Consider the following 57,671-nt stretch of genomic DNA (forward strand, 5'->3'; position numbering starts at 1 on the left):
CTAAAATAGGGATTACTTCTACAGAGCCTTTTACAGAACTTGTGTTACAAGTTATAGAAAAACAACGACAAACAGGTGGTTATGGTTTCTTCGTGGAAATTTGTTTAGCATCTATTATTGCAGATGCAAGTTGTGATACAATGCCTAACGCTCAGTTTGGAAGAGAACAAAATGCAACCGCCACTATGGGAGGAGTAAAGGTAACGCGTTCTTATACAGGCAAGGGGAACTTTTCGAATGCAGGAGAGCCTAGAAGTTCTATTTATTGCCAAAGTAGCTATAGTGGCGATTTACCTTGGGTACTTAATAGTAACAACAATATTAAAACACTTACTTATACTTTTGAAGAGCCTGTAACAGAAGCTGAACTTTGGTTTGTAGGAATGGGAGGTGGAAATGGTATTAGCGCTTATGATAGAGCAAAAGTTAGTGTAGATTGTGGTGATATTACTCTCAGAGAGGCTTTTAGATGTAATGGAAACGATGTAAATGTAACTAATTCAAGTGCTAACAGTCGTCTTATTTCGGTAAAGAACCCTACAAAGGTAACAGATATAGCTTATAAAGTAACTTCTAGTAAACCTTTTACAAAAATAACCATAGAGGACAGTAGTGATGCACAAGCGGCAGGCTATTTGGTAGAGATGTGTCCTACCTCGGTAAAAAAAGCAAATATTATTACAGTAAATACAGCTCTCACAGAGCAAACAGTATGTGATAATACAGGAAATGCTCCTTCTTATCTTGCTAAAGCTACCATTACTCCAGCCTATGCAGGAGGAACGCTTAACTATGAATTACAAGCTAAAAAGAAAGGTAGCACTACTTGGGAAGCAATTACAACTAACAATAGTGTGACTAATGACCTTACCTATCAGCCTAGTGTTTTAAAAGCATTAGCTTACAATGAGGCTACAGTAAGGATAAAATATACTTATAGTAATAGTGCAAAATTCTGTGGTACTCTCACTAAATATTCTAATGAAGTAAAACTGAATGTAAACGCTAGTACTACTATCACAACTCAACCAGCAACTTCAGTAGCTTACTGTAAAGATGCTACACCTACGGCTCTTAGTGTAACAGCTACTGGGCAAGGAACGCTTAGTTATCAATGGTATTCTAATACAACTAATAACAATACGGGAGGTACTCTTATTACGGGAGCTAATGTAGCTACCTATACACCTCCTACTACAACTGCGGGTAGCACTTACTACTACGTAGCAGTTACGGGTACTTGTGGTACAGTAACCAGTACAGTAGCAAGAGTACAAGTACTTACCGCTTCTGATGTGATTAAAATTACTACTCCTGCTTATCCAAATATTACAGGAGTTTGTAATAATACTGTTTCTATTACAGCTAAAGCTTCATTAGCTACAGGATATAAAGCTAAAACAGGTCATGGAAGAATATATTTTGGATATTTCTTAGAATATAAAACAACTCCTACTGATCCCTGGCAACAGTATGGAGGTATGAAATACAGCGATATTCCTGATAAAGGAGAATTAAAAGCTTTCTCTATAAATCCTAATAATACTCCAAGTGGTGCTACTTTTAGGGTAAGATATACAGCTGATATACAAAATTTATGTGATAATCTTACGGTATACTCTAATGAGTTCACTTACACTAAACAAGCAGTTACTACTATCACTACTCAGCCAATAACTCCTACAACTCCTATTTGTAAGGATGCTACAGCTACAGCTCTCAATGTAGTAGCAACGGGTGAAGGCACTCTTGCTTATCAATGGTATTCTAATACAACCAATAACAATACAGGAGGCTCTCTTATTACGGGAGCTAATGCAGCTACCTATACACCTCCTACTACAGCTACGGGCACTACTTATTACTATGCGGTAGTAACTGGTTCTTGTGGCGTAGCTACAAGTACTGTAGCAACACTTACTGTATATAGTACAGATGCTCCTACTGTAAGCACTACTACTGCACTTTGTCCTACAGCAACTAGTAATGTTGTGTCGTTTGCTAACTACGTAACACCTGCAGTAGGAACTACCTTGCGTTGGTATGCTACTCCTACAGCTACTGCAAGTAGCACTGTAGCTCCTACTATTAATACGAATGTAACAACTCGTACTACTGCAACTGCTTATGTACGAGCTATCAATAACAATGGCTGTACTAGCGGTATCGTAACCGTTACCTTAACAGTAGACGATACTACTGCTCCTACTTTCACAGCACCTACTCCTTTAAATATAGTGTGCAACTCAACTACGGCTACTACGGCTATCAACAATTGGCTTGGTACAGCTACCGCCACCGATGCTTGTGGTGCGATAGCTACTATTACAAATAACTATAATCCTCCAGCTGACCTTTGTACTGTACCAGGCGGTATTATCACAGTTACCTTTGTAGCCAAAGACACTTTTGGTAACACAAAAACAGGTACTTCTACTATTCATTTAGGAGTAACTCCTTTAGTAGTGAAAGACGATACCTTTAACATACCTAATGGTTTAACAACTCAAACCACAATCAGTGTACTTGACAACGATAGTTTAGGAGGTACTAAACCAACAGCTGGAACTGGTGGTACGGTAACTATTACCAATGTAGTGCCTGCTACTCCTATCAACGGTGGTAATGTTCCTGTCTTGAATCCTGAAAACGGTGTGGTAACTATCCCTGCCAATACACCTGCAGGTACTTATACCATTACTTATAAAGAGTGCGAAGCGCTTAATCCAAATAGTAACTGTCAAACAGCTACTGCCGTAATTAAGGTGGGTACACCGACCATTACAGTAGTCCCTGACCCAATGACCGTAACACCAAGCACCACCACTCAAACTATTCCAAGTATCTTAAACAACGATAAGATAGGCGGTACAGTAACACCAACAGCTGGCCCTGGTGGTAATGTAACTATGACGGTTACTAACCCAAGTAATCCTGGCAACAAACCTACTCTCGACCCTAATACCGGAGAGGTAACCATTCCAGGTAATACTCCAGCAGGTACTTATACCATTACTTACAGCTATTGTGAGGTCTTGAACCCTACTAACTGTACCGGTACGCAAACCTTGGTGGTAACAGTAGGTGCTGCAACTCTTACTGTACAAGACGATACCTTTAACATACCTGATGGTTTAACAACTCAAACCACAATCAGTGTACTTGACAACGATAGTTTAGGAGGTACTAAACCAACAGCTGGAACTGGTGGTACGGTAACTATTACCAATGTAGTGCCTGCTACTCCTATCAACGGTGGTAATGTTCCTGTCTTGAATCCTGAAAACGGTGTGGTAACTATCCCTGCCAATACACCTGCAGGTACTTATACCATTACTTATAAAGAGTGCGAAGCGCTTAATCCAAATAGTAACTGTCAAACAGCTACTGCCGTAATTAAGGTGGGTACACCAACCATTACAGTAGTCCCTGACCCAATGACCGTAACACCAAGCACCACCACTCAAACTATTCCAAGTATCTTAAACAACGATAAGATAGGCGGTACAGTAACACCAACGGCTGGCCCTGGTGGTAATGTAACTATGACGGTTACTAACCCAAGTAATCCTGGCAACAAACCTACTCTCGACCCTAATACCGGAGAGGTAACCATTCCAGGTAATACTCCAGCAGGTACTTATACCATTACTTACAGCTATTGTGAGGTCTTGAACCCTACTAACTGTACCGGTACGCAAACCTTGGTGGTAACAGTAGGTGCTGCAACTCTTACTGTACAAGACGATACCTTTAACATACCTGATGGTTTAACAACTCAAACCACAATCAGTGTACTTGACAACGATAGTTTAGGAGGTACTAAACCAACAGCTGGAACTGGTGGTACGGTAACTATTACCAATGTAGTGCCTGCTACTCCTATCAACGGTGGTAATGTTCCTGTCTTGAATCCTGAAAACGGTGTGGTAACTATCCCTGCCAATACACCTGCAGGTACTTATACCATTACTTATAAAGAGTGCGAAGCGCTTAATCCAAATAGTAACTGTCAAACAGCTACTGCCGTAATTAAGGTGGGTACACCAACCATTACAGTAGTCCCTGACCCAATGACCGTAACACCAAGCACCACCACTCAAACTATCCCAAGTATCTTAAACAACGATAAGATAGGCGGTACAGTAACACCAACAGCTGGCCCTGGTGGTAATGTAACTATGACGGTTACTAACCCAAGTAATCCTGGCAACAAACCTACTCTCGACCCTAATACCGGAGAGGTAACCATTCCAGGTAATACTCCAGCAGGTACTTATACCATTACTTACAGCTATTGTGAGGTCTTGAACCCTACTAACTGTACCGGTACGCAAACCTTGGTGGTAACAGTAGGTGCTGCAACTCTTACTGTACAAGACGATACCTTTAACATACCTGATGGTTTAACAACTCAAACCACAATCAGTGTACTTGACAACGATAGTTTAGGAGGTACTAAACCAACAGCTGGAACTGGTGGTACGGTAACTATTACCAATGTAGTGCCTGCTACTCCTATCAACGGTGGTAATGTTCCTGTCTTGAATCCTGAAAACGGTGTGGTAACTATCCCTGCCAATACACCTGCAGGTACTTATACCATTACTTATAAAGAGTGCGAAGCGCTTAATCCAAATAGTAACTGTCAGACAGCTACTGCCGTAATTAAGGTGGGTACACCGACCATTACAGTAGTCCCTGACCCAATGACCGTAACACCAAGCACCACCACTCAAACTATCCCAAGTATCTTAAACAACGATAAGATAGGCGGTACAGTAACACCAACAGCTGGCCCTGGTGGTAATGTAACTATGACGGTTACTAACCCAAGTAATCCTGGCAACAAACCTACTCTCGACCCTAATACCGGAGAGGTAACCATTCCAGGTAATACTCCAGCAGGTACTTATACCATTACTTACAGCTATTGTGAGGTCTTGAACCCTACTAACTGTACCGGTACGCAAACCTTGGTGGTAACAGTAGGTGCTGCAACTCTTACTGTACAAGACGATACCTTTAACATACCTGATGGTTTAACAACTCAAACCACAATCAGTGTACTTGACAACGATAGTTTAGGAGGTACTAAACCAACAGCTGGAACTGGTGGTACGGTAACTATTACCAATGTAGTGCCTGCTACTCCTATCAACGGTGGTAATGTTCCTGTCTTGAATCCTGAAAACGGTGTGGTAACTATCCCTGCCAATACACCTGCAGGTACTTATACCATTACTTATAAAGAGTGCGAAGCGCTTAATCCAAATAGTAACTGTCAGACAGCTACTGCCGTAATTAAGGTGGGTACACCGACCATTACAGTAGTCCCTGACCCAATGACCGTAACACCAAGCACCACCACTCAAACTATTCCAAGTATCTTAAACAACGATAAGATAGGCGGTACAGTAACACCAACGGCTGGCCCTGGTGGTAATGTAACTATGACGGTTACTAACCCAAGTAATCCTGGCAACAAACCTACTCTCGACCCTAATACCGGAGAGGTAACCATTCCAGGTAATACTCCAGCAGGTACTTATACCATTACTTACAGCTATTGTGAGGTCTTGAACCCTACTAACTGTACCGGTACGCAAACCTTGGTGGTAACAGTAGGTGCTGCAACTCTTACTGTACAAGACGATACCTTTAACATACCTGATGGTTTAACAACTCAAACCACAATCAGTGTACTTGACAACGATAGTTTAGGAGGTACTAAACCAACAGCTGGAACTGGTGGTACGGTAACTATTACCAATGTAGTGCCTGCTACTCCTATCAACGGTGGTAATGTTCCTGTCTTGAATCCTGAAAACGGTGTGGTAACTATCCCTGCCAATACACCTGCAGGTACTTATACCATTACTTATAAAGAGTGCGAAGCGCTTAATCCAAATAGTAACTGTCAAACAGCTACTGCCGTAATTAAGGTGGGTACACCAACCATTACAGTAGTCCCTGACCCAATGACCGTAACACCAAGCACCACCACTCAAACTATCCAAGTATCTTAAACAACGATAAGATAGGCGGTACAGTAACACCAACGGCTGGCCCTGGTGGTAATGTAACTATGACGGTTACTAACCCAAGTAATCCTGGCAACAAACCTACTCTCGACCCTAATACCGGAGAGGTAACCATTCCAGGTAATACTCCAGCAGGTACTTATACCATTACTTACAGCTATTGTGAGGTCTTGAACCCTACTAACTGTACCGGTACGCAAACCTTGGTGTAACAGTAGGTGCTGCAACTCTTACTGTACAAGACGATACCTTTAACATACCTGATGGTTTAACAACTCAAACCACAATCAGTGTACTTGACAACGATAGTTTAGGAGGTACTAAACCAACAGCTGGAACTGGTGGTACGGTAACTATTACCAATGTAGTGCCTGCTACTCCTATCAACGGTGGTAATGTTCCTGTCTTGAATCCTGAAAACGGTGTGGTAACTATCCCTGCCAATACACCTGCAGGTACTTATACCATTACTTATAAAGAGTGCGAAGCGCTTAATCCAAATAGTAACTGTCAAACAGCTACTGCCGTAATTAAGGTGGGTACACCAACCATTACAGTAGTCCCTGACCCAATGACCGTAACACCAAGCACCACCACTCAAACTATCCCAAGTATCTTAAACAACGATAAGATAGGCGGTACAGTAACACCAACAGCTGGCCCTGGTGGTAATGTAACTATGACGGTTACTAACCCAAGTAATCCTGGCAACAAACCTACTCTCGACCCTAATACCGGAGAGGTAACCATTCCAGGTAATACTCCAGCAGGTACTTATACCATTACTTACAGCTATTGTGAGGTCTTGAACCCTACTAACTGTACCGGTACGCAAACCTTGGTAGTAACAGTAGGTGCTGCAACTCTTACTGTACAAGACGATACCTTTAACATACCTGATGGTTTAACAACTCAAACCACAATCAGTGTACTTGACAACGATAGTTTAGGAGGTACTAAACCAACAGCTGGAACTGGTGGTACGGTAACTATTACCAATGTAGTGCCTGCTACTCCTATCAACGGTGGTAATGTTCCTGTCTTGAATCCTGAAAACGGTGTGGTAACTATCCCTGCCAATACACCTGCAGGTACTTATACCATTACTTATAAAGAGTGCGAAGCGCTTAATCCAAATAGTAACTGTCAAACAGCTACTGCCGTAATTAAGGTGGGTACACCAACCATTACAGTAGTCCCTGACCCAATGACCGTAACACCAAGCACCACCACTCAAACTATCCCAAGTATCTTAAACAACGATAAGATAGGCGGTACAGTAACACCAACAGCTGGCCCTGGTGGTAATGTAACTATGACGGTTACTAACCCAAGTAATCCTGGCAACAAACCTACTCTCGACCCTAATACCGGAGAGGTAACCATTCCAGGTAATACTCCAGCAGGTACTTATACCATTACTTACAGCTATTGTGAGGTCTTGAACCCTACTAACTGTACCGGTACGCAAACCTTGGTAGTAACAGTAGGTGCTGCAACTCTTACTGTACAAGACGATACCTTTAACATACCTGATGGTTTAACAACTCAAACCACAATCAGTGTACTTGACAACGATAGTTTAGGAGGTACTAAACCAACAGCTGGAACTGGTGGTACGGTAACTATTACCAATGTAGTGCCTGCTACTCCTATCAACGGTGGTAATGTTCCTGTCTTGAATCCTGAAAACGGTGTGGTAACTATCCCTGCCAATACACCTGCAGGTACTTATACCATTACTTATAAAGAGTGCGAAGCGCTTAATCCAAATAGTAACTGTCAAACAGCTACTGCCGTAATTAAGGTGGGTACACCAACCATTACAGTAGTCCCTGACCCAATGACCGTAACACCAAGCACCACCACTCAAACTATCCCAAGTATCTTAAACAACGATAAGATAGGCGGTACAGTAACACCAACAGCTGGCCCTGGTGGTAATGTAACTATGACGGTTACTAACCCAAGTAATCCTGGCAACAAACCTACTCTCGACCCTAATACCGGAGAGGTAACCATTCCAGGTAATACTCCAGCAGGTACTTATACCATTACTTACAGCTATTGTGAGGTCTTGAACCCTACTAACTGTACCGGTACGCAAACCTTGGTAGTAACAGTAGTGGGAACAGCAACACCTACACCTACTCCGGTAGCGGTAGACGATAGGGTTTCTACAGCGTTGAATACTCCTGTAAATATTGCTGTGTTAGCGAACGATACCCTCAACGGAGCGACTACTCCTAATGTAGTAACCCAACCTACAAACGGTACGGTAGTTGTAAATGCCGATAATACGGTAGAATACAGACCTCACACAGGCTTTGTAGGAACTGATACTTTTGTGTACGAAATCTGTAACTCCGCAGGTTGTAGCAGTGCTACTGTAACGGTTGATATAGTGAACAAGCTCATACCTTACAACGGTATGTCAGTAAATGGCGACGGTAAAAACGACCACTTCCATATTGGTGGTATAGAAAACTATCCGAACAATGTGGTACGTATCTACAACCGTTGGGGTGTGAAAGTATTTGAGGTAAGTGGCTACGACAACGTAACCCGTGTGTTTAGAGGTATCTCCGACGGTCGTGTGACAGTAGAAGCTACCGATAAACTCCCACAAGGTACTTACTATTATGTGATTGAATACTACGATCAGAATAATAATAAACAATCTGAAGTAGGCTGGTTATATATCAAAAAATAGTACTTTTATAATAAACTAAAAAGGGCTGTCCAGAAACTCTCTGGCAGTCCTTTTTGTTTTTAAGCCTATTTCCTCATTTTCTTTACCCATATCTCCCCAAACTTCTATCACTCTTCTTCACCTGCTCGTATGGCACGCACCGTCTTACCGCCGCCACAATTCCCCTTTAAAGAAAGTCCATATTCGTCATTCGTCACTGGTCATTCGTCATTTCTTCTCTTTTCCATTATATTCCCCCCTAGTGCCTATAGCCTAAAGCCTAGTACCTTTTCCCTTTCTTTCGCCCCGAAACCCCGTTTTTAACATTTTTAGTGCTGTTGTATTATATTATGAATCAACTATTTATACACCCTTTCTATACCAATCGTCCAAGATTCGTATAAGCTTCCTATAAGCTCTCTATAAGCTACCCCCACCCTTCTCATAGCCTTTTTTCACCAAAATTCCTCTCAGATCTCTTTCGTTCTCCTCCGCTATCTTTCGAACTACTCAACCCTCCACATTTGCTAATTTTCTCATTTCCTAATTTGCTAATCTTTTCCCTGCCCGTGTGGCTCACACTGCCTGTGAGGCTCGCACCTCATTTGCTAATTTCCTACCCGTCCGTGTAGCTCACACTTCTTATTGCTAATTAAAAAATGTTTCGTACCTTTGTCGCCATAAAAGTATATAACCGATGAAAAAAACATTATTATTAGCCATAGGTCTTACACTTATCTTTCTTTCTTGTAAAAAAGACAGCAATGATGACACTACCCTCGGCAGTGCTTTTCCTAAAACAATAGTAGAGGAAACTATTGGTAGTATAGGCACTGTTAAAACCACTGAAACCTATACGTTAAGTGGTAATAAAATTACTGCTTTTGAAAGAAAAGTAGTCGATAACGGTACCCCCACTACTGATGAAGTCTATACCATCACTTATAACGGCGAGTTGATAACTGCTATCAGTATTAAAAGCAATTCTCAAAGCAACAGAAACTATACCTATAACTTTACTTATAACGGAAATCACTTACAATCTATCATTCGTAGTGATAATGTTCAAAAAATTACTTATGAATATCTTAATAACAAAGTAGCGAGTAAAACAACGGTTGATGGAACTGAAACAAAAAAATATAGCTACACTTATGATAAAAACAAAATAACAATGATAGCTCATAGCTCATTCGCTGGTTTTAACGACTATTATATTTATTCCCTCAATCCCGATGGTACAGTAGCTTCTCTTGAAAAAGCAACTTATGTAGGTGCAGTTCCTGACCAAAATACCAAAGGCACTTGTACTTACCAATACGATAATAAACCGAATATCTATCAGCGAGACCTCTTTAAATATTTAGCTGAAATAGAGTTGATAAGTAATTACAACTACTATGGCGATTATTACAGAGACCCTCTTATAAGAACAGCCCCTCACAATGTAGTTTCTTATACTAAAAACCTCCATAATAATACCCAAGCTGACTATAAAGATTTAGAGAATGCTACTCGTACTTTTAGCTATCAATGGAATAGCAACAATACACCTAAGTCCGCTGAATATAAGAAAAACAACACTCATAAAGCTACCTATACCTATACTTATTAGAAAAGCTAATTGCTGATGTTTATAGATTACCTCCTTTCGGCAGTGCTGATGCTTATCACCTTTGCGATAGGCAGTTCGTTGCGCTTCACGGATTTCGAAAACATATTCAAAAAATCAAAGCCCTTGTACTTAGGGCTTTTCTTGCAGATGGTCTTCTTGCCTATCTGTGCTTTTATCATTGCCGAGTTTTCTAATTTACCTCCTGCCGAAAAAGTAGGTCTCATCATCGTATCAATATGTCCTGGGGGTACTACCTCCAATTTCATTAGTTATCTTATCAAAGCCGATACCGCTTTGGCAGTAGCCCTTACCGCTATCAATAGCTTGCTCATACTGTTTACCATTCCGGTGTTGTCTAATTGGGCAGTAGCTGTTTTTATGGGGGGTCATACCGAAGTGTCGCTCCCTATATTTAATATGGTCTGGGAAGTAGCCAAAATCATTATAATACCAGCTTTGTTGGGCTTATTCTTCAACCGGTTTTTCCCTAATGTATCTCTTAAAATTCGTTTTCCTTTAAAAGTAACTAATACCATATTGTTGGGAATTGTATTCTTTATCAAGTTTTTCGGTGATGAACAATCAGGAGGAAGTGGTATTTCAGTAGATGAAATAATCCGACTCTTGCCTGCTACGCTCCTAATGCACCTCAGTGCGATGACACTTAGTTATTTTATAGCTCTGAAATCTTTTAAATTACCGGGCGTTCAAGCAACGACTATCAGTATAGAAGTAGGTCTACAAAACACTGCTTTGGCGATATTGGTAGCAGGTACACTTATGGGCAATACCGATATGACCAAACCTGCCCTTGTGTACGCCATCTTCTCCTTTTTCACCACTTTTATCTTTGCCCTTATCACCATCAGAATTAGAAGATAACAACAATTAATAATTGACAATTAACAATTAAAAAAGCGCGATGTTTAAATAGTAAACATCGCGCTTTTTTACCTTTTACTTTTTATTCACATACCCAGCTGTAAGCCCTCGCTGGCTTTACCTTTTATCTTTTATCTTTTACCTTTTACCTAATTAAATCTTGCTCGCCAACAAATAAATCACTGCCATTCGTATGGCTACCCCATTTTCTACTTGTTGTAAAATAATCGATTGGGAGCTATCAGCTACTTCGCTGGTAATTTCTACCCCTCGATTGATAGGTCCTGGGTGCATAATTACTATTTCTTTGTCAAGGCTATCCAACAGCTCTTTGGTGAGTCCGTATTGTTGTACATATTCGCGGGTAGAAGGAAAATAACTGATGTCGAGTCGCTCATTTTGTATACGCAACATATTAGCCACATCACACCAGTTCAAAGCCTTGCGCAAATTGGTTTCTACCTTCACGTTCAATTTATGAATGTATTTAGGAATAAGCGTTTGAGGCGCACATAGCATCACTTCAGCTCCTTGCTTGTGGAGTGCAAAGATATTAGAAAGTGCCACGCGCGAGTGCAGTATATCCCCCACTATCACTACTTTTTTACCAGCAACATCTCCTAAACGTTCGCGTATAGAATATGAGTCTAAAAGTGCTTGTGTAGGGTGTTCGTGAGCTCCATCGCCAGCGTTTACAATTGAGGCTTTAACGTGTTGTGAGAGGAAGACTCCCGCACCTGGATTCGGGTGACGCATCACTACCATATCCACTTTCATCGAGAGGATATTGTTCACGGTATCTACTAAGGTTTCCCCTTTGGCTACCGATGATTGAGAAGCCGAAAAGTTAATCACATCGGCAGAAAGACGTTTTTCTGCCAATTCAAAGGAAAGACGAGTGCGCGTACTATTCTCGAAGAAGAGGTTGGCAATAGTAATATCGCGCAACGAAGGCACTTTTTTAATAGGACGGTTAATAACCTCCTTGAAGTGGTCAGCTGTTTCAAATATTAACTGTATATCCTTTTCGGTGATATACTTAATGCCCAACAGGTGATTAACGCTCAATGCACTCATTTCTTTTTCTTTTTAAGTGGTTGTGCAAAAGTACAAAATAATTGCAAACTACGAGTTACGATTGAAGATTTTTTTAGCTGTTAGGCGTCAGCAGTCAAAATAGAAATTAACTAATTGTCTACTCCGATAATCCCAAATCCTCCATTGCCATTTCCTCGTCGTCGTGAGTATCTTCTGTCTTTTTAGCAACTATTTTCTCCATTCTGCGGTCATTGAGATGATATTTTGCAAATAGAGCGTCTAAATCATCTAAAAAAGATTTAGTAATCGCCACCTTTAGATTGCCATTTTCCATATTTAGGTGAATATTTTCATTGTGATGATGCACAACAAAGTAAATAGACTGTTTCCCTTTGTGCTTTTGTAGTAAATCTTTGTATTTTGCAATCAAATCTTGGTTAATCTCCTCTATATTCACGTGTAAAGTAAGTTTTTTAGAGAGGGTTTCCATCACATCTTGCAACTGCATCATCTGTAGAAACTGTATTCGAGGTTCACCTCTTTGGTTGGTTTCCCTATTGAGAAATCCTTCTACTATCTTAAACTTGATATACAAAAACGCTCCTGGTACCATATATTTCTGATAGTTCAAATAATCATCTCCAAAGAGTTTAAACTCGTAGGAGCCGTCGTAATCCTCAAGAGTAAAAAAGCCATAACCTTTTCCGTTCTTAGCCGTACGATGTTGCAGGTCAGCTACCATACCCGCAACAGTGAGTTCACGGTTAATAAAAGGTTGTAAGTCTTGCAATTCCGATAGACTGATATTGCAAAAGTTTTGTAACTCGTGCTTAAAATCGTCGAGCGGGTGCCCTGAGATATAGATACCTACGACCTCCTTTTCACGGCGCAACTGCTCAAGGTTACCCCACGTTTCACATTTAGGCACAGCAGGTTCAGGGATATCTACTTCACTCTCACCACCAAACAGACTCATTTGGGCAGAGTTCTTACTCTCTTGGTATTTAGTACCAAAGCGAATGGCTTTTTCGAGAAAGGGAACGCCGTCAGCTTCAGCGTGGAAGTACTGAGCACGGTGTACATTAGTGAACGAATCAAAACCTCCTGCCAAAGCGATACTTTCAAAGGCTTTCTTGTTGATACTCTTATAATCTACGCGTTTTGCCAAATCGAAAATAGAGGTATAAGGACGCTCTTGGCGTTGTTCTACAATCGTATCGACTGCTGCTTTTCCTACTCCTTTCACAGCCCCCATCCCGAAGCGTATGTCACCGTTTTTATTTACGGTAAATTTGTACAACGATTCATTCACATCAGGAGGTAACACCTTGATACCCATTCGGTGACACTCTTCGAGGAAGAAAGTAATCGTTTTGATGTCGTTCATATTGTTAGAGAGTACTGCTGCCATATACTCGGCAGGGTAATTGGCTTTGAGGTAAGCTGTTTGATACCCCACCCACGCATAACAGGTAGAGTGCGATTTGTTGAATGCATAAGCAGCAAACTTCTCCCAGTCTGCCCATATCTTTTCGAGTTTTTGGGCGTCGTGACCTTTTTCGGAGGCTTGGGTAATGAACTTAGGCTTCATCTTGGCTAGCACGGCTATTTGTTTCTTACCCATTGCCTTACGGAGCACGTCGGCTTCACCTTTGGTAAAACCTGCCAATTTCTGCGATAGTAACATCACCTGTTCTTGATAAACGGTAATTCCATAAGTTTCTTTGAGGTATTCCTCCATATCGGGGAGGTCGTACTCAATGGGCTCAATACCGTGTTTCCGCTTGATAAAGCTCGGTATATATTCCAATGGGCCTGGACGATAAAGAGCATTCATCGCTATCAGGTCGGCAAAGACCGTAGGTTTAAGCTCTCGCATATATTTCTGCATACCAGTGGACTCGTATTGGAAAATCCCGACCGTCTCACCACGCTGGAAGAGTTCGTAAGTCTTTTTATCGTCGAGCGGAAAAGCCTCTGCATCGAGCTCTATATTATGCGTTTGTTTGATATTTTCAATAGTATCTTTGATAAGCGTAAGAGTACTGAGCCCCAAGAAGTCCATTTTCAGCAACCCTGCGCTCTCTACTACCGAGTTATCGAACTGAGTCACAAACAAGTCTGAATCTTTGGCTAAAGCTACCGGCACAAAGTTGGTGATATCATCGGGGGTAATAATCACCCCACAAGCGTGGATACCCGTGTTGCGCACCGAACCTTCAATAATATTTGCCTGCTGAATGGTTTGAGTACTCTCCTCCTCCCCTTCTCCTGCTAAAAGACGTTTCAGTTCGTCTACTTTTGGCAGTTCTTCACTACGCACTTTTTCTTTGAGGGTTTTATCGTCCCAACCGAACATCTTCCCTAAAGATGACACCCCATTAGGCACTAAGCCCGCTAATCTATTCGACTCTTGTAGAGGTACATCCAGCACGCGAGCCGTATCTTTGATAGCCGATTTGGCAGCCATTTTACCATAAGTGATAATCCGCGCTACCTGACTCTCGCCATACTTATCAATCACATAGTTGATTACATCTTGGCGACCCGAGTCCTCGAAGTCGATATCGATATCGGGCATAGACACACGGTCGGGGTTGAGGAAACGCTCAAAGAGGAGGTCGTACTTAATAGGATCCATATTGGTAATATCCAAACAGAACGCCACTGCCGAACCCGCAGCCGAACCCCGTCCAGGTCCTACTGATACGTTCATACGTCGCGCTGCGGCTATAAAATCTTGTACGATAAGGAAGTAACCTGGGTAACCTGTTTTTTCAATAATAGAAAGCTCAAAATCCAAACGCTCCCGCACCTCATCGGTAATTTCGGGGTATTTGCGTTTAGCCCCTTCATAAGTAAGATGACGCAAATAATTGTTTTCACCTTTTTTGCCCGTAGGGTCGTCTTCTACCTGAAATTCTTCGAGGATATCAAACTTAGGCAAGAGGATATCACGCGCCAAGCCATAGGGCTCTACCTTGTCGATAATTTCTTGAATATTGAGAATCGCCTCAGGAATATCCTTGAAGAGCGCCTTCATTTCGGCTGAAGTTTTGAAATAATACTCGTTATTAGGCATTCCAAAACGATAGCCACGGCCGCGCCCGATAGGTGTTTTCTGCTTTTCGCCGTCTTTCACACACAACAGAATATCGTGGGCATTGGCATCTTTTTTATGGAGATAAAAGGTATTGTTAGTAGCAATGAGCTTGACCCCATATTTTCTAGAGAACTCTACAAGGGTTTCGTTTACGCGGTTTTCATCTTCTTGGTTGTGGCGCATCACCTCTAAATAGAAATCCTCGCCGAACTGCTCTTTCCACCACAAGAGTGCCTCTTCCGCCTGCTTGGTACCAATGTTTAATATTTTAGACGGCACTTCGCCATTCATACCTCCAGAAAGCACTATTAAATCGCTTTTGTACTGCTCTACAATCGCCTTATCTATACGAGGCACATAGTAAAAGCCTTTGGTAGAAGCGATAGAAGCCATCTTGGTAAGATTGTGATAGCCCTGTTTGTTTTTAGCTAAAATCACCACTTGGTAGCCGTTGTCTTGTCGGGTTCTATCTAAGTGATTTTCGCAGATATTGAACTCACAACCTATAATAGGCTTGATGAGTGTTTCGGTAGGGGTTTCGCCCTTTTCTTCAGCCTCTTTGTTTTTAGCTTCCGCCTCTTTGTTATGTCCTTGTACGGCTTGCACAAAGTGGAAGGCAGCCATCATATTGCCACTATCAGTAAGCGCTACGGCAGGCATCTTCTCTTTGGCGGTGATTTTTACGAGGTCTTTTATAGACGTAGTAGATTGTAATATAGAGTGTTGTGTATGGTTGTGCAGGTGGGCGAATACCGCATTTTCTAACAGTGAAGCATCGACGTGAGGTTCGGTAGTTTGTGCAGTGCTACTGCTTTTTCGCAAGGCATCGGAAGCCTCTTTGAGGTTCACGTGCTTGAGTCCGATAAGAGCTATAGGCGAGGTGTGATGCCCTTGAAATTCTTTGATATAGTCGCTACTGAAAGTACCTTCTTGGAAGCCTTCACCACGACGTATCAATTCAAAGAAACAGCGCGTAGTTGCTTCCACATCGGCAGTGGCATTGTGCGCCTCGGCAAAGGGTACGCCAAAGAGAAAAGAGTGCAACTCGGTGAGGGTAGGCAGCTTATAACGTCCTCCTTTTCCGCCTGCTATCTGGCAGAGGTTGGCAGTTGCCTCAGTACAAGTGTCGATTACAGGCATCTGAGTAAGTGGACTCTCCACCCCATAGCGGTAAAACTCAGCCCCCATAATATTGATATCAAAGCCTATATTTTGTCCCACTACATATTGCGCTTTGCTGAGTGCTTCGTTGAACGCTTTGAACACCTCAGCGATAGGTACCCCTTGCGCTTCTGCTAATTGGGTAGAGATACCGTGTACTTTTTCGGCATCATAAGGCACATCGAAACCATCGGGCTTTATCAAAAAGTCCTGATGTTCTATGAGTGTACCCCACTCATCGTGCAATTGCCAAGCAATCTGCACGACGCGAGGCCAGTTGTCACTATCAGTAAGGGGAGCGTCCCAACGGCGGGGTAAACCCGTAGTTTCAGTATCAAATATTAAGTACATTTTTTTAGGTAAAGCCAGCGTTAGCTGGATATATATGTAAGAGTTTTTTTGAGATTTAAAGTGAGAGGGCAAAGATACAAAACAATTCACAATTAGCAATTAACCATTGATAATTTTAACACGACGCGATTTCCACCATCAAGTACAATTTTTTAGTTGCCTTTTAATAGAATAAGTCTTTTAGTTTTTCAAAATCTAATACTTTTCTTGGACTCAGATTCACCTTAGCTTCACTCCCCTATAGTTCATTGCCCGTTATATCGTATAAGACTTGTGTAAACTAACCGTAATATCCAAATCCACCAATCTACTAATAATTTATCTGTGTGTCTCACACCGTTTTCCCTTCGCTCAAACCCTTTTTCACTCTCCACTATTAAATCTTAACTTTTACCTTAAAAAATACTCTTTGGCACGGTTGTTGTACTATTTACAACCGTAAAAACAAACTTATATTTTTAATTTTTTATACTATGAAAAAGTTTTTAACATTTGTATTTTTAGCATTTTTTGGTGTAATGGCTTATGCCCAAGACGCTGAGATTTCTTTTAAATCTGAAGAAATTGATTACGGTAACATCAAACAAGGTGCAGACGGTGTGCGTGTGTTCGAGTTTACTAACACTGGTAAAGCACCCCTCGTGATTACTAACGTAGCTTCTTCTTGCGGTTGTACCGTTCCTTCTTGGACAAACCAACCCGTAGCACCAGGAGCTAAAGGAAAAATTGAAGTAAAATACGATACTAATCGTGTTGGACCTATCAGCAAGACTATTACTGTTACCTCCAATGCCAAATCAAGCCCTGTAAAAGGCTTACGTATCAGAGGAAATGTTCAATAATCCATAACTATTTATATTTTAATTTACTCCTTAGTCGCCTGCGCTTCTTTCCTTTGCAGGCGACTTTTTTGGTGTTAAACTTTTGTAAAAATGCAAATGGTAAGCATATTTTCCTTATCTTTGCACCCTATAAGAAAACTAAATAATTTGACAGATATGAAATTACACACACTCACTTTGTTCGCTGGGCTATTCGTAGCTCAAGTGTCATTCGCTCAAGTAGACGAAATGGGAACTATGACCGATACCACTACTCCGGTAGTTGCTCCCGCTCCTGTTGAAGCTACTCAAGCTCAGTCTCAAGCAGAACTTAAAGCTCAAAAAGAGCAGTTAAAGGCTCAACAAAAATTACAAAAAGAGCAGGAAAAGGCTGTGAAAGCTGAACAAAAAGCTGCTAAGGAGCAAGAAAAAGCCGCTAAAGAACAACAAAAAGCTGCTGCTCGTGCTAAAAAGAACCAAGAACGCTTGTCCAAAGCTAACTCTGAGGTTTCTAAAATAGAGGCTAAAATTACCAAAGCTAAAACTGATTTAGCTAAGGAACAAAACAAGTATAATTTAAAGAAAGCCAAAGGAGCTCTGTCTCCTCAAGACGATGCTAAGTTCAAAGGAAGAATCCTCAACAAAGAGCAAAAGATTAACAGCTTGAATCTCGACCTTATCAAGGCTAAAGAAAAAGTAAACAAATACCAAATGGCAACTTAGTCATTGTTTTATTTTTTAAAATTACACAAGAAAACCGAGTTACTTTCGTAACTCGGTTTTTATATTTCCTGATGTAACTTACATTAAAACTCTGCACTCTGTGGTGTGCGTGGGTAAGGTATCACATCACGGATATTGGTCATTCCAGTAGCAAAGAGTACCAAGCGCTCAAAACCTAAACCAAAGCCACTGTGTACTGCTGTACCAAACTTACGAAGGTCTAAGTACCACCAAAGAGTTGCCTCGTCCATATGAAGGTCGGCGATTTTTTGTTTGAGCACATCGTAACGTTCTTCACGTTGCGAGCCTCCTACAATTTCACCTATTCCTGGGAAGAGAATATCCATCGCGCGCACCGTTTTACCGTCTTCATTTAAGCGCATATAAAACGCTTTGATATTTGCTGGATAGTCGTATAGAATTACAGGGCACTCAAAGTGTTTTTCCACCAAATAGCGCTCGTGTTCGCTTTGTAAATCTACACCCCATTCGTTTACGGGGTATTGAAATTTCTTCTTTTTATTGTGATTGCTATTCTTTAAAATATCTATTGCCTCGGTGTAACTCACCCTCTTAAACTGATTGTGAATTACAAATTCAAGTTTTTCGATGAGTGACATTGTGCTACGCTCGTTCTGTGGTTTAGTCTTCTCTTCTTCTAAAAATCTTTTGTTCAAGAACTCAAGGTCATCACGACGTACTTCCAAGGTGTATTGCAATACGTATTTAATAAAATCTTCCGCCAAATTCATATTGTCGATAAGGTCATAGAACGCCATTTCGGGCTCTATCATCCAGAACTCAGCTAAGTGACGTGAAGTATTGGAGTTTTCAGCACGGAAGGTAGGTCCAAAGGTGTAAATCTTACCAAGTGCCATCGCAAAAGTCTCACCTTCTAACTGACCTGATACGGTAAGGTTTGTCTCCCTACCGAAGAAGTCTTTCTTGTAATCTACTTCGCCGTTTTCATCAAGTGGTGGATTTTTGGCATCTAAGGTCGTTACGCGAAACATCTCTCCAGCCCCTTCGGCATCACTACCCGTGATAATAGGTGTATTCACGTAGAAAAAGCCATTGTCTTGAAAGTATTTGTGAATAGCAAAAGCTAAAGTAGAACGCACGCGCATCACTGCACTAAAAGTACTAGAGCGCACACGCAAGTGAGCGTTTTCTCTCAAGAATTCAAGTGAGTGTTTTTTAGGTTGGATAGGGTATTCTTCAGGGTTGCTATCACCTAATATACTGATGTTACTTGCTTGTAACTCTACGTTTTGCCCTTTACCTTGACTCTCCACAAGTCGTCCTTTTACTTCAATAGCTGCTCCCGTGGTAATGCGTTTAAGCAATTCAGGGTCGGTATTTTCAAAATCTACTACTACTTGTAAATTGTCGATTGTAGAACCATCGTTCAGGGCAATAAAGCGGTTGCTGCGGAAGGTGCGCACCCAACCTTTAAGGGTGATTTCTCCTTGTATGTTTTTTCCGTCTTGTAATAATTGTTTGATAGAATACATAACGCGTCTTATTTCTTATCTAATTCTGACGGCAAAAGTAATAACTTTTCAATAAATAACAAAGGAGTTTGGCTAAATCTCTAATTGTTTTCACTTCTTACACTGTTCCGTTATAACATTCCCTCTAACTTTTAATAGGTTTCCATCGTCTTACTTTCGCCTCAGATTCGCTCATCTTTCAAACAGCTCTTAATTATTAAACTCTTCTCTTTCCTATAAAAACTTTTCAAGATTCACTTCCCTTTTGCTAATCCTCAAATCTGCTAATTACATCTACTCGTGTGGCTTGTGTCTTTTACCTATAAAAAAGTTTTTTTAACTTGCAGTATAAATTCTTTGTTGTATATTTGTGGCATTAAAATTGATTATTTATTGTTTAATAAAAATGGAAGAATTCAAGCAAGATACCCCAAACGACTGGTCGTTTATTCACAATAGGCAATATAACGATAACAACCTAAATAACAATCCCATAGGTCTGGTGGGGTTCATAACGTCTGTAGTGGCAATATTCCTCGTATTGCTCCCTATTGTGAACCTTATCATATGGCTCACCGGATTGATATTATCTATTATCGGAATGAGCAAGAAGCCTAAAACATTAGCCGTCGCAGGGCTTATTATTTCAGTAGTAACTTCATTGGTGCTCATAATCATTATTGCTTGTATTGTGTTCATAGCCACTAATTCCCAATAGGTTTTCTCCCCCTTTTATCTTTTACCCCTACCTTTTACCTAACTAAAATTGGAAGTAAATAAACGGCTGAATATCGGTAGAATAAGCCTGATAGCAAATAAGCACTACTACTAAGGCTATCGCTATTTTCACAGCGTAATGGCTCTCGGCAAACACGTGTTCCACATAGTCTTTCCAATGCTGTGGTAGCCAATGGGTAATATAACCAATCAAGATAACGCCTAATGGAATATTGTTATGTCTAATCACTTCGGTAGCAGTATCCCAACTCATATTGTTCGCCACTTGTGCGAACCATAAGTTTATGCTCTCCATATCATTACCTCGGAAGAATATGCGTGTAAAGGTAATAAAAGCAAAAGTAAAGGCTATCTTCCAAGCGCGAGTAATCCATAGCTTACTTTGCTCGTACGGACTCACCTTGCGCCAATACTTATAAGCTACTACACCCAAACCGTTCAATCCACCCCATATAACAAACTTCCACGAAGCTCCGTGCCACAATCCTCCAATGAGCATCGTGAGCATAATGTTGATATTGGTAGTCAAGTAACGCTCAAAAGGTTTGTAATAAAAAGCTACTACCGCACCTGCTATAAGCAATCCCCCTGTGATAAAAGTAAAGGCGAGGTTACCAATCGCTACTACCAATATCACTACAAAAAGCAAGGAAAACACAAAAGTTCCTAAGGTGCTATTGCGGTTACCTCCTAACGGAATGTACAAATAGTCCTTCAACCAAGTAGAAAGCGAGATGTGCCAGCGTTTCCAAAAGTCTCCACAGTTCAAAGCCTTATAAGGTGAATTGAAGTTTACAGGCAAATGGAAGCCCATCAATAGCGCTACCCCTATGGCTATATCGGTATAGCCAGAAAAATCACCGTATATTTGGAGCGAGTAACCTATCAGAGCTAATAAGTTAGAAAAGCCCGAGTGCATTTCAGGAGCATCAAATACCTTATCCAAAAAGTGCAACGCGATAAAATCAGCAAATATCATCTTCTTGATAAGTCCTTTAAGAATAAGGAATATTGCCTTATTAAACTCTTCTTTGCTAATCTCTGTTTTTTTGAGAATTTGAGGTACAAACTCTTCTGCACGTACAATAGGACCTGCTACTAACTGAGGGAAGAAACTCACATAAAAACCAAAGTCTAATATCGATTTCAGTGGTGCAACCTTTCTGCGGTAAATATCCACTGTATAGCTAATGGTCTGAAAAGTGTAGAAAGAAATACCTACGGGCAATATAATTTTATCAACTGAAAAGTATCCGTTATAGTCAAACCCATTTGCCCAATAGGCTAAATAGTTAAAGGTTTGATGATGAGTGTGAAACAGCGCATTGTAAGTATCAGTAAAGAAATAAGCATACTTAAAATAACTAAGCACCAATAAGTTCACACAAACGCTAATAGTAACCCCTATTTTGCGTCTTCGCTCTTCTTGTTGATTATAGATATAATGCCCCAAATAAAAGTCAGTAACAGTACTAAATACCAATAACAATACAAAAAGCCCACTTGCCTTGTAATAGAAGTAAAAGCTGGCAAGCAACAAAAACAAGTTGCGCACGTGCTTACGCTTATAGATGAGCACAAACACCGCATATACTAAAGCAAAGAATATCCAAAAGTCTATCCGTACAAAAGTAAGTGGGTGAGCCGACTCAAAGGTAAAGAAGTTTTTAAAGAAATCTATCATAGCTATTATTGCACTGTGGCAAGGTCGTTAAGTAGGCATTGGTAAAACACTTCCGAAATTAGTTTAGTCCCTTGTGGCGTAAAGTGTACGTAATCCGAAACAGCCATTCCTTTTTTTACCCACGCTGTCATCGAGTTTTCTCCTCCCATTGCTTCAAAGATACTAAAATAAGCAATCCCATTTTTCAAGGCTTCTTCCTTCATCAGTTTGTTCATTTTCGGCACAAAAGGATAGGTGATGAGTTGTCCATTACGCGAAGTTGTCATATCTCCAGGACCTAAAAGCATAAACATTGCATTGGGGTTGGCTCGCTTTACCCATTTGATATTAAATATCAACGCGTTTACATACTCCTGAAGCTGTTGGTCTGTTTTCATATAGGGGATTGTATTTCCTCCGTACTGAAAAATAAATATATCGGGTTTGCGGTCAGCACTCATCTGTCTGAAATGCTCGTAATTCATACGTGTAAATATACGTCCTGCTTCCCCTCGCATCGCTACGTTATCCATTCGTACCCCTGACGACGCATCAAGAGTAATCCCATAAAAATCCGGACTTATCTTGCCTTCCAATTCCACTTTTAGCTCCTTAGGAGTAGATGCGAAATTGAGCTTATAATTATGGTATTTACCATCTGAGATAAGAGTATCTATTCTTAGAATATTCCCGTCCTGATACACACGTATCTTCACTTTTGCCATCGCATTGCCATAATGCAACCCAAAGCGCGTGTAGTTTCTTAAACGTGCATACGATTTATCCGAAGGCTTAATCGTAAAGCTGGCTTTTGCTACGGGTAAGGCAGTGGTATCAGCAGTATTGCTCACATAATTAGTGAAACGTGAGAAGGTAGAGAACAAACCATACTTATCGTGCGCTACCGTTTTGCGCTGTTTGCGGTCGAAGAAAGCGTAGCGCGTCCAGTTAGGCGAAGCAATAATATCCACACTGTTCTGGCTATACACTACTTTTATAGGGATAAAACCTGGCCCTCCACCAGTATATGCCAATTGCAATCGGTTGCGCACATAGCCGGTGATGCGGTCTCCTTCTATTTGCGAATCACCATAATGCACTATTTGGCAGGTAGGCTGACACAGTTTCTCTTTAAGTCTTCTGATATAATCCGTATGATTCCCCGGGTAATATATTTTCCCTTCTATATTAGTTTCCGAAGTTTGTACCGTGTCCTTAACAATAGTATCCTTTTTTGCTAAATTTTCGGTTTTTTCGTCTACAATGGTTTTAGTATCTTTAATAAGTTCGTCTACTTTATTATTTTCCTCTTCCCCTTTAAAGAGCATTCCCAATATATCAGGGGTCGGATAGCGCAACATCGCGTCACCAAACACTATACCCTCCCGCACCATTCCTTTGGCGGTGGTGTGATAACTGCTGAAAAGGGTCATTGTAAAGAGGGCTACCAGCACCCCCACAATAAAGAGTAAGATTTTTTTAGGTTGCATAACTTAACTCATTAATAATTCCCACTCGGTCATTAAATCCTCCAACTGCTGTTTTTTCTGTTCGTATTCCTTGTAAAAAGCATCGTTCTGTACGCCTTGTCCCATCTGCTCATTCATCACTTTAAGCTCGTCTTCAAGAGCGGTAATGTTCTTCTCTATCTTGTTGAGCTTATTCTGAATGGCTTTCTGCTGTTTCTGTTCCTCAAACGAGAGTTTTTCTTCTTTCTGCGGTTCTTTTTCTACCTGCACAGGAGTGCTCTTGCTCTGCTGTTCTATCTCTCTAAAATTAACGGCAGCACGTTGTTCAAGGAAGAAATCGATGTCCCCAAGATATTCTTTCAGGTGTTTGTTCTTAAACTCGTATACCTTATCGGTAAGCCCTTGCAAGAAATCGCGGTCGTGCGACACAATGATGAGCGTCCCTTCAAACTGCTGTAAGGCTTGTTTGAGTACATTCTTCGATTTGATATCCAAATGGTTCGTAGGCTCGTCCATCACCATTACGTTAAAGTCCGAAAGGAGCATCTTTGCCAATGCCAAACGGTTGCGCTCCCCTCCCGAAAGCACTTTCACTTTCTTATCTACCTCATCGCCACGGAAGAGAAAAGCCCCAAGTATGTCGCGTATTTTAGTACGATTGCTGTCGTTAGCTGCATTAAACATCGTATCAAGCACGGTGAGTTCTCCATCTAAGTAGTCGGCTTGGTTCTGAGCAAAGTAAGCTAACTGTACATTGTGCCCCAGCCTGATAGTTCCTTCATAGGGTATTTCGCCCACTATCATCTTGGCGAGGGTCGTTTTCCCCTGTCCGTTTTGTCCCACAAAAGCTACTTTGCTGCCTCGTTCTATAAGCAAACTCACGTGGCTGAGCACCTCTTTTTCACCATAACTTTTCGATACATCGTCTATTTCCAGCACTACCTTCCCTGGCGTTACCGATACGGGGAAACGCACGTTCATCACCGCATTGTCTTCCTCGTCTACCTCTATGCGCTCTATCTTGTCCAACTTCTTCATAAGCGACTGTGCCATTGAGGCTTTGGTAGCTTTGGCGCGGAATTTTTCGATGAGCTTTTCAGTGTGTTGTATCTTCTTTTCTTGGTTCTTTTGTGAGGCGAGTTGCAGTTCGCGCATCTCTTTTCTCAGTTCCAAAAACTGAGTGTAAGGCTTCGGGTAATCGTATATTTTGCCTACCGAAATCTCAATCGTCCGATTGGTCACATTGTCTAAAAACATTCTGTCGTGCGACACAATTACCACCGCCCCGCTATAAGTAGAGAGGAACTGTTCTAACCAAATAATCGACTCTATATCCAAGTGGTTCGTAGGCTCGTCCAATAGCAATATATCGTTGTTCTGCAACAGCAGTTTTGCCAATTCAATACGCATACGCCACCCGCCCGAAAAGCTATCGGTGAGCTTGTCGAAATCACTCCGCTCAAAGCCCAACCCCAATAGCACTTTCTCGGTTTCTCCTTGGTATTGGTATCCCCCTATAAGGTCGAAACGATGCGTATAGTCGCTGAGTTTATCGAGCAAATCGTGGTACGCCTCGCTCTCGTAATCAGTGCGGGTTTCTATCTGGTGATGAATATCGTCCAACTGACGTTCCAAAGCCTTAATCTCAGTGAATGCCTGATAGGCTTCTTCCAAAATGGTACGTCCTTTCACAAAATCAATATCCTGTTTCAAAAATCCGATGCGTACATCTTTATCGGTAGCAATGCCTCCGGTATCGGGTTTAAGTTCGCGTGAAAGCAATTTAAGCATCGTCGATTTCCCCGCTCCGTTCTTACCAATAAGCCCCACACGGTCGCCCGCATTCAGCATAAAAGCAACGTCCTCAAAGAGGTACTCGCCTTGAAAAGAAACAGATAGGTTGTGAACGTTCAGCATATGATATTCGTTATTTCGGGCGCAAAAGTACAAAACTATAAGTAATTAGCAATAAATAATGCCTAATTATTAGGTAAAATCAGTACAACCCTTCGCAAAAAATCCCCAATCACTAAAATCAAATCCCAAAATTCACAGTATTTTTCACTGCCCTACCTTCACCCACCGCTCATTATCTCTTCATTCATCACCCTGTCTTTCTTCACTTTTCCGTCACCACATTCCCTCTTAAAAGGACTATATTTTCGTCCCTAATTCCCCCTTTTGTCGCTACACTCCCCCTTTCCCTTCATACTCCCCCCTAGTGCCTATGGCCTAAGGCCTAGTGCCTTTTCCCTTTCTTTCGCCTCGAAACCCCAATTTTAACATTTTTAGTGCTGTTGTATGACATTATGAATCAACTTTTTATACACCCTTTCTATACCAATCGTCCAAGATTCGTATAAGCTTCCTATAAGCTCTCTATAAGCTAACCCCACCCTCCTAATAGCCTTTTTTCACCAAAATTCTTCTCAGCTCCCTTCCGTTCTTCTCCGTTATCTTTCGAACTCCTCAACCCTCCACATTTACTAATTTTCTCATTTCCTAATTTGCTAATTTTTTCCCTGCCCGTCGTGCTACGACTGCCAGTGCGGCTCGCACCTCATTTCCAAATTTGCTAATTTCCAAATTTGTCCATTTGCTAATTACTTCGTACCTTTGCACTTTCATTACCTGTCACCTAATTAAAATGAACACTCTTAAACAATATAACACCGTTATTGAACAATGCCGTACGCTCTTTATCAACAAGATGAAAGACTATGGCTGTGCCTGGCGTATCTTGCGCCTCCCTTCTCTTACTGATCAGATTCTCATCAAAGCACAACGCATTCGAGGGCTACAAGAGAATACCGAGCATAAAATTGATGAAGACGAGACAGCCGAGTTTATAGGCATCATCAACTATGCCCTGATGGCTCTTATTCAAATAGACAAAGGAGTAGCTACCCAGCCCGACCTTAGTCTCGAAGAGGCAACGGCGCTATACGATGCTAAAGTTACCGAAGCGCGCTCCCTTATGGAAGCTAAAAACCACGATTATGGCGAGGTGTGGCGCGAAATGCGGGTGAGCTCTCTTACCGACCTTATCCTGCAAAAGCTCTTGCGTGTAAAACAAATTGAAGATAATAAAGGAAAAACATTGGTTAGTGAAGGCATTGATGCTAATTATCAAGATATGATAAACTATGCAGTGTTTGCTCTCATACATTTAAACAATCAACATAACAACTAAATAACAACTTATATGAAATATCTTATCCAGCTTTGTCGCATATTATTAGGCGTTACTTTTATCATCAGTGGAATGATAAAACTCAATGACCCTATGGGCTTTTCATTTAAATTGGAAGACTATTTTGCTCCCGATGTGCTCAATATGCCTTTTTTTGTACCATACACTTTAACTTTTGCCATTTTGGTATGTATTTTCGAAGTAGTTTTGGGGGTAACCTTATTGGTAGGCTATAAAAAGAAGCTCACTTTGTGGCTTTTGCTGGCTATGTTAGTATTCTTCGGCTTCCTCACCTTCTATTCGGCTTATTTTCACAAAGTAACTGATTGTGGTTGTTTTGGTGATGCTATCAAATTTACACCTTGGCAATCGTTTACCAAAGATATGGTACTATTAGTTTTAGCTCTCATCGTCTTTTGGGGGCAAAAATATGTACAACCCATTACCAAAGGTAATTTACCTTTATTAATTACAGTACTCTCTGTGCTTTTCTGCATAGGCTTTGTATATTACGTCTACAATCACTTACCCATAAAAGATTTTCGTCCATATAAGATAGGAACAAATATCCCCAAAGGTATGGAATTACCGCCCAATGCCGTTACTTATTATTGGACTTTCAAAGTAAACGGCAAAGAAAAAGTGATTGTAACTAAAGATGCAAGTTTCCCAAAAGTAGATGGTGAATATGTAAGCTCTACCTCTACTACCGAATTGCCTCCTATACACGATTTTTATATTCAAGATAAAGATAGAGAAACAGACTATTTGCCACAATTTATGGCAGAAGAAAAGCTCTTGATGGTAGTTTCTTATCGCCTCGACCTCGCTAACCAAGAGGCTTTTAAGGCTATCAAAACCGTAACCGATAAAGCTCTTAAAAACGGATATACCGTGATAGGTCTTACCTCGCAAATGGAGAAAGCTCCTTATATAGTAAAGAAATACGAACTCAATTTCAACTTTTATTATAACGATGCTACTACCCTCAAAACAATGATACGTTCTAATCCTGGACTTATAGTGCTTTCCAAGGGTACTATCATCGATAAAAAGCATTATAACGACAGCGAAAAATTATCAATTGATAAATAACACACCTTTTACTCACATCCCTAACTATCGCTGGTTTTACCTTTTATCTCTTATCTTTTACCTAAAAACGTGTGGCGTAAAGTAAATACCGATTATCAGAATTATTTGCGATTACAACGTGGTTTATCGCAAAATACTGTTGTGTCTTATGGCTTAGATATTGAGAAACTCATAGGGTATTTGGAAAAATACAATATCACTGAACCCCCCGATACTATTCAAGTAGATACCTTGCGCCAGTTCGTATACGAAGTCTCCAAAGAACTTAACGCACGTTCACAAGCCCGACTCATATCGGCTTTGAAGAGTTTTTTTAAGTTTATGATTTCTGAGAAAGGACGTGAAGACTTCCCTATGAGCCTTATCGACAGCCCTAAAATAGGTGTAAAACTCCCCGACACACTTTCCTTAAAAGAAATAGATGCTATGCTCGCCTCCATAGACCTCAGCACCGATGAGGGGCATCGTAATAAAGCTATTATAGAAACGCTTTACGGCTGTGGGTTGCGAGTGTCGGAATTAGTCTCTCTCCGCCTATCCGACTTGTTTTTCGAAGAAGATTTCATTAGAGTAATGGGGAAGGGTAGCAAACAGCGCTTAGTGCCTATTGAAAGCTATACGCAGAAACAAATTAACAATTATATCAATAACCAGCGCAAACAATTAAAGATAGCAAAAGGTCACGAAGATTACGTTTTCCTAAACAGAAGGGGGAAACAACTTACTCGCGCAATGATATTTACTATTGTAAGACAAGTAGCTGAAAACATAGGATTACAGAAGACCATTAGCCCACATACTTTCAGACATTCTTTTGCGACACACCTATTGGAGAACGGTGCGAATCTGCGTGCCATACAGATGATGTTAGGTCACGAGAATATTACTACCACAGAAATATACGTACACGTAGAAAAGTCATATTTGAGGGAAGCTTTGGTGAAATACCACCCACGTCATAAGATGAGTTTTACTCAATAGCCTATTACGTCATCACTCTATTACAAACAGATGAGTGAAGTTTTACCTTATTAGATTTTAGCTATAGGTCTTCAAAATCAAGGTCTTTGTAAACGCCATTACTATTGCTTACGCCTTCCAATCGTTCATTGTAATAGTTCTTTTTAAAGTCTTTTTGATGACGTTCAGAAATTACCTCCTCTCCTTTTTCATCAAAAACATAGTTAGTCATTTCGTTTAAAATATCTTTAAACATTTCAAAATCCTCTTTATACAGATAGATTTTGTGTTTTTTGTAGTGAAATGAGCCATCATCGTGAGTAAACTTCTTACTTTCAGTAATAGTCAAGTAATAATCATTAGCACGCGTTGCTCTTACATCAAAAAAATAGGTGCGTCTGCCTGCTCTTAAAACTTTTGAGAATATCTCCTCATTGTCTAATATTTCTTTTTCTTCCATCATTATGTACGTATTTTTAAATTATTCTGTCGGCAAAAGTCTTCATTTTTTATAGCAAGTGCAAATATTTATAGTATGAATTTTACTTTATTTCCTTATTTTAGTATAATTTTAAGGTTTCACACTTGAAAAACACTACTAACCATAATTTTATCAAAAGAATATCGCTTAAAATTTAGCAATTAACTTCGTCAACGCCTCCTCTTTCGTCTTAGCTTCGCTTTACCTTCGTCTTAGGTTCGTCTTAGGTTCGAATAAGCCTTGTCTTTCAGTCTAATTAAGCGCTACTTCCTTATCCTATTACGACTTCTTTCCCTTCAACTACTATTTCAAAATCTCCCTCTGGACGCTCTTTTAGGTATTGTATTTTACGGATTTTGGTAAGGTAGCTGTGCTCTGCGATAGCGCGCTTCTCGTCATCGGCAATGACGGATACGATTTCTCGCTCAGGATAAGTGAGCAATAACAAGAAATCTAACTGACCATAATCATCGGCAATATGCAAAATACCCGCTTTTTCGGGCAGTGAATGCACAAGCTCGTGATAGTGTTCGCGATGCTGCCTATAATCTTCTTTGACAGCACGCACCACATAATTTTTTTTGTATAAATAATTCAAAAACAGTTTCTTTTCTAGGTAATCCACTCCTTCCAATCGCTTGCGCAAGGCGAGGAATTGCTGGCGGTAGAAAGCGCCTATCTGTTTAGCTCGTTCGCGTGGAATATTGCCAAAATGCTCATCGTTAGGAGCTATGGGGTCGCCTACTACTACCGTAATGGCACCATCGTAGATAATCACATCACCTTTGGGTTGCACTTCCGAACAACCGTGAATATACACGGGCACAAGAGGCGTTTGGAAATGTTCGGCTATCAGGAAAGCACCTTTGTGAAAACGGTGTATTTGGTTACTTTCGGAACGTTTGCCTTCTGGGAAAATCATTACTGAAATACCGTTCTTTAAATTCTTTTCGAATAAGGGCATTCCTTTTTCTATGCCTTCAGAGGCTGGAAAAAAGCCCATTGCCTGCACATAACGTCCAAATACTACCGAGTTATACACCCAATCGTTTACCATATAACTGATGCGATGTGTGAAGAGGCCTATTGCCAAAGTATCGAGCCACGAGGTATGATTGGCAATCACAACTGAAGGAGTTGTAAGCTGTATATGGTGTGGATTCTCTACCTTTTTGCGCACAAAAGGATTGGCATAAAGCACTGAAGTAGTGAGCGAAGCTGCTAAACGTCTGAGCCACATAGTGCGTTTAGGAGTAAGTTTGGCAAGTAGCCAACCTATATTGGAGAGAATAATAGACGATAGTGCATAATAGGTAGTTAGCAGTATGGATTGCAGTAAAAGACGCAAACTCACCGGAGAACGCCCCCTATCAGGACGACGGAATATAAAAAACTTAAATATAGTAGGGTAAAATACAAAAGTTATTGCCAAAGCAGTGAAAATACCTATCACCGATACCGATGCAATTGATTTTAAGGCGGGGTGTTTGGCAAAAATAAGCGTTCCGATAGCTAAAAAGGTAGTAATAGACGCTAAAAGTACTGACACTTTGTACACAGGAAGTTCATTTTTACCATCGGTATAGTCTTTTTGCAGCGCACAAGTCATAAAAATACTAAAATCTACCGAATGTCCTAATACCAAAGTGCAGACAATCATACTAAACACATTGAACTCTATGCCAAAAAAGTTCATTAAAGCAGATGTAACTACCCCTGTAACTCCAATAGGAATAAGAGTGAGTAACACCAACTCTACACGCCTAAAAAACAAGAGCAGTATGAGGAAAATAGCGATAGACGAATAGTTTACTAACAGCAATATATCGTCTTTGAGTTTGCCTAAGAACGTTTCACTTAGGTTCTTGCGGTCGATAACAACGGTAGGCGTGTGTTTTTCTACTGAATGAATAAAAGGGTCACGCTCGGAGGGAGTGAGTTTTACGAGATTGGCAATAGTATAAAAGCCCCCTTTTTCAGTAATAAAATCTTCTAACGGAATAGCTGAAAGGGCTTTATAAGCATCAAGGTTTTTTATAACTTCAAAATCACCTGCTATACTTTGGTAGAAAGGTGCGTAAGTTTCTTCTTTAAAACCAACCTCATTCCCTTTTCCTATCAGTTGTTGTTTTAGAAATTGCTGTCTTTCGGCATTCCAAAAATCTTTCCATCGTTGTAAACGCGCTTCTTGTTCTTTTTTAGGCAATACAATCCCCCCGATAGAACTGAATTGCTTGATACTATCGTGTGCTTTATAACTTTGCAACTGCTGATATAGTGTATAATTGCGCTCTAAGGCTTCCTCTAAAGAGTTGCCATAAGCAGCAGCGTAAAGTGATTTGTATTCACTATCGGTGATGTTCTCTAATTGATGTTCGGCTGCCTTATAACGTTCGTTGATATAGTTGATATTGGCAATATCGCCATTGAAACGGACATTATGAAAAGTAAAACAACTCACCACTATCAGCAGTAAGCAAGCCCCTACTACCCACTTGTTGTGATGAAATGGATAAGCCCCTATGCGGTCTAAAAAAGTTTTGCGCACCTCGATAGTGCGATTGCCTCGGTAGAAATGAGGCACGAGCACCAACGATAATATGGCTGATACCATTATGCCCACAAAAGCAAATATTCCTAAATCTTGCATCACCTCAGAATGTACAAAGAGCAAGCAGAGGAATGAAATGGCGGTAGTGATACTGCTGAGTAATATAGGCACGGTTACAGCACGGTACAACTCGGCGGTGTTTTTAGCTACCTTGTAATGAGTGAGGATATGTAGTGAATAGTCGATAGTAACTCCTAAGAGTACCGCTCCTAAACTGATAGAAATTGCCGAAATACTACCTTTGAGCATATAGAGTGTTGCCAAAGCAGAAAGCACCCCAAAAGCTGAAGGGATAAAGGCAATAAATGGGATATAGACACTGCGGTAGAAGAAGACTAACAGCAAATAAAGCAATGATAATGAAATGAGTACCGTGGTGAGAATATCAGTTTTGATTTGAGAAGCGTTGCTCACCGAGATAAAGGGAGCCCCAAAGAAATCTACACGCGCTTTTCCTTTATACTGGGCGTTGAGATGGTCTTGCAACTCGTCTAACCCTGCGACGAAAGCGGCATTGTGTTCGCTATCGTTGCCATCGTACTTAGGGTTGATAAAGAAGAGGATATGTTGCTCGTCGTTAGTAGTGAGGAAACCATTGGCAATCTTAAAATCATTGCCTGTATTGAGCTCTTGAAGTTTGCGCAAACCGCGAAAAGTGAGACCAAAAGGGTCTTTACGGATAAACTGTTGTGCCACCATACCCGCAGGAGTGAGCATCGTTTTGTACTGACTCTCCACCATTGATTTGAGACTATCGGAAGATAAACGGCGTTCTAAATAAGCGTAATCTTCATCGTTTAGAAAAAGAGGTAGGTGGTCGTTTACAAACTGCCAAGTCTCATCGATTTCTTCTTCGTTTATAATCCCCTGAATATTTTTGACATACTTCGTCATAGAAGCATTGAGCGTATCGCGCAAAGTTTCGGCTACTGCCTGCATATCGGTGAGCGTTTCGCCTTTTTCGGCTGTTACCATTACCGAAATTTTATCAGCGAAATTGAGTTGTTTGAGCACCTTGGAAGTGATGTTCGTCTTATCGTTTTGAGGGAGTACTTTGGTAATATCCTCTTCAAACCGCAACTGACTCAAGCCATAAATAGCAATGAGTGCCCAAGCGGTGAAGAATGAGAAGGTAGCGAGTTTATGAGTGGTGATATATTGGTAAATTCTGTTTAACATCTGCGTTTATTTATCGGACAAAAGTATAGAATAATTAGCAAATAGACAAATTTGGAAATTTGGAAATGAGAAAATGGGAGAATTAGAAAATTAGAAAATTAGGAAATGAGAGAATGGGAGAATTAGAAAATTAGGAAATGAGAGAATGGAGCGCGAGCTACAAGAAAAGTGTTAGCGGAGAGGATTAACTTTGCCAAAGGTGCGAGCCGCACAGGCAAAACCTTTGGCAAAGTGTATACCCCTAAAAGTGACATATCTGAGCTATCGAAAGGAAACGGAAAATTTCATAAGGAGACTAAGAGAGATTTTAGTGAGAAAAGGCTATTAGGAGGGTGGGGGTAGCTTATAGAGAGCTTATAGGAAGCTTATACGAATCTTGGACGATTGGTATAGAAAGGGTATATAAATAGTTGATTCATAATATCATACAACAGCACTAAAAATGGTAAAAACGGGGTTTCGAGGCGAAAGAAAGGGAAAAGGCACTAGGCCTTAGGCCATAGGCACTAGGGGATAACATCCCCCCTAGCCCCCTTCAAAGGGGGAATGTAGCGACGGAAAAATGATGAAAACTTCTTTATATTCAGAAGCTCCATTCTCGCGGGGCACATACCCAGCTGTCGCTGGCTACCTTCAAAGGGGGAATATAGCGACGAAAAAGGGAAGAAATGAGGAATGACAGGGGACAAATGACGAGTGATAAATGACGAATAACAGATTTTTGAATGAGCAATATATAAAGATAAAAGGAAGATAACTTGTGAGAGTTATTGAAGGAAGGAGATGTACGGGCAGTTGTTGGACGAGGTAGGCAAGTCGGAGAAGGAGAACGGGGTAGACAGGGTAGACTGGATAGAGTGAGCGGACAAGGTGGATAAGGCAGAGCGATTGGACGTTTCTGACGACTAAAATTAACACCTTATAACTAAAAATTAACTGCTAAATATTGCTTTTCGTCGATAAAATAAGGCTTTTCGTCGATTATTTTTGCGGACTTCAACTGTATTGTACTACCTTTGTCGCAACTAAATGACAAAAAGTTGCTTAAAAACTAAAAACGATGAAAAGAACTTTGTACATATCTTTTTTGTATCTCTGTCCTTTGTTAGCAGGGGCTCAAGTGAAACAATGGTCGCTGGCAGACTGTATCAACTATGCGGTACAGAACAATATTTCTGTAAAGAAGACGGAACTGAACCAGCAGACGGCTGAAATCAATTACAGTCAGGCGAAGAGCAACCGCTTGCCTACGGTAAGTGGCTCGGCTTCGGCAAACCAGAATTACGGTTCGGCAATCAATCAGATTTCTAACGAGCGGGTGTCGCGACGTACGTTCTCCAACAATTTTGGGGTATCGGCATCTATGCCACTCTATCAGGGCAATAAACTGAACCTACAAGTAGACCGCAGTAAATTATTGCTCGAACAGAACGAACTGTACGTGCAAGAGGCGAAAAACAATATCACTTTGAGTGTACTTGAAGCTTATCTGCAAGCCCTTTACAGCTATGAAGGCATAGAGGTAGCTAAGAATACGGCGCGCTCTTCGGGTGAGGAATTAAAACAAGCACAGGGCAAGTTTGCCAATGGGTCTATTGCTAAACTGAGTTTAGCTGAGATAGAAACGCGTCACGCCAACAACGAGTATGCTATTATCAAAGCAGAAAATGAATACGAAAGTAGGGTACTGACCCTCAAACAACTGTTGGAGCTTCCTCTTAATAGTGATTTCGCTATTGCGCTCGACCTTCCCGCAGATGATGAAACGGCGATTATCCCTAATAAAGATGTGGTTTTTGCGGAAGCCAAACAAAAGCTCCCAAATCTAAAAATCTATCAATCACAACAAAAGATAGCTGAAAAAGATATTAAGATAGCCAGAGCGGGCTATGCCCCTACTCTATCGCTACAAGCAGGGGTAAATACAGGATATTCAAACCTCAACGATTTGAGCTATCGCACCCAGTTGGATAGCAATTTCGGTCAGACCATAGGAGCATCGCTCAATATTCCTATCTTTTCGCAGTTCAGAAATAAGAACAATGTAAAACTGGCTAAGGTTACCCAACAGCAAGCGGTGCTCGACGAACAACAAGCGGAAAAAGACCTCTATACCAAAATAGAAACCGCTTGGCAGAATGCTACCACTTACCAAGCACAACAAGCAGCTTCGCGCACGGCTCGTGACAATGCTAAATTAGCATATGATTTGGCAGTAAAAAAGCACGAATTCGGTGGACTTACCAATACCGAGCTTCTCGTAAGCGAAAACGCTTACCTCAACGCGGAGCAAACCTATTTGCAAAATAAGTATATGCAGGCGCTGTATGTACAGTTGCTGAAGTTTTATGAGGGAGTCCTCCCCCTAACTCCCTCCCAAGGAGGGGGAATGTAGCGATGCTAATCTTTCTGAAAAAATAATTTATAGAATATTATCTAATGACTAACGACTAAATACAATGAAAAAACACATTAAGAAAATCATCATTATCGTACTATTAGCCGTAGTGGCTTTTGGGGTGTATTACTTCTTTATGAAGGAAAAACCTTCTTTTATCGTCCTGCAAACTGATAAGGTTACCCAAGGTGATGTTACTACCGAAGTAACTGCTACTGGTAGCGTACAGCCAGTGGACGAGGTGGAAGTAGGTACCCAAGTATCGGGATTGGTAAGCAAGATTTACGTAGATTACAACAGCCAAGTGAAGAAAGGACAGCTACTGGCGGAACTCGACAAGACAAACCTACAAGAAATGGTTGTAAATGCTACTGCCAATTACCAATCGGCACTCAACGAACTGAATTACTATCGTCAGAATTACGAACGACAACAGAAAATGTACAATGCCCAAGTGATTAGCAAATCGGACTACGAGCAGGCATTGTATCAGTTCAACAACGCAAAAACAAATGTAGCACAACGTCTTACGACCCTCAATCAAGCAAAAACCAACTTAGGATATGCCAATATCTATTCGCCTATCGATGGGATTATCCTCAGCAAAGAGGTAGAAGAAGGGCAAACGGTAGCCGCCTCGATGAGTGCGCCTACACTTTTTAAGATAGCCAAAGACATCAAGCGTATGCAGGTGGAAGCCGATGTAGACGAAGCCGATATAGGACAAGTGAAAGTAGGGCAACGTGTGAGCTTTACCGTAGATGCTTACCCCCAAGAAGAGTTTTCGGGGAAGGTAACCCAAGTGCGTCTATCACCTACTACGACTTCGAACGTGGTGACCTATACGGTGATAGTAGAGGCTGAAAACCCCGACGAGAAGCTCAAACCTGGGCTTACCGCTACCATCGCTATCTATACCAATGAGCTAAAAGGCGTAACCATAGTGCCTGCGAAAGCGATGAACTTCACCCCAGACATCGACCTACTGATGCAGTACTACGCTCAGAAAGGCATTACAGCTGAAGTTCCTAAAGTACAGCACGGCAAGGGTAAAAATAAATACGTATGGGTGCTTAACTTCGACGGCAGTATCGCCCAACAAACCATCAGCATTGGTAGCAACGACGGTATCAATGTGCAGGTGCTCAGTGGGGTAACGGTAGGTACAGAAGTGGTTACGTCCTTAGCAAATATGAACCCGCAAGCCAATGCGGAAAAGAAAGATAGTGGCGACAGCAGTAGCCCGTTTATGCCTAAACGTCCTCGTCGTGATAACTCAAAAGCCAAATAAATGAAAAAAGCAATCATCGACATACGCGATATGAAACGCGAGTTTAAGATGGGCAACGAGACAGTTCACGCCCTCAAAGGCATTAACCTCACCATTCACGAGGGTGAGTTCGTAACCATTATGGGACCCAGTGGGTCGGGTAAATCAACCTTATTGAACATATTAGGTTGTTTAGACCGTCCGTCGTCAGGCGATTACATTTTGGACGGCATCTCGGTGAAAGATATGAGCAAGAACGAACTCGCAACAGTACGCAACACCAAGATAGGCTTTATCTTTCAGTCGTACAATCTTTTGGCGCGTACCTCAGCTATCGAGAATGTAGAGCTCCCTTTGATGTACAACTCTAAAATCTCGGCTAAAGAACGTCGCGAGCGCGCTATTGAAGCTCTCATCAGCGTAGGTTTGGAAAGCCGATTGAACCACTTGCCCAGTGAACTCTCGGGTGGACAACAGCAACGGGTAGCCATTGCTCGTTCCTTAGTGAACCACCCGGTGATACTCCTTGCTGATGAGGCTACAGGTAACCTTGACACTAAAACCTCTTATGAGGTAATGGAGCTTTTCCAACGCCTTAATGACCAAGGTAGTACCATAGGCTTTGTAACCCACGAGAACGATATAGCCCTTTTCAGCAAGCGTACGGTTGTACTCAAAGACGGACATATCATCAGTGATAAGGAAGTAACTAATAGGCTGAATGCAAAGGAAGAATTGGCGAAAATAGTGGTAGAAGATTAGCCATTTGGTTAGACGAGTCAGACGGGAAGGTGGACTTTTCTGACTAATCTGACACCTAAAACCTAACACCTAAAAGCAAATGAATATACAAAACCTTTTTAAAATAGCGTGGCGTGCCCTCTTGCTCAACAAAACAAGGGCGATGCTTACAATGCTGGGCATCATCATTGGGGTGGGCTCAGTGATAACGATGCTTGCCATTGGCGAGGGTTCTAAAAAGAGTATCAAGGAGAATATCTCTAAAATGGGTACCAATATGCTCAATATCCGCCCTGGTGCGGGTATGATGGGCGGGGTGCGTATGAGTATGAGCGATATGCAATCGCTGAAAATGACGGATTACGAAGCCCTCAAAAGAGAAGGTACCCTACTGAAATATGTATCGCCGGTAGTAAGTGGCAATGGACAAAGTATAGCAGGGGGCAACAACTGGCCTACCTCTATCTACGGAGTGAATACTGAATACTTGCCCATACGGGAGTGGAGTGTAGCAGAGGGGAGTATGTTTGGTGAAGATGAAATTACTAACTTTGCCAAAGTAGCCGTGATAGGACAAACGGTAGCTAAGAACCTCTTTCCTAACGGCGAAAACCCTATTGGGCAAACCATACGCTTTAAGAATATTTCTTTTAAAGTAATTGGCGTACTTACCAAAAAAGGTGAGAGCAACTTTGGTCAAGACCAAGACGATGTGATTATCGCCCCTTATACTACGGTACAAAAGCGTATTTTGGCACAAACTTTCTTGCAAAGTATTGTGGCTTCGGTGCTCAATGAAAGTCAGTCGGAGAATGCAGTAAACCAAGTCAAGAAGATTTTGGAGGGCACGCATAACCTTTCGGCTACACAAGAAAATGATTTCAACGTGTTTTCACAACAGGAGCTCATCAGTACGTTTAGCTCTACCAGCGAGATGCTTACCGTGTTATTGGTAGCTATTGCCAGCATTTCGCTCATCGTAGGGGGAATAGGCATTATGAATATTATGTACGTATCAGTAAAAGAGCGCACTAAGGAGATAGGCTTGCGTATGGCTATTGGAGCTAAGGGCAAGGATATTTTGGCGCAATTCCTTATCGAGTCGGTGCTTATTAGCATCACAGGGGGTGTATTAGGCGTAATTATTGGCTTATTAGCTACCGTAGGCGTATCGCTGTTCATAGGCTGGCCAGTGAGTATCACCTTGTATTCTATTGTAATATCCTTCTTAGTATGTACCATTACAGGGGTATTCTTCGGTTGGTATCCTGCCCGCAAAGCAGCCGAGTTAGAACCTATTAGCGCTCTCAGATACGAATAGTGCGAGAGAAACAGGCAATTAAAAATAATAAAAACAGATGAATATAACTTTACCTCCTTATGCTACAACAGAAGACCTGCAAAAATGTATGGTTATTGTTAGAGAAATATTAGATAGCAAAGCCATTACTATTAATGATGAGCAGTGCCAAGCTATAGCTTTAGAAGTTATGGGTATCTCTTATGCCAAAGGAGGAGACTATTCTTCTGAAATCATCAAGAGTTTTACAGAAAGTTATTTAAAAACATCAAAGTATAAAGAATGAAATTTTTAACACACATAGCCTCTTGGGCAGTGGTTTGTATTTTGCCTGCCCTTATTTTTATCTCCGAAAGCAATCACCGATTTGAGGAGGCACTTTATCGTTCGCTTATATCATTGCCTTTTTTGATGTTTTTGTTCTACATCAGTTTCTATTGGCTTATTGATAAACTGTGGTTTAAAAAACGATATATACTTTTTATATTAGTAGCAGTGGCACTCATTTTATGTATTTCGTACAGCAAATATGAGCTTTTTTCGTACTTTAATCCCCGCAAAGATGGACGCAGAATACCTCCTTTCCACGCTTTTGTCTATTTTGATTTCTTATCGAACCTCTTACCAGTAGTCTTTGCAATGGCAATACGCTATGCACAACGCAACTTTTCTTTGGAAATCGCTCAGAAAGAAGCCCAAGCACACAAGTTACAAGCCGACCTTACCCAACTGAAATACCAACTTCAACCACATTTCTTTTTCAACGCACTCAACAATATCTATTCGCTTATAGAGTTTGATCCTCAAAAGGCACAACAGAGCGTGCATAGCCTTAGCAAGCTGATGCGTCACTTTATGCAAAACAGTGACCAAAAGCAGATTAGCCTTGCAGAGGAAGTGGATTTCTTGCAACAGTACATCAGCTTAATGCAGTTGCGCCTGACTGATAAAACTACTGTACGGGTAGATTTCCCGAAGCAACTACCCCCACTCACCATAGCGCCTTTGCTGTTTATCAGCTTGGTGGAAAACGCTTTTAAGCACGGTGTATCGGCGACTGAGGCAACAGAATTGTCGTTTAGCTTGAGAGTGGAAGAGAATAAGGTAATATTTAGAAGTGAGAACACTATAATTCCTAAACAAGAAAGTTTGTATAACTCAGGTATTGGCATTGAAAACTTAAAGAAACGCCTAACACTTCTTTATCCTAAAAAACATCAATACAACATCGAAGAAAAAAACGGAGAATACATTGCTCAATTGACAATTGACAATTGAGAATTGACAAATGTGAGTTTTTTAGACCAAAGGCAAGAAATTTTCTTAAAAAAGAAGTACTTTCGATGTGAGGAGAGTGTAGCTTACGCTACAGAAATCTTACAAATCAAACAAATAGGTAGCAAGCTACCTGAAAGTCTCGAACTGACCTATACTTCATAATTTTGCGCAGTTGCTCTGCGAGACGTATGACGGACTTTTAACAAACCTTAAACGGAACTACAGTGGTTTTATAGTGGGTCTACAGTGGCTCTACAGTGGCTCTACAGTGGCTCTACAATAAAGGTTAATCGAATTATAATCGAACATTAATTGAACTTATGGTGCTACTATCTCCTTACATCACTCGTTCTAGTGTTTAAACTTGTTGTACTTAAAATAAGTAACAACTTAAATCAAAGGCTCGAAATTTTCTTTAAAAAAAGAAATACACCTGGCGGTACAGAAAAGTGAATCTTTTGCTTAATTATTTAATCGATTTTTACATAATTTCTATAGCATAAGCTATATTTCCTCTTTTGGTATGTTTGCTCTGTGGTTTTAGTAGGCACTTTTTGGTAATACAGCATTATTTTCGTACCTTTGCCCCAAAATAATAATAGCTAAGAATTGTGGAAACCAAAATATCAGTTATCGGAGGAGGGAGTTGGGCAACGGCTCTGATTAAGATTTTTACCGCCAATATCGACCAAGTGTGTTGGTATATGCGCAATGAACAGGCTATTGAGCACATCAAAGCGACTAAACACAACCCTAACTACCTCAGCGATGTACACTTGAACATCAGTAAGCTACGCCTCACTAACGACATCAACGAGGCGGTAGCTTTTAGCGATTATGTCGTCTTTTCTATCCCTTCAGCTTTCTTGAACGAAGAATTAGAAAAACTCACCGAACCGCTATCTAATAAAAATATATTTTCTGCTATCAAAGGTATCGAACCTAAGAGCGGACTTATAGTAGGTGAGTATTTCAACAAAATACATCACGTACCTTATGCACAGATAGGCGTTATAGCAGGTCCTTGCCACGCCGAAGAGGTAGCCCTCGAACGTCTGTCGTACCTCACTATTGCCTGTCTCGACGAAGAAAAAGCGCGCTTTATGGCTGAAGCTATGAAACGCCATTATGTGAAGACCAAAATATCCGACGATGTGGTAGGTATTGAATACGCTGCTATGCTGAAGAACATTTATGCCCTTGCTGCGGGTATTGCCCACGGATTGGGCTATGGCGATAACTTCCAAAGTGTGTTGATGAGCAACGCTATTCGCGAGATGCGACGCTATATCAAGCATATTTACAAAATCAAACGAAATATTAACAACTCCGCTTATTTAGGTGATTTACTCGTAACCGCCTACTCGCTTTTCAGTCGCAACCGTATGTTCGGCACGATGATAGGTAAAGGCTATACAGTAAAGAGTACAATGGCTGAAATGAATATGGTAGCCGAAGGCTATTACGCCACCAAAAGCGCTTACCTCATTAATAAAAATCAAGAAAAACCGAGTCGCACCCCTATACTCGATGCTGTCTACAAAGTGTTATATGAAGGCAAAAGAGCCAATGTAGCGTTTGCAGAATTGACAGGGGAACTGGATTAGAAAATTAGAAAATGAGGAAATAAGAGAATGAGAAAATTTGCTAATTAACTTTATGTTCACAGGAATTATAGAAGAAATAGGTAAAATCGTGCAGATAGAACGCGAAGAGGCAAATCTGCATTTATACGTAAAAAGTTCGTTTACAAATGAACTAAAAATAGACCAAAGTGTTGCCCATAATGGGGTATGCCTTACGGTAGTGGCTATCGATGGCGATGTATACCGAGTAACCGCTATTGCAGAAACTCTTGCCAAAACCCACTTGGGCAGTTTGCAAGTAGGTGATGCGGTAAACTTAGAGCGCGGTATGCTTCTCAACACACGCTTAGACGGACATATCGTGCAAGGTCACATCGACCAAACGGGTACTTGTAGTGCTATCCAAGAAGAAGCCGGTAGCACCCGTTTTACTTTTGAGTACGACCCTTCTACGGGTAATGTAGTAATTGAAAAAGGCTCTATTACTGTGAATGGTGTAAGTCTAACGGTAATAGATGCGACTTCCCATAGTTTTAGTGTAGCAGTAATCCCCTATACTTTAGCACATACCAATCTGCAATACTTACAAATAGGTAGTGTTGTAAATTTAGAATTCGATGTGATTGGTAAATATGTCGCCCGACTTATGCAACGGTAAGGCGTTGTAAAATAAGAGAACGTACTTCTTCACGTAAAGCGTCTTTATCGTCAAGGGTTTTGCCTTGGGTAGGAATAGAGTGCAATATATCTACTTGCATTGTGCCCATACTGCCGGCAAAGAAGCGGAAGGGGAAGCGTTTTTTAGTATCGTAGAATACCATTGGCACTATGGGGATTTGGCACTGTATAGCAATGCGAAAAGCCCCGTCTTTAAAACTATCGAGTACTATACTCTCATCATCGGGGACACCTCCTTCGGGGAAAATACAAATACTCAGCCCTGCCTTTATTCTCTCCATCGCTTGGGCATAAACCTCCTTCCTACTCTGCGGACTCTTTCTATCTACCATTATGGCAACACGTTTGTAGAAATAACCAAACAATAGCGTCTTGCTCAGTTCCTTCTTCCCTACAAATACAAACGGATTTTTACTACAGTAGAACATCAGCATTATGTCCATCATACTGTAATGATTGGCGACTAGCATATAGCTATGGCGGTTGTTAGGCACGGTATATTCCCTGTGTATTTTCGGTAAAAAGCCCATTCCATACAATATAGGCGTTGCCCATAAGTTTCGGGCTACCCAATAAAATGAGCGATACCATTCTGCCCGTGCTGTAAGAATAAACAACAAGGGCAACCACAGGAGAATAAGAATGAGTACAAGCAAGTAAAACCAGCTCTTCCACAAGAGCCAAAAGGTGTATTTCAGGAGTTTCATTTAATGTAATCTTACTATTATCCGGCAGGAGCAAATATATTACTGATTTCTAAATATATAAACCTCAACATCACCGCTTAACGCTCTCTTTTGCCGTGTAAAAGTATCGTTAAAACAGTAATAAAGTTTTGTTAAAATCGATTTTTTCTTTGGTAATTCAAAAATTTGCCGTACCTTTGTCAGCGCAATGAGGGTGGTAGCTCATTGTAAAACTTCAAATAATAGTTTTCATAATTTAAAGTTTTGGTTGGTTAATGGAAAAGTCCGATATTATTATCGGACTTTTTTTCTTATACAAACCACCATAGCTTCCAAGGAATCATCGAGAGCAAGCACACCACTGCAATGCCGTAAAACAAGGCTATTTTTCCATACATCTTGCGCACTTCTGTCTGTTTTTTAAGTTTTACCCAGCCCACAGTAATCAGCGTTACTGCAATGATATTCATTATAGGGTGCTCCACTAATAATTGGCGCAATAAGCTGTCTTTCATCACCACTTTAGCCCCCTCACTCCACATCTGCAAACGAGGGGTAGTTACATAGACTAATAAGCCCAATAATAATTGTATATGAGAGAATACCAAAGCAAACAAACTCAAGCGGAGGTCTTTTATTCCAAAGTATTTTCTTTTGCCAAAAAATCCCATAAGCGCATTGATAACTGCTATGATAAGCACTGCCAATACTAAATAAGCACATAGTGAATGTGTCTGTTTAATCAGTTGATACATAATATTCTTTATAAATTTGCGGGCAAAAATACAAATCTTTTTGAAATTCTTTTCTTTCTTCGAAGTATTTTTTGTACCTTTGCCTTTGGATGATAGTTATGAATTATTGACGAATGAGGAAATGAGGAAATTAGAAAATGAGAGAATTGGAAAATTTGACTAATAAAACAATAATTAATTATGACAACCTTTTTTAGGAGGTGACAATCAGTTTATTCAACTTTGCCAAAGTTTGAAACTTTGGCAAAGTGTATACCCCTAAAAGTGACATATTTGAGCTATCGGAAGGAAACGGAAGATTTCAGAAGAGGGTTGGGAGAGATTTTGGCGAAAAAGAGGTGTAAGGAGGGTATGGTTAGCTTATAGAGAGCTTATAGGAAGCTTATACGAATCTTGGACGATTGGTATAGAAGGGGCACATAAGTAATTGACTTATAACACGATATAACAGTGCTAAAAATGTTAAAAACAGGGTTTCGGGGCGAAAGAAAGAGAAAAGGCAATAGGCCTTAGGCCATAGGCACTAGGAGGGAATATGACGGAAAATCAAAAGAAACCTACTCTATAATTCACTTAGTTGGCAATTGCTGATAACCCTCGAAAGGAGGAATTGGCGATAATCATTATAGATGAGTTATATAATTTACAGTGAAACAATACATTAATTCTCCTACTCTCAATTGACACTAATGATAATAACTAACGACAAAAAACTAACAACTATATGACAGAACAAGTATTTGCCTTACACGTGGCAACCCGCAACAATCTTTTAACTTATTTGGAGAATGTAAGTCCTGAACAGTTAGCGCAAATCCCCACAGGATTTCATAATAACATCTGGTGGAACATCGCTCACTGCGTGGCACAACAACAAATACTCTGCTACAAGCTATCAGGACTCAATTTTGTTGTACCTGAAACTTTTGTAGATACTTATAAAAAAGGTACTTATCCCGATGGACACATTCCTACCGCTGAGGAAATTCAAGAATTGCGCAGTCTGCTCATCAGTACCCAAAAACAACTGCAAGCCGACTACGAGCGTGGGGTATTCACTAATTTTACTCCTTACACTACTAGCTATGGCTATGCGCTTACCTGCATTGAAGATGCGATACATTTCAACAATACTCACGAGGGAATGCACCTTGGGGTGGTAATTGCTTTAAACTATTTTGCTAAATGATAGAAGATAAAACGCCTCACCGTACCTCATTAGCCGATTTGGGTGAATTTGGACTCATCGACCGCCTAACGAAGGGATTTGAAATTCACAATCCTTCCACTCTTAAAGGCGTAGGCGACGATGCGGCGGTAATGGATTTTAAAAATAAAAAAACTGTCGTCTCTACCGACCTGCTTATTGAAGGTGTACATTTCGACCTTAGCTATGTACCGCTGAAGCATTTAGGATACAAGTCGGTAGTAGTGAACGTATCGGATATCTATGCGATGAACGCTACGGCTACCCAGATAACCGTATCGATAGCGGTATCCAATCGCTTTCCGTTGGAAGCCTTAGAAGAACTCTATGCGGGTATTCGCTTAGCCTGCGAGCATTATAAGGTAGACTTAGTAGGAGGCGACACAACCTCGTCTACACGCGGACTTATCATCTCGGTAACGGCGATAGGTGAAGCTAATGGAAAGGACTTAGTATATCGCAACGGAGCGCAACCTAACGACCTTGTGGTACTGACGGGCGATATAGGGGGTGCCTATATGGGTTTGCAGATATTGGAACGCGAAAAAGCTGTTTTTCAGGTAAACCCAAACTCTCAACCCGATATAGAGATGTATTCTTACATTTTGGAACGCCAGCTCAAACCCGAAGCCCGCAAGGACATTCCGCCACTGCTCAAACAATTAGGTGTAAAACCTACTGCTATGATGGATGTAAGCGACGGATTGTCGTCAGAGATATTGCACATTTGCAAACAATCGGGGGTAGGTTGTAGGTTATATGAAGACAAAATACCGCTTGACCCACAAGTGATTAGCACTTGTGAGGAGTTCAATTTAGATAGCACTACCATAGCCCTAAGTGGCGGTGAAGACTACGAACTGCTGTTTACTATTGCCCAAGCAGATTACGATAAGATAAAAGGCAATCCTAATTTCACGGTCATAGGTTACATTACCGATAAAAGCGAAGGGGTAAACCTCGTCACCCGTGCAGGACAGTTTATACCGATTATAGCAAAAGGGTGGAACGCTTTAACAATTAACAATTGATAATTAACAATTAACAAGATATGAAAAGAAGAGCATTTTTTAAACGTGGGGCTTTAGCAGCTTTAGGAGGCTTAGTATTGCCTTCCTTTGATTTACAAGCGCAAACCCTTGGGGAAGCCCATAAAAACAAACGCACTAAAAACATCATCTTTATGGTGAGTGATGGTATGAGTTTCGGCACTTTGGTAATGGCTGACCTGTATCTAAAACGCAAATTCGGTCGCCCTTCCAGCTGGATAGGATTGTACGAAAGTAACCTCGCACAGCGCGCCGTAATGGATATGGCATCAGCAAGTTCAGTAGTCACCGACTCCTCAGCAGCGAGTTCGTCTTGGGGCGGTGGCGTACGTGTAAAGAACGGTAGCCTAAATATCAGTCCAGATGGCAAAGAGAATATGCCTATCTTGCAAAAGTTCAAAAAAGCAGGCAAGAAAGTGGGTTGTATCACTACCGTAATGGTAAACCACGCCACTCCGGCAGGCTTCTGTACGTGGAGTAAAAGTCGTAATGCTATGGACGAGATAGCCCTCAACTACACCGAATTAGGCTTCGATGTGATGTTGGGTGGCGGTAGCAAATACTTCGACCCTGCCCATCGCAAGGACAAGAAAGACCTCTTTGCTGTTCTCAAAAAGAAAGGTTATACGGTAGCTCGCACTCGCGGTGAAATGCTGAAAGCACCTACTAATAAACCTCTCTATGGGCTCTTTGCTGAAGATGCACTCCCCTACTCTATCGACCGTGCTCAAAGCAGTGAAGAACAAGCTAAATCGCCTACTCTTGCGGAGATGACCGCTAAGGCTATCGACCAACTTAAAAGTCACCCTAATGGCTTTGTAATACAAGTAGAAGGCGGCAAAGTAGACTGGGCGGCACACGGCAATGATATAGGGGCTTTGTTGTACGACCAAGTAGCTTTTGACGAGGCTATAAAAGTAGCCCTCGATTTTGCAAAAGCTGATGGCAACACTCTTGTAGTGCTTACTTCTGACCACGGCAATGCCAACCCTGGACTCATCTATGGCAAAGAGTGTAACAACAATTTTGACAGATTACAAAACTTCACCCATTCTAACGACTGGATATTGCAACAAATCAACTCTAACGACTCGGTAGCCAAAGTGCGTGAGCACGTTGCTCAATACTGCGGTGGAATGAACATCAGTGAGGAACAAGCTAAAGAACTCTTAAGCTATTATGCTAAAACCGAAAGAAAAGAAGACGGCTTGTACAACTACAAACACCTGCCTTACCGATTGTTTGCCGAAATACAAAAAGCACATACTTCGGTAGGCTGGATAAGTATGGATCACTCATCGGATTACACCGAATTGGCAATGTATGGGCCAGGTAGCGAGCGACTTAAACCTTTTATGCGCAATACCGATATGCACAATTTCTTGTTGGAGGCAGCGGAGGTTAGAGTTTAGAAGTTAGGAAGTAGAAATCAGAAATTAGAGGGTGAAAAGTTTTCAGTTTCAGAAGCTCGTTACTTTTATAGGAATATTGCTCTTCATCGTGAAGTTGATAGCGTGGTACATTACCAATTCTAACGCTATCTTTTCGGACACGATGGAGAGCATTGTGAATATTATTGCCACCTTTATGGGGCTCTATTCGCTATACCTCTGCAACAAACCTCGCGATACCGACCACCCTTATGGGCACGGCAAGGTAGAGTTTGTTACCGCTGGCATTGAGGGAATGCTCATCGCCATCGCTGGGGTACTTATTCTCATCGAAGCCTTTTCATCACTCATAAAGGGAATACATCTTGATAAATTAGGCTGGGGGATTGCCCTTTTCGGGTCTACCGCCATAGTGAATTACGCTATGGGGTATATTTCTTATAAAAAGGGAAAGAAAGAAAACTCGTTAGTACTGATGAGTGCGGGTAAACATCTGCAATCGGATACTTTTGCGACTTCGGCTATTGTATTGAGTTTACTATTGGTGCATTTCACCGGTTGGTTATGGCTCGACCCTCTAATCGCTATTGGTTTTGGTAGTTATATCATAGTAATAGGCTGGAAGATAGTGCGCAAAGCCCTCAGCGGTATTATGGACGAGCGCGATGAAGCCCTCTTTTTCGAAATAGTAAAAATACTGCAAGCTAACCGTAAAATCGAGTGGATAGACATTCACAATATGCGCATTCAGCAGTTTGGGGCACACCTGCACATTGATGCACATATCACTCTGCCTTACTACTATTCGCTAAAAGAAGCCCACCAAGAGATGGAAAAGGTGATTCATCTGTTAGCAGAAAAAGTAGATAGAACGATAGAATTCAACTTTCACTTAGACTATTGCAAGCCTTTTTCTTGCGAAATATGCGCTATCGACTGTCCCTTTAGAGAAAAACCTTTTGTGCGGACTATACAGTGGGACGTGAAAAACATCGCTGGAGTAGCGAAGCATAGATATGAACCACTAAAACAATAATGCAAATTAGATACTATAAACATTGGTTCTTTGAGGTTTAATTTTGATGTACTTGACCTATTGTAAATAACTAACAGTATTCTTCTTGTTCGTTTAAAGTATATTTATTAATTTTGCACCAAAATATTGCCTTTATAATATGATAACTACTTTCTTTTCAGAAAATTTAGGGTTTACTACCATATGCGTTTTTCTACTCTCTTTGGGAGTAGCATATTTTTCTTTGCCAAGTATTATATACGTGTCAAAGTACAAAAACCTAATGGATAAACCTAATGCACGTAGTTCACATAAAGAAAAAACACCTACCTTAGGGGGTATTTCTTTCTTCGTAAGTTTAGTTTTTACTCTCTTTTTACTCCGTTTTTTCGATAATGACAATGTAGGTATTAACATCTTATCTGGTGTAGGTGTACTCTTTTTCGTTGGCTTAAAAGATGACCTCGTAGGTGTAAATCCTAGTACTAAAATTATAGGTCAAATTATAGCTACCCTAATGCTTTTTTTAGGAACTGGGCTTAAAATCACTACTCTCGATAATTTTTTAGGCATTACTGATATTCCATATTGGCTCTCTATATTTATGAGCTGTGGTATGATGATGATGATTGTAAACTCTTACAATCTTATCGATGGTATTAACGGCTCAGCTGCAATGGTAGGTATTGTGATTTTTGGCATTTTTGCCTACGTTTTCTACGATGCTCAACTGTACTACTACTTCCTATTATCAATTCTATGTATAGGTTTTTTATTAGCCTTTTTACGCTATAATCTATCGGTAAGGAAACGCGTTTTTATGGGAGATACAGGCTCTATGATTGCAGGCTTTCTCATCGCAGTTCTCGCTATTAAATTCTTTGCTCTAAACACTGAAGCCTTAGAAAGTGCTATTATACACCCCACAAATAAAATATGGGTTCTTCTTGCAATTATTTTCATTCCTTTTTTTGATACTACCCGCGTGTTCACCACTCGCCTATTGCGTCACGGACAACCTTTTAAAGCCGACCGCAGTCATATCCACCACGTGATGATTGACTATATGAAACTGTCACACTCACAAGCAAGTGTACTATTAGCACTCATCAATTTAATCGTTTGTGTAGTGATTTTATATCTCAATACTTTTCTATCTTCCCTTTATTTAGGAATTGTTTTAGGTGTTATTTTTATAGGATTGGCAGGACTTCTCTTTTACGTTAACAGAAGCTATCACACCCGTAAGAAAAAACAAAAAATAAGACATATTGTCAAGGGGATTATAAAAAAGAAATAATTTTCGTACCTTTGCGCCCTATCTCATAAGAAATGCTCAAACAGAATTTACAACTTAAACTCTCACAGAAACTCTCACCTCAGCAAATACAGCTGATGAAACTCGTGCAACTCCCCACTCTTGCCTTTGAACAACGGGTGAAACAAGAGATGGAAGAAAACCCCGCCTTAGAATCAGGACGCGAAGAAGATGCCATCGATGAGTTTCACGATGAGTTCGACAACTCTGCCGATGAATATAATGACAACGATGTAATTGATATGGACGATATCAACATCGATGAATACCTCAGCGATGACGAAATACCCGACTATCGCTTACACACCAATAACTATAGCGACGACGATGAGGATCGCGATATTCCTTTCAGCGCAGAGGTATCGTTTCACCAATCTCTTATCAACCAATTAAACACCTTTACCCTCTCCGATGAAGATTACCTCATCGCTGAGTTCCTCGTGGGTAGCATAGACGATACAGGCTATATACGTCGCTCTATTCAAGACCTTACCGACGACTTAGCTTTCACTCAAAATATCTATACCGAAGAAGATCACGTAGAGCAAATACGCCAACAGATTATTTTCCAATTAGACCCTGCAGGAGTAGGTGCATCGGACTTGCAAGAGTGCTTACTTATACAACTGCGCCGCAAAAAACAAACACCTGCTATAAGCTTGGCAATCGAAATGCTTACCGAAGCCTTTGAGGCGTTTACTAAAAAGCATTATGCCAAACTGCAACAGCGCTTTTTGGTAACTGAAGAACAACTAAAAGAAGCAGTGCAAGAGGTGGAACGTCTGAATCCCAAACCTGGAAGTTCCTACGTGGGCAACAATGTGCATATAGAACAAATTATCCCTGATTTTACTGTAAAAGTGGTAGATAACGAGTTGGAACTCTCCCTCAACGGACGCAATGCCCCTGAACTACACGTTTCTAAGGAATATAGTACTATGCTCGATACTTATAAGAAGAGTAAGGAAAAGAGCAATTCACAAAAAGAAGCAGTGTTCTTTATCAAACAGAAGTTGGATTCTGCTAAGTGGTTTATAGATGCTATTCGTCAGCGACAACAAACACTCCTCATCACGATGGATGCTATTATGGAGCACCAACGCGAATACTTCCTCACAGGTGATGAACTGAAAATAAAACCGCTTATTCTCAAAGATATTGCCGACAAGGTAGGTATGGATATCTCTACCGTTTCGCGAGTAGCGAGCAGTAAATACGTAACTACGCCTTACGGTACCAAGCTCATTAAAGATTTTTTTTCAGAATCTATGAAGAACGACCAAGGAGAAGATGTTTCTACCCGTGAAATCAAGCAGATATTACAACATATCATCGCTAAGGAAGACAAGAGTAAACCCCTCCCCGATGATGAATTGGCACAGCTCCTCAAAGAGAAAGGTTACCCCATTGCACGCCGCACTATCGCGAAATACCGCGAACAAATGGATATACCTGTAGCACGCCTCAGAAAAGAACTATAGTCTAATGACGAATGACGAGAGACGAGTTACGAGTTACGAATGACGGTGCGAGCCACACGGGCAAAAGTGCGAGCCGCACGGGCAAATATAAAACTCCAGTATAGTGAAAGACTGTACTGGAGTTTTTTTTGCCGTAACACAACAAGCCGTTTTACAAATTAAAAACTTCTTTTAATTCATTATACACCTGTTTGATAATCGAGTTGGTTGCTCAAAGATGTGGAATATACATAGCTACAATTTCTTTATTTCCTACTTTGTAATAATGAAAGCTCTTGCCTTTATTAATGAGTGCATTTTCTTTAAATTGGTATTCTCCTGTATTTTTAGGGTAATTTTTCAATCTCCTTTTTCAGTAAACTCCGAAAGACTTTGGCAGAGTTTTTCAACTCATCATTAACCCATTATTTCACTATCTTCATCTCATTTAGCAAATATCCTGCTCCGGCGTATTTATCGATGATAAACAGCACATAGCGAATATCTACCATAATATTGCGACATATTTTAGGGTCGTAGTGGATATCGCTCATTGTGCCTTCCCACACGCGGTCGAAATTGAGACCGATAAGGTTACCTTGTGCGTCTATCGCAGGACTGCCCGAGTTGCCTCCCGTGGTATGATTGGTTGCTATAAAACACACAGGCATCTTGCCGTTTTTGCCGTAAATACCATAGTCTTTTTTCTCATAGAGCTCGCGCAGTTTGGCGGGCACATTAAATTCGTAGTCGTTAGGCACGTATTTCTCCATTACACCGTCTAAATAAGTCATATAATCATAGGTTATAGCATCCGAAGGTGAGTAACCCGCTACCTTGCCATAAGTAACGCGCAAAGTGCTATTGGCATCAGGGAAAATGCGGTCTTGAGGTTTCGAGAACTCCAAGATAGCTTTCATATAAGTACGTTGTAAGGCGCTAATCTCGCTGTCCAACTGTCGGTAAGTAGGCACTACAGCTCCGTAGAAATGAGCGACAATTTGCTGTACAAATTGTACGCCTATGTCATTTTTGAGGCGCCTTTCAAAAGCTTCATCGGATAGGTTGAGTACTTTTTCCATTTCGGTTTTAGAAGCCAAAAACGACTCTTTATAGAGTTTGTCAGCCAGTGTGTGTATCTCAAACTGCTGTAAGTTAGGCGAGAGTAGGGTTTTAGGCATCGCCTGAGCATAATACACTACTGTTTTTTCAAATACGGCTTTATCTACATTCACATCGTAGTTTTTAAATACCGTTTCAAAGTTGTTTAAAAGGTTCTTCTTGCGGTCGTTGAACGATTGTGTTCCTTTCTCGTGCAGCGCATTTTGCAATTGAAGGATTTTATAGCCATTTGCCAGCAAGTCGATATTGCGCTGTACCAACTCCGAAAAGAGGTCTACTGCCAAAGCATAGTCTTGTATTTGAGCGTATTTTTCAGTAAACTGAGGTAAAATATAACCATATTCAGCTGTTTTACCTGCTTTTTCTATCTCTTTTTGAAATTTCTGTTCTTGAGCGCGTTTGATAGCTACCGCATCCGATTTTTTCAACCCTTGTGTTTCACCTATCCACTTTTTCCAATAGTTGGCAACGCTGGCGTATTTAGAGGCGTATTTTATTTTTATTTCGTTGCTGTTGCGCATAAAGCCATCTTGCACTTTGAGCACCACATCGCGAATGCCTATCTTAGCAGGATTCAGTACATTCACAATTTGTTCCACTGCTACGGCAGGTAAATATTCTTCAGTACGACCTGGATAACCGAAGACCATTGTAAAATCGCCTGCTTTCACGCCTTTTAACGAGATAGGAAAGAAGTGTTTGGGGCGATAGGGCACGTTGTCTTTGGAATAGGTTGCGGGGCGGTTGTTTTTACCGGCGTATACACGGAAAAGCGAGAAGTCCCCCGTATGGCGAGGCCATACCCAATTATCGGTATCCGAACCGAATTTGCCTATAGCCGAAGGCGGTGCACCTACTAAACGCACATCTTTAAAAGTTTCTACTACAAAAAGAATATACTGATTGCCCTCGTAGAAAGCACGAACCCGATTCTCTTGCCACGCTTCTTTAGGCGAGTTTTTCACCAAAGAGGCAATATTGCGTTCTATCTGAGAGGCGCGAACGCTCTCACTACTTAGGTTTTGAGTATCGGCGAGTACTTTTGGGGTAACATCTTCAATACGTACAATAAAAGTAACTTCTAAATTCTTGTTAGGCAACTCTTCCGATAGATTTTTAGCCCAAAAACCATCGGTAAGGTAATCGTTTTGCACTGAGGAATGCGCTTGTATCTGTCCGTAACCACAATGGTGATTAGTGAGCAGTAGCCCTTTATCCGAAATCATTTCGGCAGTACAGCCTCCATTGAAATGAGGCACGGCGTCTTTCAAGCTCGACTTATTGACGCTATAAATATCGCTCACCGACATTTTCATACCTAAGGACTTCATTTCTCTGGCGTTCATACCCTCCAAAAGCGAAGGAATCCACATACCGCCTTGCTGTGCCGTTAAGGTAACAGGTAACAAGTAAAAGCTAAAAAGTAATAAAGAGAAAAACTTCTTCATAGTCACTGTTTAAATTAAAGTGCAAATATAGGGAATATTTTCTAAAAATTTGGTTTTAACTGTTGTTTGTTGTTGTAGAAATCTTCAATGACTTTAATCACTTCGTCTTCAGTATCTACTAAGTGAAACAAATCCAAATCCTCAGCACTAATATTATTAAATTTCTCTAATAATATCTTCTTTATCCAGTCTACAAGTCCGCTCCAATAATCTGTACCGACTAAAATAATAGGAATTTTGTCTATTTTATAAGTTTGCACGAGAGTGAGGGTCTCAAAGAGTTCGTCGAGGGTACCAAAGCCCCCAGGCATTGCTACAAATGCCTTAGAATACTTTACAAACATCACCTTACGCGCAAAGAAGTAGTTAAATTTAATATTCTTGTCGTGGTCGATATAAGAGTTATTCGTCTGTTCAAAAGGTAAATCAATATTCAGTCCTGCCGATACACCTTTATTCAGGTGTGCACCTTTGTTGCCCGCCTCCATAATACCAGGCCCACCGCCGGTTATAATACCGAAGCCTTCATCTACTATCTTTTGGGCAATACGCACAGTGAGTTCGTAATAAGGTGTTTCAGGCTTAATACGTGCCGAACCAAAAATACATACACAAGGCCCTATGGAGCTCATCTGCTCATAGCCGTGTACAAATTCTCCCATTATTTTAAAAATTGACCAAGAGTCGTGTGTTTTAGTTTCGTTCCAAACTTTAGAATGTTTTTTCATTGAGTTAAATATTAAAAGTTAAGAGTTAAGGAATATAGTTTTTCCAACCATATTCGTAATATTTTTCAGTAGGCATAAACTCAGCAGCTCCACCGTCTAAATCGCCTGCGCAAGGAATACGGTGTAACCCCCAATTACAAGGCTTGCTTTTGCCCGTTTTATAGCTCGTCCAAGTGCCGAGAAAGCTGTTGTTAAAATAAGCGTCGGAATCGTCATCTATATAGTCATACAAAAATCGGTTTTTGTTATCTACATACCATTTAACGAATAGCTTTCCTTTAAAAACACCCGTAGCACTCTGTTTAAGGTCTTCTTTCAGTTCATAGGTAGCAATAACGATGCCTTCTTCTCTCACTTTCCCCTTGTACTCATCATCTACTCCATAGGAAGGTAGCGCAAAAGCGTATAGTGTATCAACAGTGATGTTCCCTTCAAAAGTACGCTTGTTCTTATCTACCATAGTACTGCCTTTCATTGTATAAGTGCGCTTTCCTTGTTTTTGAACTGTAAAGTCAATCCTCAATCGCTTTTTGTCTGCCCCTATAAAACCGAGATAAGGTGTCTTTTGCATTAGCAAAGGCGAAATATCTTTCTCATTGATATTTATTTTAGCTTTTATCAATGGAGATTTTCTGCCTTGTTCAGTGCTAAAAGGGGTCATTGCGTCTATAATGCCCTTCTGCGTACAAGTATTTTGCGTATAAGAGAAAATAGTGATAATATATAATAAAGAGAATAGTTTCATTATTTAGGTAACTGTTTTTCAACTTTGCCAAATTGGCTAATTGTCTCAAATTTCCTTGTCTGTGCGACTTGCACTCTCAAATTTCTTCAGGTCATTCCCTTTGAGGGCGTTCTCTACGAGTTCGGGCAGGCGGTCAGGTGTACAGGCAAAGCAGGCGATGCCGAGTTTGCTGATTTCTTTACCGAGTTTCTCATCGTAATCAGGGCGACCGCTGTCAGAAAGGGCTAAGAGCACCAATACCTTTACGCCATCTTGGTGCATCTCGTTCAGGCGACGCAAGAGTCCAGCGCGTACACCTCCTTCATAGAGGTCAGAAATGAGAATAAACATCGTTTTGCGCGGATTCTCAATAAGTGTTTGGCAATACGCCACCGATTTATTAATGTCAGTCCCTCCTCCTAACTGTACCCCAAAAAGCATATCCACAGGATCTTCACGACAGACTTCCGTAAGGTCGGTTACTTCTGTATCAAACACTACCACGTGTGTATCAAGGGCTGGCATACTCGCAAAGATAGACCCCATTACTGACGAATATATAATCGAATCACACATCGAACCACTCTGGTCGATGTCTAAAATCACTGTCCAGTTCTTTTGGCGCTGGGTGCGTTCAAAAAAATAAAACTTTTCAGGAATAAGTCGCTTGGTAGCGGTATCGTAGTTCTTGAGGTTCCGCTGAATTGTGCGCTTCCAGTCGGTCGACGAGAAGTTGGCAATAGGCGTATGCGCTTTTTTGTTGAGCGCACCGGTAACAGCACGGCGTAGGTCTTGCTCCATACGCTTCATAATCTCATCAACTACCTCTTTCACCAGTTCGCGTGCGGTGTTTTTAGATTTGGCAGGTATTTGCCCTTTGAGTGCCATCAAAGTGCCCACCATAGAGATATCGGGCTTTACGTTTTTAAGGGTTTCAGGTTCAAATAGTAGTTTGGTGAGTCCTTTGCGCTCAATGGCATCGCTTTGAATCACACTTACCACATCGGGAGGAAAGAACGAACGCACATCGGTGAGCCACTTAGCTAAGTTGGGTGACGAACTACCTAAGCCTGCCGAGCGTTTACCTCCATTATTACCGTTGCCTTCGGTATCGTCGTAGAGGGCAGCCAGCGTGGCGTCCATCAGCGATTGTTGCTCATTGAGCGATACCTCACCCAAAGCATTCAAATCCTGACCCAAGATGAGTCGCCAACGTGTAATTAGGTCGTCCATTATAAAATATAAAAAAGTAATCCTAATTGTAACACATTCGATTTGAGACTCGTACCATCAGTAGTTTTAGCATCTTTCAGCAAGGGAGTAACATTGTACTGCACATAGAAGTTCAAGGCGTTATACCCAAAGGCAATAAAAGGCTTTACCTGAAACGTATAAGCTATATCGGAGTTCTGAAAAGCTATAGAAACACCATCGGCAGTATACAGACTTCTACCGCTGAAAATATAGGCAAAACGCGCTCCTGTATACACACGCCAAAACTTATGACTGTAAGGAGTAGAGGTGCGAAAGCGAAACTCTACGGGTATTTCTACCGAATGCGTCTCGAAGAAATTACGAGTGATGTTCCGGTCGCTGAAACGTTCTACTATTTCATAGCTCACGCCCGAAACCGTTTTGTTAGCCACCATATTGTTGTACACCAAATCGTAAGCATAGCCTATGCCCACCCCAAAGCCTATATTACGCGCTTTGTTCATAGGTAGGTCGCGAATGAAACCTACGTGAATCCCCCTTGAAAGGTTGTGTTGCACCACGTTATTTGCTTTACCAGCCAAATAGTCATAAGTAAGACCGAAGTAAAATTGGTCTTCGAGGTAGTGCAGGTCTGCCTCCGTATCGGTAGCAGTAGCCGTTTGTGGGGTGCTTATCATTCCATCATCGTTATTCTCTTGAGCAAAAGTAAAGAGCGAAAAGTGAAGAGCGAAAAGCAACAGTATCCTATTTAGTTTGTTCATCTTTTTTGTTGCATATTTTGGGCAAAGGTAAGAATAATTAGCAAATTAACAAATTTGCTAATTTCCAAATTTTCTAATTCTCTAATTTCCCAACCCGCCCATTCTCTTTCCGTCCCTACACTCCTCTTTTGAAGGGGCTAGGGAGATGTTTGTCACCTTTTCCAGCTTGTCCCCCTTCGGAGGTTCGAGGCTTACCGAATAAATAACTCTCCCCAGTTCCCCCCTTTAA

40 protein-coding genes (1 of these 40 only partly in view) are annotated in these 57,671 nt (G+C 41.0%); 25 read left to right on the top strand and 15 right to left on the bottom strand.

Annotated elements, in window-relative coordinates; translation table 11 throughout:
- From HW279_RS01695 to HW279_RS01715, 5 genes are all read left to right on the top strand, one after another.
- Window positions 1-6,029, top strand: partial view of a beta strand repeat-containing protein gene (locus HW279_RS01695; RefSeq protein WP_178957721.1) — the 3' portion only. It extends 580 nt beyond the left edge of the window; only the last 6,029 of its 6,609 coding nucleotides appear in the window; its start codon lies off the left edge, out of view; it ends in the stop codon at window positions 6,027-6,029.
- Window positions 6,030-6,088: 59 nt separating this feature from the next.
- On the top strand, window positions 6,089-6,256 hold the full coding sequence (locus HW279_RS01700) for a hypothetical protein (protein ID WP_178957722.1): 168 nt from the start codon (window positions 6,089-6,091) through the stop codon (window positions 6,254-6,256).
- Between the two features lie 155 nt (window positions 6,257-6,411).
- Complete coding sequence (locus HW279_RS11235; protein ID WP_178957723.1) at window positions 6,412-8,757, top strand: gliding motility-associated C-terminal domain-containing protein; 2,346 nt, start codon at window positions 6,412-6,414, stop codon at window positions 8,755-8,757.
- A gap of 676 nt (window positions 8,758-9,433) precedes the next feature.
- Window positions 9,434-10,351 (top strand): hypothetical protein, encoded by a 918-nt coding sequence (locus HW279_RS01710; RefSeq protein WP_178957724.1) that lies wholly within the window; start codon window positions 9,434-9,436, stop codon window positions 10,349-10,351.
- 15 nt (window positions 10,352-10,366) lie between these two features.
- Window positions 10,367-11,233, top strand: a complete 867-nt coding sequence (locus HW279_RS01715) for a bile acid:sodium symporter family protein (protein ID WP_048747324.1) — start codon at window positions 10,367-10,369, stop codon at window positions 11,231-11,233.
- A 153-nt stretch (window positions 11,234-11,386) separates the two neighbouring features.
- On the opposite strand, the gene HW279_RS01720 is transcribed toward HW279_RS01715, so the two are convergent.
- Both HW279_RS01720 and dnaE read right to left on the bottom strand, forming a co-directional pair.
- Window positions 11,387-12,310 carry an aspartate carbamoyltransferase catalytic subunit gene (locus HW279_RS01720; RefSeq protein WP_178957725.1) on the bottom strand — a complete coding sequence of 308 codons (924 nt, stop codon included), beginning with the start codon at window positions 12,308-12,310 and terminating at the stop codon, window positions 11,387-11,389.
- Between the two features lie 118 nt (window positions 12,311-12,428).
- The gene (dnaE, locus tag HW279_RS01725) at window positions 12,429-16,886 is read right to left on the bottom strand and encodes a DNA polymerase III subunit alpha (protein WP_178957726.1); all 4,458 of its coding nucleotides are present in this window, start codon (window positions 16,884-16,886) and stop codon (window positions 12,429-12,431) included.
- A gap of 473 nt (window positions 16,887-17,359) precedes the next feature.
- Here dnaE and HW279_RS01730 point away from each other — a divergent pair, with 473 nt between their 5' ends.
- The gene (locus tag HW279_RS01730) at window positions 17,360-17,728 is read left to right on the top strand and encodes a DUF1573 domain-containing protein (RefSeq protein WP_002673576.1); all 369 of its coding nucleotides are present in this window, start codon (window positions 17,360-17,362) and stop codon (window positions 17,726-17,728) included.
- Between the two features lie 90 nt (window positions 17,729-17,818).
- Window positions 17,819-18,430 carry a hypothetical protein gene (locus HW279_RS01735; protein WP_178957727.1) on the top strand — a complete coding sequence of 204 codons (612 nt, stop codon included), beginning with the start codon at window positions 17,819-17,821 and terminating at the stop codon, window positions 18,428-18,430.
- 83 nt (window positions 18,431-18,513) lie between these two features.
- Here the strand turns inward: HW279_RS01735 and asnS are convergent, their stop codons facing one another.
- Window positions 18,514-19,944, bottom strand: coding sequence for an asparagine--tRNA ligase (gene asnS, locus HW279_RS01740; RefSeq protein ID WP_178957728.1), 1,431 nt, complete (start codon window positions 19,942-19,944; stop codon window positions 18,514-18,516).
- Between the two features lie 385 nt (window positions 19,945-20,329).
- Here asnS and HW279_RS01745 point away from each other — a divergent pair, with 385 nt between their 5' ends.
- The gene (locus tag HW279_RS01745) at window positions 20,330-20,641 is read left to right on the top strand and encodes a hypothetical protein (protein WP_178957729.1); all 312 of its coding nucleotides are present in this window, start codon (window positions 20,330-20,332) and stop codon (window positions 20,639-20,641) included.
- A gap of 42 nt (window positions 20,642-20,683) precedes the next feature.
- Here HW279_RS01745 and HW279_RS01750 read toward each other — a convergent pair whose 3' ends face one another.
- The 3 genes from HW279_RS01750 to HW279_RS01760 are packed head-to-tail and all read right to left on the bottom strand — an operon-like array spanning window position 20,684 to window position 25,710.
- A complete protein-coding gene (locus HW279_RS01750; RefSeq protein ID WP_009417436.1) occupies window positions 20,684-22,345 on the bottom strand; it encodes an MBOAT family O-acyltransferase in 1,662 nt (553 codons plus the stop codon).
- 5 nt (window positions 22,346-22,350) lie between these two features.
- A complete protein-coding gene (locus tag HW279_RS01755) occupies window positions 22,351-23,814 on the bottom strand; it encodes a lipase (protein ID WP_009422526.1) in 1,464 nt (487 codons plus the stop codon).
- A 3-nt stretch (window positions 23,815-23,817) separates the two neighbouring features.
- Window positions 23,818-25,710 carry an ABC-F family ATP-binding cassette domain-containing protein gene (locus tag HW279_RS01760; protein WP_178957730.1) on the bottom strand — a complete coding sequence of 631 codons (1,893 nt, stop codon included), beginning with the start codon at window positions 25,708-25,710 and terminating at the stop codon, window positions 23,818-23,820.
- A gap of 730 nt (window positions 25,711-26,440) precedes the next feature.
- Between HW279_RS01760 and HW279_RS01765 the strand changes: the two genes are divergently transcribed.
- The 3 genes from HW279_RS01765 (at window position 26,441) to xerD (ending at window position 29,062) form a co-directional block, all read left to right on the top strand.
- The gene (locus HW279_RS01765; RefSeq protein ID WP_178957731.1) at window positions 26,441-26,986 is read left to right on the top strand and encodes a DUF1599 domain-containing protein; all 546 of its coding nucleotides are present in this window, start codon (window positions 26,441-26,443) and stop codon (window positions 26,984-26,986) included.
- Between the two features lie 12 nt (window positions 26,987-26,998).
- Window positions 26,999-28,081, top strand: a complete 1,083-nt coding sequence (locus HW279_RS01770; RefSeq protein WP_178957732.1) for a BT_3928 family protein — start codon at window positions 26,999-27,001, stop codon at window positions 28,079-28,081.
- A 69-nt stretch (window positions 28,082-28,150) separates the two neighbouring features.
- On the top strand, window positions 28,151-29,062 hold the full coding sequence (gene xerD / locus HW279_RS01775) for a site-specific tyrosine recombinase XerD (RefSeq protein ID WP_002673589.1): 912 nt from the start codon (window positions 28,151-28,153) through the stop codon (window positions 29,060-29,062).
- Between the two features lie 61 nt (window positions 29,063-29,123).
- On the opposite strand, the gene HW279_RS01780 is transcribed toward xerD, so the two are convergent.
- Window positions 29,124-29,501 (bottom strand): PUR family DNA/RNA-binding protein, encoded by a 378-nt coding sequence (locus tag HW279_RS01780; RefSeq protein ID WP_009410371.1) that lies wholly within the window; start codon window positions 29,499-29,501, stop codon window positions 29,124-29,126.
- 292 nt (window positions 29,502-29,793) lie between these two features.
- On the bottom strand, window positions 29,794-33,312 hold the full coding sequence (locus HW279_RS01785) for an efflux RND transporter permease subunit (protein ID WP_178957733.1): 3,519 nt from the start codon (window positions 33,310-33,312) through the stop codon (window positions 29,794-29,796).
- Window positions 33,313-34,372: 1,060 nt separating this feature from the next.
- Between HW279_RS01785 and HW279_RS01790 the strand changes: the two genes are divergently transcribed.
- The 8 genes from HW279_RS01790 to HW279_RS01825 all read left to right on the top strand — a co-directional run bounded on the left by HW279_RS01790 (window position 34,373) and on the right by HW279_RS01825 (window position 42,543).
- Window positions 34,373-35,707 (top strand): TolC family protein, encoded by a 1,335-nt coding sequence (locus HW279_RS01790; protein ID WP_178957734.1) that lies wholly within the window; start codon window positions 34,373-34,375, stop codon window positions 35,705-35,707.
- Window positions 35,708-35,771: 64 nt separating this feature from the next.
- Window positions 35,772-37,001 carry an efflux RND transporter periplasmic adaptor subunit gene (locus tag HW279_RS01795; protein ID WP_178957735.1) on the top strand — a complete coding sequence of 410 codons (1,230 nt, stop codon included), beginning with the start codon at window positions 35,772-35,774 and terminating at the stop codon, window positions 36,999-37,001.
- Window positions 37,002-37,742, top strand: coding sequence for an ABC transporter ATP-binding protein (locus HW279_RS01800; protein WP_178957736.1), 741 nt, complete (start codon window positions 37,002-37,004; stop codon window positions 37,740-37,742).
- 79 nt (window positions 37,743-37,821) lie between these two features.
- Window positions 37,822-39,042, top strand: coding sequence for an ABC transporter permease (locus HW279_RS01805; RefSeq protein ID WP_178957737.1), 1,221 nt, complete (start codon window positions 37,822-37,824; stop codon window positions 39,040-39,042).
- Between the two features lie 37 nt (window positions 39,043-39,079).
- Complete coding sequence (locus HW279_RS01810) at window positions 39,080-39,307, top strand: hypothetical protein (RefSeq protein WP_009410383.1); 228 nt, start codon at window positions 39,080-39,082, stop codon at window positions 39,305-39,307.
- Window positions 39,304-40,299 (top strand): sensor histidine kinase, encoded by a 996-nt coding sequence (locus HW279_RS01815; RefSeq protein ID WP_178957738.1) that lies wholly within the window; start codon window positions 39,304-39,306, stop codon window positions 40,297-40,299. The genes HW279_RS01810 and HW279_RS01815 overlap by 4 nt, the downstream gene beginning before the upstream one ends.
- Before the next feature lie 611 nt (window positions 40,300-40,910).
- The gene (locus tag HW279_RS01820; RefSeq protein ID WP_178957739.1) at window positions 40,911-41,906 is read left to right on the top strand and encodes an NAD(P)H-dependent glycerol-3-phosphate dehydrogenase; all 996 of its coding nucleotides are present in this window, start codon (window positions 40,911-40,913) and stop codon (window positions 41,904-41,906) included.
- 52 nt (window positions 41,907-41,958) lie between these two features.
- Window positions 41,959-42,543, top strand: coding sequence for a riboflavin synthase (locus tag HW279_RS01825; protein ID WP_009419228.1), 585 nt, complete (start codon window positions 41,959-41,961; stop codon window positions 42,541-42,543).
- Here HW279_RS01825 and HW279_RS01830 read toward each other — a convergent pair.
- Window positions 42,530-43,270 carry a lysophospholipid acyltransferase family protein gene (locus tag HW279_RS01830; RefSeq protein ID WP_178957740.1) on the bottom strand — a complete coding sequence of 247 codons (741 nt, stop codon included), beginning with the start codon at window positions 43,268-43,270 and terminating at the stop codon, window positions 42,530-42,532. The genes HW279_RS01825 and HW279_RS01830 overlap by 14 nt on opposite strands.
- 290 nt (window positions 43,271-43,560) lie before the next feature.
- Complete coding sequence (locus tag HW279_RS01835) at window positions 43,561-44,004, bottom strand: hypothetical protein (protein WP_178957741.1); 444 nt, start codon at window positions 44,002-44,004, stop codon at window positions 43,561-43,563.
- 724 nt (window positions 44,005-44,728) lie between these two features.
- On the opposite strand from HW279_RS01835, the gene HW279_RS01840 reads away from it, so the two are divergent.
- The 6 genes from HW279_RS01840 to rpoN all read left to right on the top strand — a co-directional run bounded on the left by HW279_RS01840 (window position 44,729) and on the right by rpoN (window position 51,465).
- Window positions 44,729-45,193 (top strand): DinB family protein, encoded by a 465-nt coding sequence (locus HW279_RS01840; protein WP_009417788.1) that lies wholly within the window; start codon window positions 44,729-44,731, stop codon window positions 45,191-45,193.
- A complete protein-coding gene (thiL, locus tag HW279_RS01845) occupies window positions 45,190-46,242 on the top strand; it encodes a thiamine-phosphate kinase (protein WP_178957742.1) in 1,053 nt (350 codons plus the stop codon). The genes HW279_RS01840 and thiL overlap by 4 nt, the downstream gene beginning before the upstream one ends.
- A 20-nt stretch (window positions 46,243-46,262) precedes the next feature.
- Window positions 46,263-47,672: an alkaline phosphatase gene (locus HW279_RS01850; RefSeq protein WP_015781717.1), complete on the top strand. Its 1,410-nt coding sequence runs from the start codon at window positions 46,263-46,265 to the stop codon at window positions 47,670-47,672.
- A gap of 31 nt (window positions 47,673-47,703) precedes the next feature.
- Window positions 47,704-48,687: a cation diffusion facilitator family transporter gene (locus tag HW279_RS01855; RefSeq protein ID WP_178957743.1), complete on the top strand. Its 984-nt coding sequence runs from the start codon at window positions 47,704-47,706 to the stop codon at window positions 48,685-48,687.
- 139 nt (window positions 48,688-48,826) lie between these two features.
- A complete protein-coding gene (locus HW279_RS01860; protein ID WP_178957744.1) occupies window positions 48,827-49,966 on the top strand; it encodes a glycosyltransferase family 4 protein in 1,140 nt (379 codons plus the stop codon).
- A 32-nt stretch (window positions 49,967-49,998) separates the two neighbouring features.
- The gene (rpoN, locus tag HW279_RS01865; RefSeq protein ID WP_178957745.1) at window positions 49,999-51,465 is read left to right on the top strand and encodes an RNA polymerase factor sigma-54; all 1,467 of its coding nucleotides are present in this window, start codon (window positions 49,999-50,001) and stop codon (window positions 51,463-51,465) included.
- A gap of 404 nt (window positions 51,466-51,869) precedes the next feature.
- On the opposite strand, the gene HW279_RS01870 is transcribed toward rpoN, so the two are convergent.
- The 5 genes from HW279_RS01870 to HW279_RS01890 are packed head-to-tail and all read right to left on the bottom strand — an operon-like array spanning window position 51,870 to window position 57,442.
- On the bottom strand, window positions 51,870-54,014 hold the full coding sequence (locus HW279_RS01870; RefSeq protein ID WP_178957746.1) for a S46 family peptidase: 2,145 nt from the start codon (window positions 54,012-54,014) through the stop codon (window positions 51,870-51,872).
- Window positions 54,015-54,055: 41 nt separating this feature from the next.
- Entirely contained in the window at window positions 54,056-54,742 is a 687-nt protein-coding gene (locus HW279_RS01875) for a TIGR00730 family Rossman fold protein (protein ID WP_178957747.1), read from the bottom strand.
- 25 nt (window positions 54,743-54,767) lie between these two features.
- Entirely contained in the window at window positions 54,768-55,487 is a 720-nt protein-coding gene (locus HW279_RS01880) for a hypothetical protein (RefSeq protein WP_178957748.1), read from the bottom strand.
- Window positions 55,488-55,532: 45 nt separating this feature from the next.
- Window positions 55,533-56,699, bottom strand: a complete 1,167-nt coding sequence (locus HW279_RS01885) for a VWA domain-containing protein (RefSeq protein ID WP_178957749.1) — start codon at window positions 56,697-56,699, stop codon at window positions 55,533-55,535.
- On the bottom strand, window positions 56,699-57,442 hold the full coding sequence (locus tag HW279_RS01890) for an outer membrane beta-barrel protein (RefSeq protein ID WP_178957750.1): 744 nt from the start codon (window positions 57,440-57,442) through the stop codon (window positions 56,699-56,701). The genes HW279_RS01885 and HW279_RS01890 overlap by 1 nt, the downstream gene beginning before the upstream one ends.
- Between the last annotated feature and the right edge of the window lie 229 nt (window positions 57,443-57,671).

The organism is Capnocytophaga sp. oral taxon 903 (assembly GCF_013394785.1).
Taxonomy (GTDB): Bacteria; Bacteroidota; Bacteroidia; order Flavobacteriales; family Flavobacteriaceae; genus Capnocytophaga; species Capnocytophaga ochracea.

Excerpts from the sequence above, each read along its gene's own strand:
- HW279_RS01700 (WP_178957722.1), top strand. The coding sequence starts at position 6,089 with ATGACGGTTACTAACCCAAGTAATCCTGGCAACAAACCTACTCTCGAC.
- HW279_RS01710 (WP_178957724.1), top strand. The coding sequence starts at position 9,434 with ATGAAAAAAACATTATTATTAGCCATAGGTCTTACACTTATCTTTCTT.
- HW279_RS01715 (WP_048747324.1), top strand. The coding sequence starts at position 10,367 with ATGTTTATAGATTACCTCCTTTCGGCAGTGCTGATGCTTATCACCTTT.
- HW279_RS01720 (WP_178957725.1), bottom strand. The coding sequence starts at position 12,310 with ATGAGTGCATTGAGCGTTAATCACCTGTTGGGCATTAAGTATATCACC.
- dnaE (WP_178957726.1), bottom strand. The coding sequence starts at position 16,886 with ATGTACTTAATATTTGATACTGAAACTACGGGTTTACCCCGCCGTTGG.
- HW279_RS01730 (WP_002673576.1), top strand. The coding sequence starts at position 17,360 with ATGAAAAAGTTTTTAACATTTGTATTTTTAGCATTTTTTGGTGTAATG.
- HW279_RS01735 (WP_178957727.1), top strand. The coding sequence starts at position 17,819 with ATGCAAATGGTAAGCATATTTTCCTTATCTTTGCACCCTATAAGAAAA.
- asnS (WP_178957728.1), bottom strand. The coding sequence starts at position 19,944 with ATGTATTCTATCAAACAATTATTACAAGACGGAAAAAACATACAAGGA.
- HW279_RS01745 (WP_178957729.1), top strand. The coding sequence starts at position 20,330 with ATGGAAGAATTCAAGCAAGATACCCCAAACGACTGGTCGTTTATTCAC.
- HW279_RS01750 (WP_009417436.1), bottom strand. The coding sequence starts at position 22,345 with ATGATAGATTTCTTTAAAAACTTCTTTACCTTTGAGTCGGCTCACCCA.
- HW279_RS01755 (WP_009422526.1), bottom strand. The coding sequence starts at position 23,814 with ATGCAACCTAAAAAAATCTTACTCTTTATTGTGGGGGTGCTGGTAGCC.
- HW279_RS01760 (WP_178957730.1), bottom strand. The coding sequence starts at position 25,710 with ATGCTGAACGTTCACAACCTATCTGTTTCTTTTCAAGGCGAGTACCTC.
- HW279_RS01765 (WP_178957731.1), top strand. The coding sequence starts at position 26,441 with ATGAACACTCTTAAACAATATAACACCGTTATTGAACAATGCCGTACG.
- HW279_RS01770 (WP_178957732.1), top strand. The coding sequence starts at position 26,999 with ATGAAATATCTTATCCAGCTTTGTCGCATATTATTAGGCGTTACTTTT.
- HW279_RS01780 (WP_009410371.1), bottom strand. The coding sequence starts at position 29,501 with ATGGAAGAAAAAGAAATATTAGACAATGAGGAGATATTCTCAAAAGTT.
- HW279_RS01785 (WP_178957733.1), bottom strand. The coding sequence starts at position 33,312 with ATGTTAAACAGAATTTACCAATATATCACCACTCATAAACTCGCTACC.
- HW279_RS01790 (WP_178957734.1), top strand. The coding sequence starts at position 34,373 with ATGAAAAGAACTTTGTACATATCTTTTTTGTATCTCTGTCCTTTGTTA.
- HW279_RS01795 (WP_178957735.1), top strand. The coding sequence starts at position 35,772 with ATGAAAAAACACATTAAGAAAATCATCATTATCGTACTATTAGCCGTA.
- HW279_RS01800 (WP_178957736.1), top strand. The coding sequence starts at position 37,002 with ATGAAAAAAGCAATCATCGACATACGCGATATGAAACGCGAGTTTAAG.
- HW279_RS01805 (WP_178957737.1), top strand. The coding sequence starts at position 37,822 with ATGAATATACAAAACCTTTTTAAAATAGCGTGGCGTGCCCTCTTGCTC.
- HW279_RS01810 (WP_009410383.1), top strand. The coding sequence starts at position 39,080 with ATGAATATAACTTTACCTCCTTATGCTACAACAGAAGACCTGCAAAAA.
- HW279_RS01815 (WP_178957738.1), top strand. The coding sequence starts at position 39,304 with ATGAAATTTTTAACACACATAGCCTCTTGGGCAGTGGTTTGTATTTTG.
- HW279_RS01825 (WP_009419228.1), top strand. The coding sequence starts at position 41,959 with ATGTTCACAGGAATTATAGAAGAAATAGGTAAAATCGTGCAGATAGAA.
- HW279_RS01830 (WP_178957740.1), bottom strand. The coding sequence starts at position 43,270 with ATGAAACTCCTGAAATACACCTTTTGGCTCTTGTGGAAGAGCTGGTTT.
- HW279_RS01835 (WP_178957741.1), bottom strand. The coding sequence starts at position 44,004 with ATGTATCAACTGATTAAACAGACACATTCACTATGTGCTTATTTAGTA.
- HW279_RS01840 (WP_009417788.1), top strand. The coding sequence starts at position 44,729 with ATGACAGAACAAGTATTTGCCTTACACGTGGCAACCCGCAACAATCTT.
- thiL (WP_178957742.1), top strand. The coding sequence starts at position 45,190 with ATGATAGAAGATAAAACGCCTCACCGTACCTCATTAGCCGATTTGGGT.
- HW279_RS01850 (WP_015781717.1), top strand. The coding sequence starts at position 46,263 with ATGAAAAGAAGAGCATTTTTTAAACGTGGGGCTTTAGCAGCTTTAGGA.
- HW279_RS01860 (WP_178957744.1), top strand. The coding sequence starts at position 48,827 with ATGATAACTACTTTCTTTTCAGAAAATTTAGGGTTTACTACCATATGC.
- rpoN (WP_178957745.1), top strand. The coding sequence starts at position 49,999 with ATGCTCAAACAGAATTTACAACTTAAACTCTCACAGAAACTCTCACCT.
- HW279_RS01870 (WP_178957746.1), bottom strand. The coding sequence starts at position 54,014 with ATGAAGAAGTTTTTCTCTTTATTACTTTTTAGCTTTTACTTGTTACCT.
- HW279_RS01875 (WP_178957747.1), bottom strand. The coding sequence starts at position 54,742 with ATGAAAAAACATTCTAAAGTTTGGAACGAAACTAAAACACACGACTCT.
- HW279_RS01880 (WP_178957748.1), bottom strand. The coding sequence starts at position 55,487 with ATGAAACTATTCTCTTTATTATATATTATCACTATTTTCTCTTATACG.
- HW279_RS01885 (WP_178957749.1), bottom strand. The coding sequence starts at position 56,699 with ATGGACGACCTAATTACACGTTGGCGACTCATCTTGGGTCAGGATTTG.
- HW279_RS01890 (WP_178957750.1), bottom strand. The coding sequence starts at position 57,442 with ATGAACAAACTAAATAGGATACTGTTGCTTTTCGCTCTTCACTTTTCG.